The organism is Streptomyces sp. NPDC023157, from assembly GCF_055560575.1.
In genome coordinates, this window is sequence record NZ_JBVHIL010000001.1 from 1 (window position 1) to 53,656 (window position 53,656).

At 72.0% G+C, this 53,656-nt stretch carries 58 protein-coding genes and 1 rRNA gene (1 of these 59 cut by a window edge); 23 read left to right on the top strand and 36 right to left on the bottom strand.

What is annotated here, in order from left to right:
- Both ACZ3ZE_RS00005 and ACZ3ZE_RS00010 read right to left on the bottom strand, forming a co-directional pair.
- Positions 1-90, bottom strand: a 16S ribosomal RNA gene (locus ACZ3ZE_RS00005); the annotation flags it as partial.
- A gap of 505 nt (positions 91-595) precedes the next feature.
- Positions 596-1,258, bottom strand: coding sequence for a DNA-3-methyladenine glycosylase (locus tag ACZ3ZE_RS00010; RefSeq protein ID WP_361179756.1), 663 nt, complete (start codon positions 1,256-1,258; stop codon positions 596-598).
- 85 nt (positions 1,259-1,343) lie between these two features.
- Between ACZ3ZE_RS00010 and ACZ3ZE_RS00015 the strand changes: the two genes are divergently transcribed.
- The 3 genes from ACZ3ZE_RS00015 to ACZ3ZE_RS00025 all read left to right on the top strand — a co-directional run bounded on the left by ACZ3ZE_RS00015 (position 1,344) and on the right by ACZ3ZE_RS00025 (position 3,385).
- Positions 1,344-2,126, top strand: coding sequence for a sporulation protein (locus tag ACZ3ZE_RS00015; protein ID WP_351665076.1), 783 nt, complete (start codon positions 1,344-1,346; stop codon positions 2,124-2,126).
- Between the two features lie 53 nt (positions 2,127-2,179).
- Positions 2,180-2,716 carry a YbhB/YbcL family Raf kinase inhibitor-like protein gene (locus ACZ3ZE_RS00020; protein ID WP_467256847.1) on the top strand — a complete coding sequence of 179 codons (537 nt, stop codon included), beginning with the start codon at positions 2,180-2,182 and terminating at the stop codon, positions 2,714-2,716.
- 162 nt (positions 2,717-2,878) lie between these two features.
- Complete coding sequence (locus ACZ3ZE_RS00025) at positions 2,879-3,385, top strand: HNH endonuclease (protein WP_351665072.1); 507 nt, start codon at positions 2,879-2,881, stop codon at positions 3,383-3,385.
- A 46-nt stretch (positions 3,386-3,431) separates the two neighbouring features.
- Here the strand turns inward: ACZ3ZE_RS00025 and ACZ3ZE_RS00030 are convergent, their stop codons facing one another.
- The 4 genes from ACZ3ZE_RS00030 to ACZ3ZE_RS00045 all read right to left on the bottom strand — a co-directional run bounded on the left by ACZ3ZE_RS00030 (position 3,432) and on the right by ACZ3ZE_RS00045 (position 6,679).
- A complete protein-coding gene (locus ACZ3ZE_RS00030) occupies positions 3,432-4,205 on the bottom strand; it encodes a sulfite exporter TauE/SafE family protein (RefSeq protein WP_361179748.1) in 774 nt (257 codons plus the stop codon).
- A 96-nt stretch (positions 4,206-4,301) separates the two neighbouring features.
- Positions 4,302-5,252 (bottom strand): SPFH domain-containing protein, encoded by a 951-nt coding sequence (locus ACZ3ZE_RS00035; RefSeq protein WP_361179745.1) that lies wholly within the window; start codon positions 5,250-5,252, stop codon positions 4,302-4,304.
- A 124-nt stretch (positions 5,253-5,376) separates the two neighbouring features.
- Complete coding sequence (locus ACZ3ZE_RS00040; protein ID WP_361179742.1) at positions 5,377-5,805, bottom strand: NfeD family protein; 429 nt, start codon at positions 5,803-5,805, stop codon at positions 5,377-5,379.
- Between the two features lie 82 nt (positions 5,806-5,887).
- Complete coding sequence (locus ACZ3ZE_RS00045; protein WP_361179739.1) at positions 5,888-6,679, bottom strand: ABC transporter ATP-binding protein; 792 nt, start codon at positions 6,677-6,679, stop codon at positions 5,888-5,890.
- 155 nt (positions 6,680-6,834) lie between these two features.
- On the opposite strand from ACZ3ZE_RS00045, the gene ACZ3ZE_RS00050 reads away from it, so the two are divergent.
- Positions 6,835-7,626 (top strand): hypothetical protein, encoded by a 792-nt coding sequence (locus ACZ3ZE_RS00050; protein WP_361179736.1) that lies wholly within the window; start codon positions 6,835-6,837, stop codon positions 7,624-7,626.
- A 50-nt stretch (positions 7,627-7,676) separates the two neighbouring features.
- Here ACZ3ZE_RS00050 and ACZ3ZE_RS00055 read toward each other — a convergent pair whose 3' ends face one another.
- The 3 genes from ACZ3ZE_RS00055 to ACZ3ZE_RS00065 form a co-directional block, all read right to left on the bottom strand.
- Positions 7,677-7,916, bottom strand: coding sequence for a chaplin (locus tag ACZ3ZE_RS00055; protein ID WP_361179733.1), 240 nt, complete (start codon positions 7,914-7,916; stop codon positions 7,677-7,679).
- A gap of 146 nt (positions 7,917-8,062) precedes the next feature.
- Positions 8,063-8,722, bottom strand: a complete 660-nt coding sequence (locus tag ACZ3ZE_RS00060) for a response regulator (RefSeq protein WP_467256849.1) — start codon at positions 8,720-8,722, stop codon at positions 8,063-8,065.
- The gene (locus ACZ3ZE_RS00065) at positions 8,715-9,860 is read right to left on the bottom strand and encodes a GAF domain-containing sensor histidine kinase (protein WP_361179727.1); all 1,146 of its coding nucleotides are present in this window, start codon (positions 9,858-9,860) and stop codon (positions 8,715-8,717) included. Before ACZ3ZE_RS00065 ends, ACZ3ZE_RS00060 begins: the two co-directional genes overlap by 8 nt.
- A gap of 195 nt (positions 9,861-10,055) precedes the next feature.
- Between ACZ3ZE_RS00065 and ACZ3ZE_RS00070 the strand changes: the two genes are divergently transcribed.
- The 3 genes from ACZ3ZE_RS00070 (at position 10,056) to ACZ3ZE_RS00080 (ending at position 13,125) form a co-directional block, all read left to right on the top strand.
- Positions 10,056-10,754 carry an SDR family NAD(P)-dependent oxidoreductase gene (locus ACZ3ZE_RS00070; protein ID WP_467256851.1) on the top strand — a complete coding sequence of 233 codons (699 nt, stop codon included), beginning with the start codon at positions 10,056-10,058 and terminating at the stop codon, positions 10,752-10,754.
- 242 nt (positions 10,755-10,996) lie between these two features.
- Positions 10,997-12,073, top strand: a complete 1,077-nt coding sequence (locus ACZ3ZE_RS00075) for an S-adenosylmethionine:tRNA ribosyltransferase-isomerase (RefSeq protein WP_361628876.1) — start codon at positions 10,997-10,999, stop codon at positions 12,071-12,073.
- A gap of 290 nt (positions 12,074-12,363) precedes the next feature.
- Complete coding sequence (locus tag ACZ3ZE_RS00080; protein ID WP_361179718.1) at positions 12,364-13,125, top strand: transglycosylase SLT domain-containing protein; 762 nt, start codon at positions 12,364-12,366, stop codon at positions 13,123-13,125.
- 71 nt (positions 13,126-13,196) lie between these two features.
- On the opposite strand, the gene ACZ3ZE_RS00085 is transcribed toward ACZ3ZE_RS00080, so the two are convergent.
- Entirely contained in the window at positions 13,197-15,791 is a 2,595-nt protein-coding gene (locus tag ACZ3ZE_RS00085) for an ABC transporter ATP-binding protein/permease (RefSeq protein WP_467256853.1), read from the bottom strand.
- A gap of 221 nt (positions 15,792-16,012) precedes the next feature.
- Here ACZ3ZE_RS00085 and serB point away from each other — a divergent pair, with 221 nt between their 5' ends.
- Positions 16,013-17,275, top strand: a complete 1,263-nt coding sequence (serB, locus tag ACZ3ZE_RS00090) for a phosphoserine phosphatase SerB (RefSeq protein ID WP_467256855.1) — start codon at positions 16,013-16,015, stop codon at positions 17,273-17,275.
- 198 nt (positions 17,276-17,473) lie between these two features.
- On the opposite strand, the gene ACZ3ZE_RS00095 is transcribed toward serB, so the two are convergent.
- The 4 genes from ACZ3ZE_RS00095 to ACZ3ZE_RS00110 all read right to left on the bottom strand — a co-directional run bounded on the left by ACZ3ZE_RS00095 (position 17,474) and on the right by ACZ3ZE_RS00110 (position 19,866).
- Complete coding sequence (locus ACZ3ZE_RS00095) at positions 17,474-17,992, bottom strand: SixA phosphatase family protein (protein ID WP_361179709.1); 519 nt, start codon at positions 17,990-17,992, stop codon at positions 17,474-17,476.
- Between the two features lie 59 nt (positions 17,993-18,051).
- Positions 18,052-18,267, bottom strand: a complete 216-nt coding sequence (locus ACZ3ZE_RS00100; protein ID WP_361179707.1) for a hypothetical protein — start codon at positions 18,265-18,267, stop codon at positions 18,052-18,054.
- A gap of 166 nt (positions 18,268-18,433) precedes the next feature.
- A complete protein-coding gene (locus ACZ3ZE_RS00105; RefSeq protein WP_329419473.1) occupies positions 18,434-18,550 on the bottom strand; it encodes an SGM_5486 family transporter-associated protein in 117 nt (38 codons plus the stop codon).
- A gap of 17 nt (positions 18,551-18,567) precedes the next feature.
- A complete protein-coding gene (locus tag ACZ3ZE_RS00110) occupies positions 18,568-19,866 on the bottom strand; it encodes a CynX/NimT family MFS transporter (protein ID WP_467256857.1) in 1,299 nt (432 codons plus the stop codon).
- Between the two features lie 94 nt (positions 19,867-19,960).
- Between ACZ3ZE_RS00110 and ACZ3ZE_RS00115 the strand changes: the two genes are divergently transcribed.
- Positions 19,961-20,650 carry a FadR/GntR family transcriptional regulator gene (locus tag ACZ3ZE_RS00115; protein ID WP_361179702.1) on the top strand — a complete coding sequence of 230 codons (690 nt, stop codon included), beginning with the start codon at positions 19,961-19,963 and terminating at the stop codon, positions 20,648-20,650.
- Here the strand turns inward: ACZ3ZE_RS00115 and ACZ3ZE_RS00120 are convergent.
- The 3 genes from ACZ3ZE_RS00120 to fabG form a co-directional block, all read right to left on the bottom strand.
- Positions 20,619-21,014, bottom strand: a complete 396-nt coding sequence (locus ACZ3ZE_RS00120; protein WP_361179699.1) for a hypothetical protein — start codon at positions 21,012-21,014, stop codon at positions 20,619-20,621. The two genes, ACZ3ZE_RS00115 and ACZ3ZE_RS00120, sit on opposite strands and share 32 nt — an antisense overlap.
- 208 nt (positions 21,015-21,222) lie before the next feature.
- Positions 21,223-21,999 carry an enoyl-ACP reductase FabI gene (gene fabI / locus ACZ3ZE_RS00125; protein WP_046907964.1) on the bottom strand — a complete coding sequence of 259 codons (777 nt, stop codon included), beginning with the start codon at positions 21,997-21,999 and terminating at the stop codon, positions 21,223-21,225.
- Between the two features lie 4 nt (positions 22,000-22,003).
- Positions 22,004-22,720, bottom strand: a complete 717-nt coding sequence (gene fabG / locus ACZ3ZE_RS00130) for a 3-oxoacyl-[acyl-carrier-protein] reductase (RefSeq protein ID WP_361179696.1) — start codon at positions 22,718-22,720, stop codon at positions 22,004-22,006.
- Between the two features lie 186 nt (positions 22,721-22,906).
- Here fabG and ACZ3ZE_RS00135 point away from each other — a divergent pair, with 186 nt between their 5' ends.
- From ACZ3ZE_RS00135 to tyrS, 3 genes are read left to right on the top strand one after another with little or no spacing between them, the layout of a single operon-like run.
- On the top strand, positions 22,907-24,439 hold the full coding sequence (locus ACZ3ZE_RS00135) for a TldD/PmbA family protein (protein WP_442304304.1): 1,533 nt from the start codon (positions 22,907-22,909) through the stop codon (positions 24,437-24,439).
- Positions 24,436-25,824: a metallopeptidase TldD-related protein gene (locus ACZ3ZE_RS00140; protein ID WP_467256859.1), complete on the top strand. Its 1,389-nt coding sequence runs from the start codon at positions 24,436-24,438 to the stop codon at positions 25,822-25,824. Before ACZ3ZE_RS00135 ends, ACZ3ZE_RS00140 begins: the two co-directional genes overlap by 4 nt.
- Positions 25,825-25,883: 59 nt before the next feature.
- Complete coding sequence (gene tyrS, locus ACZ3ZE_RS00145) at positions 25,884-27,149, top strand: tyrosine--tRNA ligase (protein ID WP_467256861.1); 1,266 nt, start codon at positions 25,884-25,886, stop codon at positions 27,147-27,149.
- A 103-nt stretch (positions 27,150-27,252) separates the two neighbouring features.
- Here the strand turns inward: tyrS and ACZ3ZE_RS00150 are convergent, their stop codons facing one another.
- A complete protein-coding gene (locus tag ACZ3ZE_RS00150) occupies positions 27,253-27,528 on the bottom strand; it encodes a GlsB/YeaQ/YmgE family stress response membrane protein (RefSeq protein WP_361179688.1) in 276 nt (91 codons plus the stop codon).
- A gap of 170 nt (positions 27,529-27,698) precedes the next feature.
- Here ACZ3ZE_RS00150 and ACZ3ZE_RS00155 point away from each other — a divergent pair, with 170 nt between their 5' ends.
- A complete protein-coding gene (locus ACZ3ZE_RS00155) occupies positions 27,699-28,034 on the top strand; it encodes a DUF3099 domain-containing protein (protein WP_361179685.1) in 336 nt (111 codons plus the stop codon).
- Between the two features lie 175 nt (positions 28,035-28,209).
- The gene (locus ACZ3ZE_RS00160) at positions 28,210-28,437 is read left to right on the top strand and encodes a hypothetical protein (RefSeq protein WP_361179683.1); all 228 of its coding nucleotides are present in this window, start codon (positions 28,210-28,212) and stop codon (positions 28,435-28,437) included.
- Here the strand turns inward: ACZ3ZE_RS00160 and moaA are convergent.
- The 3 genes from moaA to ACZ3ZE_RS00175 all read right to left on the bottom strand — a co-directional run bounded on the left by moaA (position 28,420) and on the right by ACZ3ZE_RS00175 (position 31,577).
- Positions 28,420-29,409: a GTP 3',8-cyclase MoaA gene (moaA, locus tag ACZ3ZE_RS00165; RefSeq protein ID WP_361179681.1), complete on the bottom strand. Its 990-nt coding sequence runs from the start codon at positions 29,407-29,409 to the stop codon at positions 28,420-28,422. The genes ACZ3ZE_RS00160 and moaA overlap by 18 nt on opposite strands.
- 162 nt (positions 29,410-29,571) lie before the next feature.
- Positions 29,572-31,209 carry a solute symporter family protein gene (locus ACZ3ZE_RS00170; protein ID WP_361179679.1) on the bottom strand — a complete coding sequence of 546 codons (1,638 nt, stop codon included), beginning with the start codon at positions 31,207-31,209 and terminating at the stop codon, positions 29,572-29,574.
- Positions 31,206-31,577 (bottom strand): DUF485 domain-containing protein, encoded by a 372-nt coding sequence (locus ACZ3ZE_RS00175; protein ID WP_361179677.1) that lies wholly within the window; start codon positions 31,575-31,577, stop codon positions 31,206-31,208. Before ACZ3ZE_RS00175 ends, ACZ3ZE_RS00170 begins: the two co-directional genes overlap by 4 nt.
- 272 nt (positions 31,578-31,849) lie before the next feature.
- Between ACZ3ZE_RS00175 and ACZ3ZE_RS00180 the strand changes: the two genes are divergently transcribed.
- Together ACZ3ZE_RS00180 and ACZ3ZE_RS00185 are read left to right on the top strand one after the other, a co-directional pair.
- Positions 31,850-33,385, top strand: a complete 1,536-nt coding sequence (locus tag ACZ3ZE_RS00180; protein WP_361179675.1) for a S8 family peptidase — start codon at positions 31,850-31,852, stop codon at positions 33,383-33,385.
- Positions 33,386-33,526: 141 nt separating this feature from the next.
- Positions 33,527-34,861, top strand: a complete 1,335-nt coding sequence (locus tag ACZ3ZE_RS00185; protein ID WP_361179673.1) for a CoA transferase — start codon at positions 33,527-33,529, stop codon at positions 34,859-34,861.
- Positions 34,862-34,900: 39 nt separating this feature from the next.
- Here ACZ3ZE_RS00185 and ACZ3ZE_RS00190 read toward each other — a convergent pair whose 3' ends face one another.
- The 7 genes from ACZ3ZE_RS00190 to ACZ3ZE_RS00220 form a co-directional block, all read right to left on the bottom strand.
- Positions 34,901-35,944, bottom strand: a complete 1,044-nt coding sequence (locus tag ACZ3ZE_RS00190; RefSeq protein WP_467256863.1) for a zinc-dependent alcohol dehydrogenase family protein — start codon at positions 35,942-35,944, stop codon at positions 34,901-34,903.
- Between the two features lie 21 nt (positions 35,945-35,965).
- A complete protein-coding gene (locus tag ACZ3ZE_RS00195; RefSeq protein WP_361179668.1) occupies positions 35,966-36,658 on the bottom strand; it encodes a lysoplasmalogenase in 693 nt (230 codons plus the stop codon).
- Positions 36,659-36,839: 181 nt separating this feature from the next.
- Positions 36,840-37,553, bottom strand: coding sequence for a VIT1/CCC1 transporter family protein (locus ACZ3ZE_RS00200; RefSeq protein WP_467256865.1), 714 nt, complete (start codon positions 37,551-37,553; stop codon positions 36,840-36,842).
- A gap of 24 nt (positions 37,554-37,577) precedes the next feature.
- Positions 37,578-38,813, bottom strand: coding sequence for an amidohydrolase family protein (locus ACZ3ZE_RS00205; RefSeq protein ID WP_363292805.1), 1,236 nt, complete (start codon positions 38,811-38,813; stop codon positions 37,578-37,580).
- A 50-nt stretch (positions 38,814-38,863) separates the two neighbouring features.
- Entirely contained in the window at positions 38,864-40,159 is a 1,296-nt protein-coding gene (locus ACZ3ZE_RS00210) for an amidohydrolase family protein (protein ID WP_361179662.1), read from the bottom strand.
- A gap of 10 nt (positions 40,160-40,169) precedes the next feature.
- Entirely contained in the window at positions 40,170-41,054 is an 885-nt protein-coding gene (locus ACZ3ZE_RS00215) for an SDR family NAD(P)-dependent oxidoreductase (protein ID WP_467256867.1), read from the bottom strand.
- The gene (locus tag ACZ3ZE_RS00220; RefSeq protein WP_361179657.1) at positions 41,054-41,869 is read right to left on the bottom strand and encodes an acetoacetate decarboxylase family protein; all 816 of its coding nucleotides are present in this window, start codon (positions 41,867-41,869) and stop codon (positions 41,054-41,056) included. Before ACZ3ZE_RS00220 ends, ACZ3ZE_RS00215 begins: the two co-directional genes overlap by 1 nt.
- Positions 41,870-41,967: 98 nt before the next feature.
- Here ACZ3ZE_RS00220 and ACZ3ZE_RS00225 point away from each other — a divergent pair, with 98 nt between their 5' ends.
- From ACZ3ZE_RS00225 to ACZ3ZE_RS00250, 6 genes are all read left to right on the top strand, one after another.
- Positions 41,968-42,675 carry a TetR/AcrR family transcriptional regulator gene (locus ACZ3ZE_RS00225; RefSeq protein WP_467256869.1) on the top strand — a complete coding sequence of 236 codons (708 nt, stop codon included), beginning with the start codon at positions 41,968-41,970 and terminating at the stop codon, positions 42,673-42,675.
- A 61-nt stretch (positions 42,676-42,736) separates the two neighbouring features.
- Positions 42,737-43,711, top strand: a complete 975-nt coding sequence (locus tag ACZ3ZE_RS00230) for a DEDDh family exonuclease (RefSeq protein WP_467256871.1) — start codon at positions 42,737-42,739, stop codon at positions 43,709-43,711.
- A gap of 64 nt (positions 43,712-43,775) precedes the next feature.
- The gene (locus ACZ3ZE_RS00235; protein ID WP_361179650.1) at positions 43,776-44,009 is read left to right on the top strand and encodes a hypothetical protein; all 234 of its coding nucleotides are present in this window, start codon (positions 43,776-43,778) and stop codon (positions 44,007-44,009) included.
- Positions 44,010-44,115: 106 nt separating this feature from the next.
- Positions 44,116-44,919 carry an SURF1 family cytochrome oxidase biogenesis protein gene (locus tag ACZ3ZE_RS00240; protein ID WP_361179647.1) on the top strand — a complete coding sequence of 268 codons (804 nt, stop codon included), beginning with the start codon at positions 44,116-44,118 and terminating at the stop codon, positions 44,917-44,919.
- Positions 44,920-44,958: 39 nt separating this feature from the next.
- Entirely contained in the window at positions 44,959-46,743 is a 1,785-nt protein-coding gene (locus ACZ3ZE_RS00245) for a glycoside hydrolase family 15 protein (protein ID WP_361179645.1), read from the top strand.
- Between the two features lie 4 nt (positions 46,744-46,747).
- Positions 46,748-47,503: an SDR family oxidoreductase gene (locus ACZ3ZE_RS00250; RefSeq protein WP_363292810.1), complete on the top strand. Its 756-nt coding sequence runs from the start codon at positions 46,748-46,750 to the stop codon at positions 47,501-47,503.
- A 7-nt stretch (positions 47,504-47,510) separates the two neighbouring features.
- Here the strand turns inward: ACZ3ZE_RS00250 and amaP are convergent, their stop codons facing one another.
- Genes amaP through ACZ3ZE_RS00275 form a run of 5 tightly spaced genes read right to left on the bottom strand, consistent with a single transcriptional unit; the run spans position 47,511 to position 49,827 of the window.
- Positions 47,511-48,098, bottom strand: coding sequence for an alkaline shock response membrane anchor protein AmaP (gene amaP / locus ACZ3ZE_RS00255; protein WP_361179641.1), 588 nt, complete (start codon positions 48,096-48,098; stop codon positions 47,511-47,513).
- A gap of 4 nt (positions 48,099-48,102) precedes the next feature.
- A complete protein-coding gene (locus ACZ3ZE_RS00260) occupies positions 48,103-48,771 on the bottom strand; it encodes a DUF6286 domain-containing protein (protein WP_361179639.1) in 669 nt (222 codons plus the stop codon).
- A complete protein-coding gene (locus ACZ3ZE_RS00265; protein ID WP_361179636.1) occupies positions 48,768-49,130 on the bottom strand; it encodes an Asp23/Gls24 family envelope stress response protein in 363 nt (120 codons plus the stop codon). Before ACZ3ZE_RS00265 ends, ACZ3ZE_RS00260 begins: the two co-directional genes overlap by 4 nt.
- Positions 49,131-49,136: 6 nt before the next feature.
- Positions 49,137-49,328 (bottom strand): hypothetical protein, encoded by a 192-nt coding sequence (locus ACZ3ZE_RS00270; protein ID WP_361179634.1) that lies wholly within the window; start codon positions 49,326-49,328, stop codon positions 49,137-49,139.
- A 37-nt stretch (positions 49,329-49,365) separates the two neighbouring features.
- A complete protein-coding gene (locus tag ACZ3ZE_RS00275) occupies positions 49,366-49,827 on the bottom strand; it encodes an Asp23/Gls24 family envelope stress response protein (RefSeq protein WP_442304299.1) in 462 nt (153 codons plus the stop codon).
- Between the two features lie 86 nt (positions 49,828-49,913).
- Between ACZ3ZE_RS00275 and ACZ3ZE_RS00280 the strand changes: the two genes are divergently transcribed.
- Positions 49,914-50,564 carry a hypothetical protein gene (locus tag ACZ3ZE_RS00280; RefSeq protein ID WP_361628870.1) on the top strand — a complete coding sequence of 217 codons (651 nt, stop codon included), beginning with the start codon at positions 49,914-49,916 and terminating at the stop codon, positions 50,562-50,564.
- A gap of 40 nt (positions 50,565-50,604) precedes the next feature.
- On the opposite strand, the gene ACZ3ZE_RS00285 is transcribed toward ACZ3ZE_RS00280, so the two are convergent.
- The 3 genes from ACZ3ZE_RS00285 to ACZ3ZE_RS00295 form a co-directional block, all read right to left on the bottom strand.
- Positions 50,605-51,405, bottom strand: a complete 801-nt coding sequence (locus tag ACZ3ZE_RS00285) for an enoyl-CoA hydratase/isomerase family protein (protein WP_361628873.1) — start codon at positions 51,403-51,405, stop codon at positions 50,605-50,607.
- 130 nt (positions 51,406-51,535) lie between these two features.
- Positions 51,536-51,757: a helix-turn-helix domain-containing protein gene (locus ACZ3ZE_RS00290; protein WP_006123601.1), complete on the bottom strand. Its 222-nt coding sequence runs from the start codon at positions 51,755-51,757 to the stop codon at positions 51,536-51,538.
- 384 nt (positions 51,758-52,141) lie between these two features.
- Positions 52,142-53,656: the 3' portion of an ABC-F family ATP-binding cassette domain-containing protein gene (locus tag ACZ3ZE_RS00295; RefSeq protein ID WP_361179626.1), read on the bottom strand. 84 nt of this gene lie beyond the right edge of the window; only the last 1,515 of its 1,599 coding nucleotides appear in the window; the start codon falls outside the window, past its right edge; its stop codon occupies positions 52,142-52,144.

The following is a 53,656-nucleotide window of genomic DNA, read 5'->3' on the forward strand; positions in this document are numbered from 1 at the left end:
AATCCACCCCGAAGGGCTTCATCGTTCGACTTGCATGTGTTAAGCACGCCGCCAGCGTTCGTCCTGAGCCAGGATCAAACTCTCCGTGAATGTTTGCCGGTAATCCGGCGTTACACTCGCGTTGAGCGGAACAGTCATGCCGGAATGTGGCCGACTGTTCACAGCGTCCTCGCTGTGTGCCACCCCGTGGGGTGGACTTTTTCAAAGGAACCTCGACCATCCGAAGATGGACGGGGTATCAACTAATCTGGCGTTGATTTTTGGCACGCTGTTGAGTTCTCAAGGTGCGGACGCTTCCTTTGTACTTACCCTCTCGGGTTTTCCTCCGGGCGCTTCCTTCGTTCTTGCGTTTCCGACTCTATCAGATCTTTCCGATCCGATTTCCTCGGTGCTTTCCGGTCCCGATTTGTTTTTCTCGGGGCCTTCCGGCGTGTCCACTACTTTAGCCGATTTCCCGGGAGGCTCATAATCGAGCCTTTCGAAACGAATTTCGGCATGCCGAAATGAGCCCCGTTGGGATTCGTTGTAAAGGAGTGGGTGGCCGCTCTGGGGAGGCTCAAGTAAGCACTACCCGTCTCAAGCGGCTCGGGCCACACTACGCACCTGTGGCGCCCGAGTCAAGGCGACGCTTCCGCGGCGCGTGCGCCCGGTAGGGGCTCACCGTGCGGTCGCCGTCGATCCAGAAGCGCCAGGGGTGCGGGGCGCCGTCGCCGCCCACGCCGGTGCGGGGGCCGGAGCGGATCCGGTCGGGCGGGGCGGGGGTGCCCGTGAGCAGGGAGAGCGGGGCGTCCGGGCCGCCGCAGGTGTCGGTGCCGTTGAGGGAGAGGGCGACGTCGAGGGCGGTGGCCAGGCGGGCCGGGCCCTTGGCCAGCTCGGTGTCGTACCGGGCCGAGAGGCGCCGCTTCCTGGCCTGTTCCGTACCGCTCAGGATCTCGCCCGCTCGGAGCAGGACCCCGCTCGCGTGTCCTTCCGGGCCGCACACCAGGTTCAGGCAGTGCCACATGCCGTAGGTGAAGTAGACGTACGCGTGTCCGGGCGGGCCGAACATGACGGCGTTGCGGGCGGTGCGGCCCCGGAAGGCGTGGGAGCCGGGGTCGATCGCGCCGGCGTACGCCTCCACCTCGGTGAGGCGCAGCTCGATGCGCCCGTCCGGGGCGTTCCTCACGAGGGTGCGGCCCAGGAGATCGGGGGCGACCTCCAGTACGGGGCGGTCGAAGAAGGCCCGCGGGAGCGGCGTACGGTCGGGGCTCTCGCTCATGGCGTCCGAGCGTAGTGGGGAACCGACTACGGTCGTCACGCGTATGTAGGGGTCAGGACAGCGCAGGACACATAAGGAGTCGTTGATGGGGTTCAAGAAGCTGCTCGCGAGCCTGGGTGCGGGCGGGGCGTCGGTGGAGACCGTGCTCACCGAGGAGAACGTCGTCCCGGGTGGCGTCGTCCAGGGTGAGGTGCGGATCCAGGGCGGTTCCGTGGCCCAGCAGATCGAGGGGCTGTCCGTCGGGCTGCAGGCGCGGGTCGAGGTCGAGGGTGGCGACCAGGAGCACAAGCAGGACATCGAGTTCGTGAAGGTGCGGCTGGGCGGGGCCTTCGAGGTGCAGGCCGGGGCGGTGCACGTGGTGCCGTTCGGGCTGGAGATCCCGTGGGAGACGCCGGTCACCGCCATCGCGGGACAGCAGCTGCGCGGTATGAACATCGGGGTGACGACCGAGCTGGAGATCGCCCGCGCGGTGGACTCCGGGGACCTGGACCCGATCAACGTGCACCCGCTGCCGGCGCAGCAGGCGATCCTGGACGCGTTCCTCCAGCTGGGCTTCCGCTTCAAGAGCGCGGACATGGAGCGCGGGCACATCCGCGGGACGCGGCAGCGGCTGCCGTTCTACCAGGAGATCGAGTTCTTCGCGCCGCAGCAGTACCGGGGTCTGAACCAGGTCGAGGTCAGCTTCGTCGCGGACGACCGGGAGATGGACGTCGTCCTGGAGATGGACAAGAAGCCGGGTCTGTTCACCGAGGGCAGCGACTCGTTCCGGTCGTTCACGGTGGGGCTGCACGACTTCCACACCACCGACTGGGCGGCGTATCTGAACCAGTGGCTCGCCGAGGTCGGCGGGCGCCGCAACTGGCTCTAGGCTCGGCCGCGCAGGACGTGTTCAGAGTGGCCAGCGATACGGAGGTTCCAGACGTGGCCGAGGGCAAGAGGGCGCCGCTCCCCCATGACTTCCATCCGCCGGTGCCGGAGTTCACCGTGGTGAGCGACGACGTCGTGGCGGGCGGGGTGCTGAAGGACGCTCAGGTGTACGCGGCGGGGAACACCTCGCCGCAGCTGAGCTGGGAGGGTTTCCCCGCGGGGACGAAGAGCTTCGCGGTGACCTGCTTCGACCCGGACGCGCCGACGGGCAGCGGTTTCTGGCACTGGGTGCTGTTCGACCTCCCGGTGTCGGTGACGGAGCTGCCGGCGGGTGCCGGTTCGGGGTCGTTCGTGGGACTGCCGACGGGTGCCGTGCAGGCGCGGAACGACTACGGGTCGAGGGACTTCGGCGGGGCGGCGCCGCCGGCCGGGGAGAACCACCGTTATGTGTTCACGGTGTACGCGGTGGACACGGAGAAGCTGGGGCCCGACGCGGACGCGTCGCCCGCCGCGGTCGGTTTCCACCTGCGGTTCCACACGCTGGGGCGGGCGCAGCTGATCGGCGTGTACACGGGTCCCGCCGACAGCTGAGCGTTCGTTCGTTGTTTGCCCGCTTCTGGTCTTGGAGAGATCAGAAGCGGGCATCTTTCGTTCCACGGATATTGCGTTGTCCTACCCGGCGTGCCCGGCCAGAGTTGATCCAAGCCCGGAGCCCACATGGGGGGCTGGGCCGGCACACGGGAGGTGGGCACAATGCGGGACACGCTGGTTCTGAACGCGAGCTTCGAGCCGCTTTCGACGGTCACACTCAACCGTGCGGTGGTGCTTGTCCTGCAGGACAAGGCCGTCGTGGAGCAGGAGCACCCGGGCCTGCGTGTGCGGGCGGCGGCCGTGGACATGCCGGTGCCGCGGGTGATCAGGCTCTGCCGCTATGTCCGGGTGCCCTTCCGAAGACAGGCTCCGTGGTCGAGGCGGGGTGTGCTGGTGCGGGACCAGCACCGGTGCGCGTACTGCGGGCGGCGGGCGACGACGGTGGACCATGTCGTGCCGCGGGCGCAGGGTGGTGGCGACCACTGGCTGAACACGGTGGCCTCGTGCGCGGAGGACAACCACCGCAAGGCGGACCGTACGCCGGAGCAGGCGGGGATGCCGTTGCTGCGCCAGCCGTTCGTGCCGACGCCGGCGGACGCGATGCTGCTCGCGATGCGGGCCGGTGAGCGGTCGGAGCTGCCGGACTGGCTGACGGACCAGGCCGCTTAGACGTGGGTCGGGTGGGCCCGCCCCCGGTCGGGGGCGGGCCCCGCCGTCATTTCAGGGTGAGCTGGAGGATGGCGACGACGCCGACGGCGATGATCACTCCGCGCAGGACGGCGGGCGAGAGGCGCTTGCCGACCTTGGCTCCGATCTGGCCGCCGATGGTGGAGCCGACGGCGATGAGCAGCACGGCGGTCCAGTCGAAGTCGGCGACGAAGAGGAAGAAGACGGCGGCGACGCCGTTGACGACGGCGCCGAGGACGTTCTTGACGGCGTTGATGCGTTGCAGGGTGTCGTGGAGCAGCAGGCCCATGAGCGAGAGGTAGAGGACGCCTTGGGCGGCGCCGAAGTAGCCCCCGTACACGCTGGCGAGGAAGAGGCCGACGAGGAGGACGGGGCTGCCGTCGGGGTGGGCCTCGGTGCCGGTGGCCTCGCGGCGGCGCTGGACGGCGGCGGCGATGCGGGGCTGCAGGAGGACGAGGAGGAGCGCGATGCCGATGAGGACGGGGACGATCGCGTCGAAGGCGTCGGAGGGCAGCGAGAGGAGGAGGATCGCGCCGACGAGTCCGCCGACGAGGGCGGTGCCGCCGAGGCGGAGGACGCGCTTCTTCTGTCCCTTGAGTTCGCTGCGGTAGCCGATGGCGCCGCTGACGGAGCCGGAGACGAGGCCGAGGGTGTTGGAGACGTTCGCGGTGATCGGCGGCAGGCCGGTGGCGAGGAGGACGGGGAACGTGATCAGCGTTCCCGATCCGACGACGGTGTTGATGGCGCCGGCGGCCGTGCCGGCGCCGAAGACTGCCAGTGCTTCCCAGATGGACAACGCCATCTCCTTACATGGTCAGTGAGTCGCCTCCCCGCCCTGGTGTGTCGGTCCGGGGTCGAGGGGCTCGCACTGATCATGCACGAGGGTTACGTGTACGTGTCAGTCAACCCTGGGTTCCTCGCGGCGCTCCGAACCGTCCTTGGGCGCCTGGGCCTTGGTGTCGAAGCCGGGGACGCCGGGGGCGACGTTGCCGAAGGCGCCGGAGAGGCCCTTGAGGGCGTCGCCGATCTCGCTGGGCACGATCCAGAGCTTGTTGGCGTCGCCCTCGGCGATCTTCGGGAGCATCTGGAGGTACTGGTAGGAGAGCAGCTTCTGGTCGGGGTCGCCGGCGTGGATGGCCTCGAAGACCGTGCGGACGGCCTGGGCCTCGCCCTCGGCCCGGAGCGCGGCGGCCTTGGACTCGCCCTCGGCGCGCAGGATCGCGGACTGCTTCTCGCCCTCGGCGGTGAGGATCTGGGACTGGCGGATGCCCTCGGCGGTGAGGATCGCGGCGCGCTTGTCGCGGTCGGCGCGCATCTGCTTCTCCATCGAGTCCTGGATGGAGGTGGGCGGCTCGATCGCCTTGAGCTCGACGCGGTTGACGCGGATGCCCCACTTGCCGGTGGCCTCGTCGAGGACGCCGCGCAGGGCCGCGTTGATCTCCTCGCGGGAGGTGAGGGTGCGCTCCAGGTCCATGCCGCCGATGATGTTGCGGAGGGTGGTGACGGTGAGCTGCTCGATGGCCTGGATGTAGCTGGCGACTTCGTAGGTCGCGGCGCGGGCGTCGGTCACCTGGTAGTAGATGACGGTGTCGATGTTGACGACCAGGTTGTCCTGGGTGATCACCGGCTGCGGCGGGAACGGTACGACCTGCTCGCGGAGGTCGATGCGGTTGCGGATGCGGTCGATGAACGGGACGACGATGTTGAGTCCGGCGTTGAGCGTGCGGGTGTAGCGGCCGAAGCGCTCCACGATCGCGGCGCTCGCCTGGGGGATGACCTGGATGGTCTTGATCAGGGCGATGAAGACAAGCACCACCAGAATGATCAGGACGATGATGACTGCTGACATCGTGTTCCCTGTGCCCTTCGCTGCGGGTTGCCGGTTGACTACGAGATGATGATCGAGTTTCCCAGACCGCGGGGCGTCATGGGCGAGGTTCGGTCACATGAGGCCGCGTTGAGATCGCCCGGGCTCACATGACCACGGCGGTCGCCCCGTCGATGTCGACGACGTCGACCTGTTCGCCCGGTTCGAAGCTCTGGCCGGTGTCGAGCGTGCGGGCGGACCAGACCTCGCCGTTGAGCTTGATGCGGCCGCCGGCGGAGTCCACCCGTTCCAGGACCAGGGCCTGACGGCCCTTCAGGGCGTCGATACCGGTGGCGAGTTGAGGGCGGCCGTCGCGGTGGCGGGCCGCTATGGGGCGGACCACCGCGATCAGGGCGACGGAGACCGCGGCGAAGACGATCACCTGCGCGACGATGCCGAAGCCGAGGGCGGCGGTCACCGCCCCGGCGACCGCGCCGACGGAGAGCATGCCGAACTCGGGCATCGCGGTCAGGACCAGGGGAATGCCGAGCCCCACCGCGCCGATCAGCCACCAGACCCATGCGTCGATGTCCACAAGGTCATGGTAGGGCGGGTGGGGCTTCCGGGACAGGGCGCGGTGGGGGCATGGCTCTGTGCGGTCGCCAGGCCCCGGCGGCTTACTTGAGGGGCAGGCCCTGCGCGGTGTAGCGGTCGCCGACGTGCTCGACGACGAGCGGCAGGCCGAAGCAGCGGGAGAGGTTGCGGGAGGTCAGCTCGGTCTCCATGGGGCCCGCGGCGAGGACCTTGCCCTGACGGATCATCAGGACGTGGGTGAAGCCGGGGGCGATCTCCTCGACGTGGTGCGTCACCATGATCATCGAGGGGGCGTACGGATCGCGGGCGAGACGGCCGAGGCGACGGACCAGGTCCTCGCGGCCGCCGAGGTCCAGGCCGGCGGCGGGCTCGTCGAGGAGGAGGAGCTCCGGATCGGTCATCATCGCGCGGGCGATCAGGGTGCGCTTGCGCTCGCCCTCGGAGAGGGTGCCGAACTTCCGGTCCAGGTAGTCGGTCATGCCGAGGCGGTCGAGGAAGGCCTTGGCGCGCTCCTCGTCGACCGGGTCGTAGTCCTCGTGCCAGGTCGCCGTCATGCCGTACGCGGCGGTGAGGACGGTCTGCAGGACGGTCTGGCGCTTGGGGAGCTTCTCCGCCATCGCGATGCCGGCCATGCCGATGCGGGGGCGCAGGTCGAAGACGTCGACGCCGCCGAGGCGCTCGCCGAGGATGGTGGCGGTGCCCTTGGTGGGGTAGAGGTAGCTGGAGGCGACGTTGAGCAGGGTGGTCTTGCCGGCACCGTTGGGGCCGAGGATGACCCAGCGCTCGCCTTCCTTGACCGACCAGGAGACCTCGTCCACCAGAGCGCGTCCGTCGCGGACCACGGATACGTCCACCAGCTCCAGTACATCGCTCATGAGCGCGTTGTCTCCCCTTGCGGTCGAATCTTTGTCGTCGCCTTGCGCCTGTGGGCGCGGCGTCCAGGGAAAACCTACGCCACCGGCGGGCCGGGCCCGTCCTTAGGGCTTGCTTTGCGCCGTGGGGCCGCCCGCGAGTCCCTAGGCTGGGGGGCATGCTTTCGGAACCACGCTCAGGACGTCTGGCCGCTTGGGGCAATGCCCTGCTGGCCGGGGCGGTGTCGCCGGACGACGCGGCGCTCGCCATTGTCGGGGAGGACGCGGTGCACCGCGTGGAGGGGCTGCCGGGCGAGGCGGGGCCGGTCGGCCTGACGCTGGCGCTCGGGCGGCTGCGGCGGCTCGGGGTGACCGGCTGGCGGGTGGCGCTGCCCGCGCCGGGGCATCCGCTGGGGCTGAGCGGCCCGCCGGAGTTCAACGCGCGGGCGCTGGAGGCGGAGGAGGCGGCCGTCGGCTTCGGCGCGCCGTACGGCCTGGTGCCCGAGGTCGCGGAGGCGGGGCCCGCGGGTGATCTGCACGTGCAGGTCGTCTGGCGCTGCCTCGCGGTACGTGAGGCTCCGCCGGCGGACGTGCCGTCCCTGGGCGAGGCGGAGCGGGAGCTCGCGGAGGCCCTCCGGGAAGCGACGACCGTCCTGACCCGCCTCGACGTGGCCGCCTCGGGCCCGACCGCCGACGCGGCCCGCGACGCGTACCGCGCCCGCGCGGAGGCCGGCCGCGAGGTCCTGGCCCCCGGCTACCCGCCCCGCGCGGTCCGCGTCCTGGAACTGGCCCGGCGCATCGGCCTCCTCGTGGACCTGGCGTACGACCACGGCCACGGCGGCGCGGTGAGCGCGGCGGAGATGGCGGCGCGGGGGGCGGCGCTGCGGCCGGTGGAGCGGGTGGCGCGGCGGGCGCAGGTGGCGGCGTACAACGCGTATGTGGAGGAGCGGGAGCGGGAGCGGGGGGTTTAACAGCGTCGGCCCCCGGACGGTGTCCGGGGGCCGGGGGTTCGGGGTGGGCGTCAGTGGTTGACGGCGCCGTTGCCGAAGGCCGGGTTGAGCAGGCCGATCACGTTGACCGTGTTGCCGGAGACGTTCACGGGAACGTGGACCGGGGCCTGCACCAGGTTGCCGGAGGCGACACCCGGGGAGTGGAGGGCCTGGCCCTGGGCGTCCGCGTTCGCGGAGGCGACACCGGCACCGGCGGCGACGAGGCCACCGGCGACCATGGTGAGGGCAGCGGCCTTCTTGAGGTTGTTCACTTCAGGATCCTCCTGGTCATCGCTGCGGCCGGTCCGCCGCAGCACGCCATGGAGAACGCCGCCGAACCCGCCCGGTTACGCCGAACGGGGGACATACACACGACGGTATGACTGGGGGAACGGGCGTGCCCCCCAGTCAAGGGGGTCTAGGTGGTCAGGCCGTGGCGTACCGCCCAGAGGGCCGCCTGGGTGCGGTCGGCCAGGTCCAGTTTCATGAGGATGTTGGAGACGTGGGTCTTGACCGTCTTCTCCGACAGGACGAGCGCCCGGGCGATCTCCCGGTTCGAGCGTCCGTCGGCGATCAGGCCGAGGACCTCCCGCTCCCGCTCCGTCAGGGTGGAGCCGCGCCCCGTACCGCCGCCCTGGCCGTGCTCCTCCTGGCTCAGCAGGGCGCCGGCGACCTCGGCCTGGAGCAGTACGTGGCCGGCGTGGACGGAGCGGATGGTGCCGGCGAGCGCGTCGGGGTCGATGTCCTTGTAGACGTACCCGCTCGCGCCGGCCCGCAGCGCGGGGACGACCGTGCGCTGTTCGGTGAAGCTGGTGACGATCAGGACGCGCGCCGGGTTGGCCAGCTCGCGCAGCCGGCGCAGCGCCTCGATGCCGTCGGTGCCGGGCATCTTGACGTCCATGAGGACGATGTCGGGCCGCAGCTGCTCGGCGGCGGCCACGCCCTCGGCTCCGTCGGACGCCTCCCCCACGACCTCTATGTCGTCCTGGACCTCCAGGAAGGTCCGCAGGCCTCTGCGGACGACCTGGTGGTCGTCGACCAGCAGGACGCGGATCGCCTTCCTCTTCTCCTCAGCCACCGGGGACCTCCATCTCGATCGTGGTGCCCCGCCCCGGGGCCGATGTCACGGTCAGGGTGCCGCCCACCCCGGCGGACCGGTCGCGCATGGAGACCAGGCCCAGGTGGCGGCCCGCGCTGCGGACGGTCCGCGGCTCGAAGCCCTGGCCGTCGTCGGTGACGGCGAGCCGTGCTCCCTGGCCGCTGCGGGTGAGGGAGACGGTGACGAGGGCCGCGCCGGAGTGGCGCAGCGCGTTGTGCAGGGCCTCCTGGGCGACCCGCAGCACGGCCTCCTCCTGGGCGGCGGGCAGCGCGCGGACGCCGGAGCTGTCGAAGGTGACGCGGGCGGTGTGGGCCCGGTCGAGGACCTGGATCTGGGTGCGCAGGGTGTGCACCAGGCCGTCCTCGTCGAGGGCGGCGGGCCGCAGCTCCACGACGGCGGCGCGCAGCTCGTCGGCGGCTTCGGCGGCGAGCTCGGTGACCTGCTGGAGCTCCTCCTTGGCGCGGGCCGGGTCGCGGTCGACGAGCGCGGCGGCGGCCTGGGCGGTGAGGCGCAGGGAGAACAGCTTCTGGCTGACGGCGTCGTGCAGCTCGTGCGCCAGGCGGGAGCGCTCCTCCGCGATGGTGAGCTCACGGCTGCGCTCGTACAGCCGGGCGTTGGTCAGGGCGATGGCCGCGTGCTGGGCGAGGAGGGTGAGGAGCTCCTCGTCCTCGGCGGTGAAGCCGCAGCCTCCGGCCGGCTTGGGGCAGCGCTTGTTGGCGAGGAAGAGGGCGGCGAGGATCTCGTCGCCGTCGCGGACCGGGAGGCCGAGGAAGTCGGACATGTCCGGGTGAGCCTCGGGCCAGCCCTCGAAGCGGGGGTCCTGGCGGACGTCGGCGAGCCGTTCGGGCTCCGCCTTGTGGAGCATCGCGGCGAGGATGCCGTGCTGGCGGGGCAGGGGGCCGATGGCCCGCCACTGCTCCTCGCTGACGCCGTCGACGACGAACTGGGCGAAGCCGCCGTGGTCGTCGGGGACACCGAGCGCCGCGTATTCGGCGTCGAGCAGCTCGCGGGCGGAGGCGACGATCGTCTTGAGGACGTCGCGGACCTCCATCTGGCGGTTCATCGCCAGCAGGGCGCTGCTCACGGCGGCCAGGCCGGAGCTCGGTCGGTGGCTCATGTGTTCACCGTACCGGCGGGGTGTGACGGTCCGTATCCGTCCGGGGACGGCGGCCGGCCGGGACCCGGGGACTAGGTCGAAGTGCCCTGGGCGGTCGGGGCCCGGGGACGAGGCGGCGGGCGGGACGGGTCACGAGGCTGGATCCCATCGGTTCGTACGCGGGTGCACGCGTACGTGAGGGAAAAGGGGTCGGTCATGGGTGTCGCGATCGTCACGGGGGCGTCGAAGGGGCTGGGCCGGGCGCTGGCGGCGGGGCTCGCCGCGCGCGGCTGGGACCTGGTGCTGGACGCGCGTACGGCGGCGGTACTGGAGGAGAGCACGGCGGCGGTCCGGGCGCACGGTACGCGGGTGGTGGCGGTGCCGGGGGACGTCACGGACGCGGCGCACCGCGCGGAGCTGGTGGCGGCGGCGCGGCGGCTCGGCGGGCTGGACCTGCTGGTGAGCAACGCGAGCGTGCTGGGCGTGGAGCCGCTGGTACGGCTGGACGCGCTGCCGCTGGACGGGCTGCGGGCGGCGTTCGAGACGAACGCGGTGGCCGCGCTGGGGCTCGTACAGGAGGGGTTGCCGCTGCTGCGGGAGAGCGGGGCGGGGGCGGTGGTCGTGGTGAGTTCGGACGCGGCGGTGAAGCCGTACAGGACGTGGGGCGGATACGGGGCCTCGAAGGCGGCGCTCGACCTGCTGGCGGCGGTGCTGACGGTGGAGGAGCCGGGGCTGCGGGTGTGGGCGGTGGATCCGGGCGACATGGCGACGGACCTGTACGCGGCGGCGGTCCCCGATCTCACGGATCCGCCGCCGACGCCGGAGTCGGTGGTGCCGGGCTTCCTCGCCCTGGTCGAGCACCGGCCGGCGAGCGGGCGGTACGCGGCGGCGGAGCTGGTGGGGGTGGGCAGGTGACCGTGGAGGTGGACGGCGGGCGGAACGGGACGGCCGGGGGCTTCGGGGAGGCCCGGCGCTCCCGGGAGGCCGGGGGCCCCGGGACGGCCACGGCCCTCGGGAAGGCCAGCGACTCCGGAGAGGCCGGGGGCCTCGGGGAGGCCGCGAGCCCCAGGGAGGCCTCAGGGCCCGGGGAGACCACCGGCCCCGGGAAGGCCGCATGCCCCGGAGAGAGCACGAGCCCCGGGGCCGACAAGGACTTCGTGGCGGTGCCCGAGGTCCTCTCGGCGCGGGTGCCCGTCGAGCAGCGGGGGGTGGGGCTTGGGCGGGATGGTGTGCGGCTGCTCGTGTCGAGGGGGGTGGAGGTGGCGCATCGGGGGTTTCTGGAGTTGCCGTCGTTGTTGCGGGCGGGGGACGTGCTGGTGGTGAACACGTCGGCGACGCTGGCGGCGGCGGTGGACGGGCGGCTCGGGGCGGAGCCGGGCGGGGAGGCGGTGGTCGTCCACTTCTCCACGCGGGGCGAGGGGCGCCGGTGGGCGGTGGAGCTGCGTGCGCCGGACGGGGCGGGGACGACGCGGCCGCGGGCGGGCGGTCCGCCGGGGGCGGTGGTGCGGTTGCCGGGCGGGGCGCGGCTGGTCCTGGAGGAGCCGCTGGCGCCGGGGGCGGCGCGGCTTTGGTGGGCGCGGCCGAATGTCGGGGTGCCGGGGCTGCTCGCGCGGTACGGGCGGCCTGTTCGTTACGGGTATACGGAGCGGGACCAGCCGGTGGCGGCGTACCAGACGGTGTTCGCGCGGCCCTCGCCGGACGGCGCGGGTTCGGCGGAGATGCCGAGCGCGGGGCGTCCGTTCACGGCGCGGCTGGTCGCGGAGCTGGTGAGCCGGGGGGTGGGGTTCGCCCCGCTGGTGCTGCACACGGGGGTGGCGTCGTCGGAGGCGCACGAGCCGCCGTATCCGGAACGCTTCGAGGTGCCGGCGGCGACGGCGCGGCTGGTGAACGCGGCGCGGGCGGGCGGCGGGCGGGTGATCGCGGTGGGGACGACGGCGGTGCGGGCACTGGAGTCCGCCGCGGTGCCGGCGGCCGGTGGTGCCGTCGTGCGGGCCGCGGCGGGGTGGACCGGGCTCGTCGTGACGCCGGAGCGGGGGGTGCGGGTGGTGGACGGGCTGCTGACCGGGCTGCACGAGCCGGAGGCCTCGCACCTGCTGATGCTGGAGGCGGTGGCCGGGCGGCCCGCGCTGCGCCGCGCGTACGCCGAGGCGGTGCGCGAGCGCTACCTCTGGCACGAGTTCGGGGACGTCCATCTCATCCTCCCGGAGGAGGAGCCTCACCGTGCGCATTGCTGAAGCAACGCGCGGTGAGTTTGTTACGTGCCCGATGTGAGCCCGCGCATAGGACCCACGTCACTTACGAATCCCCCTAGTGGATACGTAAGGGACAGATCAGTGCCTGCCCGGACTGGCATCGGGCCGGTTCGGGGGCGTCCCCCCAGACCCCCTGATCCACTACCTCGGATCGTACGTCACACCTTTGCCACGGGATTTTGCTGCCGCTAAGAATTGCGTCCGTCGCCGCCGAGTAGGCGCAGCGCCACCCGGCCTGAGCGACCCCCTGCGATTCGAAGAGGTAGTGCCACATGTCTGCGAAGACCCCTGGCCACAGTCGTGGTCTGAAGAAGACCCACAAGGCCACGATCGCCGGCGTCGCCGCTCTGAGCGCCGCAGCCCTCGGCTTCTCCCTCGTCCCCGGCCACGGTGGTGCCACCGAGACCGAGCCGCAGGCCCTCGCGAACACGCAGCAGGTCGCCTGGTCGTACAACGCGAACAGCCCGCAGGCGAAGGCGCTGGCCGCGAGCCTCGACTCGCAGCAGTCCACGATCGAGCTGAAGGCCAAGCAGGACGCCGCCGCCAAGGCGAAGGCCGAGGCCGCGGCCAAGGCGAAGGCCAAGGCCGACGCCGCCGCGAAGGCGAAGGCGGACGCCGCCGCCAAGGCCGCCGCCAAGGCGAAGGCCGACGCCAAGAAGCGCGCCGAGGCGAAGGCGGCCGCGAGCCGCGCCGCCGTCCGCCAGCCGGTCTTCGCGAACAACCTCGACGGCTGGATCCGCGAGGCGCTGTTCATCATGGACAAGCACGACATCCCGGGTACCTACAACGGCATCCACAAGAACGTGATGCGCGAGTCCAGCGGAAACCCGTTCGCGATCAACAACTGGGACATCAACGCCATCAACGGCGTCCCGTCCAAGGGCCTGCTCCAGGTCATCTACCCGACCTTCAAGGCGTACCACATCCCCGGCACCAAGTTCGACCAGTACGACCCGGTCGCCAACATCGTCGCCGCCTGCAACTACGCGGCCGACCGCTACGGCTCGATCGACAACGTCAACAGCGCGTACTGAGTCCCTCCGTACCTGCCGAAGGGCGGCACCCCGCACGGGGTGCCGCCCTTCGGGCGTGGACTCGGGGTCCGTTACTTGCGCATGACCTCGGGCTCGTGGCGGCGCAGCAGCCGCGCGACGAGCACGCAGCAGAGCGTGGCCATGAGCAGCTGGATGCCGAGGTCGAGGCTCCACTGCCCCACCGTGTGCTCCCACAGGGCGTCGGTGTTGTCCGGGTTCTTGTGGTCCCACGGCGGCATCAGGTGCGCCAGGTCGAGCGTGGTGCCGGCGCCGGCGATGCCCCAGCGGGAGGGCATCAGCCAGGCGAACTGCTCCAGGCCGGGCGAGCCGTACACCTGGAAGAGGATGCCGGTGAACACGACCTGGATGATCGCGAACATGACGAGCAGCGGCATGGTCTTCTCGGCGGTCTTCACCAGGGCCGAGATGACCAGGCCGACCATCATCGAGGTCAGGCCGAGTGCGATGACCTGCACGCACAGTTCGAGCGCCGGCGGCATGAACAGGCCCTCCTCCGGCAGCTCGCGGGTGGAGAAGCCGATGCCGCAGATGATCACGCCCTGGAAGGCGGTGATCACGCCGAGGACGATGACCTTGGACATCAGGTACGCGGAGCGGGACAGGCCGGTGGCGCGCTCCCGCTCGTAGATGACCCGTTCCTTGATCAGTTCTCGTACGGAGTTGGCGGCGCCCGAGAAGCACATGCCGACCGCGAGGATCAGCATGATCGTTCCGGCGTCGCCGTTGAAGCGGGACGGCGCGACGGGCTTGCCCAGGCCGAAGTCGGCCGGGATGACCACCGAGACCGCGCCGAGCACGGCCGGCAGGATCACCATCAGGGCCAGGAAGCCCCGGTCGGAGGCGATCACCGACACGTAGCGGCGGATCAGGGTCCACAGCTGCGAGCCCCAGCCCTGCGGCTTGGGCGGGCGGGCCAGCGCCTGCTGGGCCTGCTGCGGCAGCTGGACCGGCTGGGCGGCGACGGCGTCGATCTCGGCCGCGTACATCTGGTAGTGCTGCGAGCCCTTCCAGCGACCCGCCCAGTCGTAGTCGCGGTAGTTCTCGAAGGCGGAGAAGACGTCGGCCCAGGTGGAGTAGCCGAAGAAGTTCAGCGCCTCCTCCGGCGGGCCGAAGTACGCCACCGAGCCGCCGGGCGCCATCACGAGCAGCTTGTCGCACAGGCCCAGCTCGGCCACCGAGTGGGTGACGACGAGGACCGTGCGGCCGTCGTCGGCGAGGCCGCGCAGCAGCTGCATGACGTCGCGGTCCATGCCCGGGTCGAGGCCGGAGGTCGGCTCGTCCAGGAAGATCAGCGAGGGCTTGGTCAGCAGCTCCAGGGCGACCGAGACGCGCTTGCGCTGGCCACCGGAGAGGGAGGTGACCTTCTTCTCCTTGTGGATGTCCAGCTTGAGCTCGCGCAGCACCTCGCCGATCCGGGCCTCGCGCTCGGCCTCGGCGGTGTCGCCGGGGAAGCGCAGCTTGGCCGCGTAGCGCAGCGCCTTCTGGACGGTCAGCTCCTTGTGCAGGATGTCGTCCTGCGGGACCAGACCGATGCGCTGGCGCAGCTCGGCGAACTGCTTGTAGAGGCTGCGGTTGTCGTAGAGGACGTCACCCTGGTCGGCGGGCCGGTAGCCGGTGAGCGCCTTGAGGAGGGTCGACTTTCCGGAGCCGGAGGGGCCGATGACGCCGATGAGCGACTTCTCGGGGACGCCGAAGGTGACGTCCTTGAGGATCTGCTTGCCGCCCTCGACCGTCACCGTGAGGTGGCGGGCCGAGAAGGAGACCTCGCCGGTGTCGACGAACTCCTCGAGCTGGTTGCCGACGATCCGGAAGGTCGAGTGGCCGACGCCGACGATGTCGTTGGGGCCGATGAGGGCGGTGCCGCCCTTGGGGATCGGCTGGCCGTTGACGTACGTGCCGTTGTGCGAGCCGAGGTCGGTGATCTCGAACCGGCCGTCGGGCGTCGCCTGGAACTTGGCGTGCTGACGCGAGACCTGGAGGTCGGAGACGACCAGCTCGTTCTCAAGCCCACGGCCGATGCGCATGACATGGCCGAGGTCGAGCTGGTGGAAGGTGGTGGGGCTGCGGTCGCCGTGCACCGGGTACGCGCCCTGCGGGGCGGCCTGCTGGTGCGGGACCTGCGGCTGCGGCGGCTGCTGGGCCTGCGGCGCCTGCTGGTGCGGGACCCCGTGCGGCGCCTGCTGCTGCCAGCCCTGCTGCTGCGGCGGGGCCTGGTGGGTGGCCCAGTCCGCCTGCGCGGCGGCCTGCTGCTGCCCGGCGACGTGCGCCTGGTGCGCAGGCTGCGCGTGCGGGGCCGGGGCCTGCTGGGCCGGTGCGGCGGGCTGCTGCTGGGCCTGCGCGCCGACGGCGGCGAGATTCAGCCGCGGGCCGTCGGTGGCGTTGCCGAGGTGGACGGCCGAGCCGGGGCCGATCTCCACCTGGTGGACCCGCTGCCCCTGTACGAACGTGCCGTTGGTGGAGCCGTGGTCCTCGATGACCCAACTCCGGCCGCCCCAGCTGATGGTGGCGTGCCGCCACGAGACCCGGGCGTCGTCGATGACCAGGTCGCCCTGGGGATCGCGGCCGAGGGTGTACGACCTGGACGGATCGAGGGTCCAGGTCCTTCCATTCAATTCCAGTACGAGTTCTGGCACTCCATGCCCCACTACTTGTCCCCCGCGGTACCCCCGTCGTCGGGAGCCCAGGGATGATGAACATCCGGGGGAACTATTTCAGGCCCCGGGCCGTATCCGAAAGTCGGGCCGCGTGAAGAGCTTGCGCAACCCGCACGGCGGACGCCCCGGTGGCAAGCCCGGGGCCACGCGGGTGTCCGGCAGGCGGGACGGGGGGCCGGGTGGCACCGGGTGCCCGATACGGTGGAAGCACCATGAGCGCATCGCAGAACTCAGACGTTCCCACCTCGGACGTTCCCGCCGCGGACCTTCCGGCTTCGGACGTTCCCACGCTTCTCGTCAAGATCTTCGGGAAGGACCGTCCCGGGATCACCGCCGGACTCTTCGACACCCTCGCCGCCTACTCCGTCGACGTCGTGGACATCGAGCAGGTCGTCTCCCGCGGCCGCCTCGTCCTGTGCGCGCTCGTCACCGAGCCGACCGTCGCCTCCCAGGGCGAGCTCCGCGCCACCGTGCACAGCTGGGCCGAGTCCATGAAGCTCCAGGCCGAGATCATCTCGGGCACCGGAGACAACCAGCCGCGCGGCGAGGGCCGCTCGCACGTCACCGTGCTCGGGCACCCGCTGACCGCGGAGCAGACGGCCGCCATAGCGGCCAGGATCGCGGAGACCGGCGGCAACATCGACCGCATCTTCCGGCTCGCCAAGTACCCGGTGACGGCGGTCGAGTTCGCCGTCTCGGGTTGTGAGACGGAGCCGCTGCGGACCGCGCTGGCCACCGGGGCGCACTCGGTCGGCGTGGACGTGGCCGTGGTCTCCGCCGGACTGCACCGGCGGGCCCAGCGGCTCGTCGTCATGGACGTCGACTCGACCCTCATCCAGGACGAGGTCATCGAGCTGTTCGCGGCCCACGCGGGCTGCGAGGACAAGGTCGCCGAGGTGACGGCGGCGGCGATGCGCGGCGAGCTGGACTTCGAGCAGTCGCTGCACGCGCGGGTGGAGCTGCTGGCCGGTCTGGACGCGTCGGTGGTGGACAAGGTCCGCGCCGAGGTGCGGCTGACGCCCGGGGCGCGCACCCTGATCCGCACCCTCAAGCGGCTCGGCTACCAGGTGGGTGTGGTGTCCGGCGGCTTCACCCAGGTCACCGACGACCTGAAGGAGAAGCTGGGGCTCGACTTCGCCCAGGCCAACACGCTGGAGATCGTGGACGGCCGGCTGACCGGCCGGGTGACCGGGGAGATCGTCGACCGGGCGGGCAAGGCGCGGCTGCTGCGCCGCTTCGCCGAGGAGGCCGGGGTGCCGCTGGCGCAGACGGTCGCGATCGGCGACGGCGCCAACGACCTCGACATGCTGAACGCGGCCGGGCTCGGGGTGGCGTTCAACGCCAAGCCCGTGGTGCGCCGGGCGGCGGACACCGCGGTCAACGTGCCGTTCCTGGACACGGTGCTCTACCTGCTCGGGATCACCCGCGAGGAGGTCGAGGCCGCGGACGGCGGCGCGGAGGACCTGCTGCACTGAGCGGTACGCGTACGTGAGGGGGCCCGGGCGTCGGTGGACGGCCGGGCCCCTTCACGTACGGACTCGGGCAGGGTCCCGTGCGGGCTCTCGCACGGGACCGCGTACGGGGCTCGCGTGCGGGACGGCGTGCGGAGCTCGCGTGCGGAGCTCGCGTAGGGGACTCGCGCACGGGCCCGCGCACCTACCCGCCCGTGACGCTCAGGCGTGGGGCGTCCAGAAGTCGGACAGGGTGCCCACGCCGTGCTCGACGGACTTCCAGGAGCCGGTGAAGGTCACGACGGCGAAGGCGGCGGTGGGGAAGCCGCTGCGGGTCATGCGGGCGAGGGTGTCGCCCTCGGCCGAGCCGGCCAGGGCGTCGGCGAGCGCGTGCATCCCGGGGTTGTGGCCGATGAGCAGGAGGCCGTTCACCGTGTCGGGGGTCTCGTTGACGACGGCGATGAGCTCGCCGAGGGAGGCCTCGTACAGCCGCTCCTCGTACACCGTCTTCGGGCGCTCGGGGAGCTCCGCGACGGCCAGCTTCCAGGTCTCGCGGGTCCTGGTCGCGGTCGAGCACAGGGCCAGGTCGAGGGGGATCTCGGTCTCGGCCAGTCGGCGGCCCGCGACGGGGGCGTCCTGACGCCCGCGTTCGGCGAGCGGCCGCTCGTGGTCGGAGGTCTGCGGCCAGTCGGCCTTGGCGTGTCGGAGCAGCACGATCCTGCGGGGTGTGTCGACGCTCATGCTCCACAGCTTCGCACGGATCAGGCCGCGTTGACGCGGAGAGCGCCGGGGTGCACGCGTCAGAGGGACAGGGTCTGCTGGAGCTGTTCGACGAGGCGTCCGATGGTGATGTCGCCGCTCACCGCCTGCGTCTGCTCCGGTCCCGTGATGAGGAGGAGGAGGGCGACGAAGGCGAGCACCGGGAGGGCGAGCGCCCACCAGGGCAGCCGGGTGTCGACACCGACCGAGCCACGGGCGAGGTCCCTCCGGCTGCTGCTGTGGGTCTGCGCCGACATGGCCGCCTCCGTGGCTGGTAGTCACTGCGCGGAGCCGTTCTCCGCGATGTCTCCAACGTACGGAGCGCGGCGCCCGCGGCCCATCGGGTGACCCACCCACTTGACCCTGACACTCGCCCCCTAGGGGATGCGGGGGTTAACCCCACCCTTCCCCCGCCGGGCCCGGTCAGGGCGAGGCGAGGGAGGCGATCACGGCGATGACGGCGGTGATGCCCAGCATCGCGCCGAGCACGATGAGGAACTTCTTCTGGCCGTTCTGGGGGTTCGGTTCGAGTACAGGCATGGGATCAGTCTCGCATCTCAGCATTCGTCCTCGACGGTCCGGTCCCGGCCGGCGAGGCTGCCCACGATCATCTGCGGGATCATCAGGCCGGCCATGAGCGCGATGGGCAGCCCCCAGCCGCCGCTGTGCTGGTAGAGGATGCCGACGAGGAGCGGGCCGGGGATGGAGATCAGGTAGCCGACGCTCTGCGCGAAGGCGGACAGCTTCACGACGCCGGCGCCGGTCCGCGAGCGCATCCCGATCATGGTGAGGGCGAGCGGGAAGGCGCAGTTGGAGACGCCGAGGAGGACGGCCCACAGCCAGGCGCCGCCGGCGGGGGCGAAGGCGAGTCCGGTGTAGCCGGCCAGGCCGCACAGGCCGAGGGCGACGACGATCGGGCCCTGGTTCTTCATCCGGGTCGCGAGCCGGGGTATGACGAAGGCGAGCGGGACGCCCATGACCATGGTGACGGCGAGCAGCACGCCCGCGGTGGAGGCGGGGACGCCGGCGTCGCGGAAGATCTGCGGCATCCAGCCCATGGTGATGTACGCGCCGGTGGCCTGGAGCCCGAAGAAGACGCCGAGGGCCCAGGCGGTGCGGCTGCGGGTGACCCGGGGCGCGGCGGCGGGTTCGGCGGCGGCCCGCGCGGCGGCCGGCCCGCCGGGCGCGGTCATGGAGCGGTCGCGCAGCAGCGGGAGCCAGGGCAGTACGGCGAGGGCCGCGAGGCCCGCCCAGACGCCGAGGCCGAGGCGCCAACTGCCGCCCATCGCGGCGGTCATGGGCACGGTCGCGGCGGCGGCCAGGGAGGTGCCGAGGGCGAGGGCCATGGAGTAGAGGCCGGTCATGCTGCCGACGCCGTCGGGGAAGTACTTCTTGACGATGACCGGCATCAGGACGTTGCTGAGCGCGATGCCCATGAGGGCGAGGGCGCTGGCGGCGAGGAAGGCCGGGGTGCCGCCGGCGAAGGGGCGCAGCAGCAGGCCGGCGAAGATCGCGGCCATGCCGGCGCAGACGACGGCCGCGGGGCCGAAGCGGCGGGCGAGGCGCGGGGCGGCGATGCCGAAGACGGCGAAGCAGAGCGGCGGTACGGAGGTGAGGACGCCGGCGACGCTGCCGCTCATGTGGAGTCCGGCGCGGACCTCTTCGAGGAGGGCGCCGAGGCTGGTGATGGCGGGGCGCAGGTTGACCGCCGCGAGGACGAGTCCGACGGCGACGAGTGCGGTGACCCAGCGGGCGGGGCCGGCGGGTGCGGCGGATGCGGTGGCGCCCGCGCGGGGGCGGGGCTCGATGGGGGCGGCCTCGGCGGTGGGGGCGAGGGTCTGCGGCTCGTCAGGCATGAGGCCATCATAGAATCATGGGATGATTGGTTGTCCAATCTCGAACCAGTCATCGTGAACCACGACCAGCCCCCGAAGACGGAAGGTGCATCCCATGGCGCTCGGCCATCCCCGGCGTGCCGGGCTCTCCGATCAGGTGATCACCCAGCTGCGGAACCAGATCACCTCGGGCGAGTGGCCGGTGGGCACCCGGATCCCGACCGAACCGGAGCTCGTCGAGCAGCTCGGCGTGGCCCGCAACACCGTCCGCGAGGCGGTGCGGGCCCTCGCGCACAACGGGATGCTCGACATCCGGCAGGGCTCGGGCACGTACGTGGTCGCGACCAGCGAGCTGGCCGGGGTCATGCACCGCAGGTTCGCCGGCTCCGACCCACGGGACGTCGCGGAGCTGCGCTCGACGCTGGAGTCCTCGGCGGCCCGGCTGGCGGCGCGGCGGCGCACGGACCGGGACCTGAAGCAGCTGGACGCGCTGCTCGCGCGGCGCGAGGCGGCCTGGGAGTCGGGTGACGCGGAGGAGTTCGTGACGGTCGACGCGGCCTTCCACCACGCGATGGTCGTCGCCTCGCACAACGAGGTGCTGACCGAGCTCTACGCCGACCTCGGGCACGTGCTGCGCTCGTGGCTGCGCGACGACGTCGGCCGGGAGCTGCGGCCGGAGAACCACATGGACCACGCGCGCCTGGTCGAGGCGGTCCGCGAGGGCGACGCCGAGCGGGCGGCGGCGGAGGCGGCGAGCTACCCGTTCCTGTGCCTCAGGAGCCCGGAGCCGCCGGTTCGTGGGTGATCCACGCCGAGCGGATCTCCTTCCAGCAACGGCCCGTCACCTGGGCGTAGTCGGCGGGGCCGACCTCGACCGGGGCGCTGTCGCTGTCCACGTCCCACCAGCGGTCGCACTCGACGTGGAGGCGGACGCGGTCGGTGCGGGGGTAGGGGTTCTGGCAGTGGGCGGTGGCCGTGGAGCCCTCGACGACCGTGTGACAGGAGGCGCCGTCGCTCTCGTCCGGTTCAGCCGCGGGGGCGGCGCGGGGCGCGTCCTCGGCGGGGGCGGGGGCGGCCCGTACCTCGGCGGTGACGGCGAGGCCGGCCAGGCCCGCGAGGAGCGCGACGGCCGAGACGAGCGCGGGGACCTGGGAGTACAGCGCGCGCATGTGCGCACCTCCTCCCCGTCCGTGGCCCGTCCGCAGCCCGTAAGCAGCCGGTCGGTAGCCGGATTGTCACGCTCTGAACGTCACGCTTCGACCAGTCTGCGGTGATTCGCCCGACTTTTCGACTCGGGCCCGGGTTGCGGAACGGCGAAGGGTCCGGGTGCCCGCCTCTCGGCGGGGCACCCGGACCCTTCAAGCACCGCGGGAGGCGTCAGGCGCCGATCGCGTGCAGTCCGCCGTCCACGTGGACGATCTCGCCGGTCGTCTTCGGGAACCAGTCGGAGAGCAGCGCGACGATGGCGCGGCCCGCCGGCTCCGGGTCGGACAGGTCCCACTCCAGCGGGGAGCGGGAGTCCCAGACGCTCGCCAGCTCGCCGAAGCCCGGGATGGACTTCGCGGCCATCGAGCCGAGCGGACCGGCCGAGACCAGGTTGCAGCGGATGTTCTGCTTGCCCAGGTCACGCGCCATGTAGCGGCTGGTGGCCTCCAGGGCGGCCTTGGCCGGGCCCATCCAGTCGTACTGCGGCCAGGCGAACTTCGCGTCGAAGGTGAGGCCGACGACCGAGCCGCCCTCGCTCATCAGCGGCAGCAGCGCCATCGTCAGGGACTTCAGCGAGAAGGCCGAGACGTGCATGGCGGTCGAGACCGACTCGAACGGCGTGTTGAGGAAGTTGCCGCCGAGCGCGTCCTGCGGGGCGAAGCCGATGGAGTGCACGACACCGTCGATGCGGTCGCCCAGGTGCTCGCGGACCTGGCCCTCCAGGCGCGCGAGGTGCTCGTCGTTGGAGACGTCGAGCTCCAGGACCTTCACGTTCTCGGGCTTGGGCAGCTTCTTGGCGATGCGCTCGGTCAGCGTGGGCCGGGGCCAGGCGGTGAGGATGATCTCCGCACCCTGCTCCTGGGCCAGCTTGGCGGCGTGGAAGGCGATGGAGGACTCCATCAGCACACCGGTGATCAGGATGCGCTTGCCCTCGAGAATTCCGCTCATGTGATCAGTGACCCATGCCCAATCCGCCGTCAACCGGGATGACGGCTCCAGTGATGTACGAGGCGTCGTCCGAGGCGAGGAACTTCACCGCGGCGGCGATCTCCTCGGGCTGCGCGTAACGGCCCAGCGGTACCTGGGACACGATGCCGGCGCGCTGCTCGTCGGTGAGGACGGCGGTCATGTCGGTGTCGACGAAACCGGGCGCGACGACGTTGAAGGTGATGTTCCGCGACCCCAGCTCCCGGGCGAGGGAGCGCGCGAAACCGACCAGGCCGGCCTTCGAGGCGGCGTAGTTCGCCTGACCCGCCGAGCCGAGCAGACCGACGACCGAGGAGATCAGCACGACGCGGCCCTTCTTGGCGCGCAGCATGCCGCGGTTGGCACGCTTCACGACCCGGAAGGTGCCGGTGAGGTTGGTGTCGAGGACGGACGTGAAGTCCTCCTCGGACATGCGCATGAGGAGCTGGTCCTTCGTCACGCCGGCATTGGCCACGAGGACCTCGACCGGACCGTGCTTCTCCTCGATCTCCTTGTACGCCTGGTCCACCTGCTCGGTGTCCGTGATGTCGCAGCGGACGGCCAGGAAGCCGGCCTTCTCCAGCTCCGCGGGGTCGCCGGAGCGGTACGTGATCGCGACCTTGTCGCCGGCCTGGGCGAACGCGTGGGCGATGGCGAGGCCGATGCCCCGGTTTCCTCCGGTGACGAGAACCGAGCGGCTCAACGGATCACCCTTTCGATAGCGGTCTGGTATGCCGAAAACCTATCGGTCCGTTCCTCGATACGGAGAATCGGGCCCTGACAGTGGCGTACGGATGTCACTGTCGGATCCCTACAGAATGGTCTGGGCATCACGGCGTAAAGCGCGACATGATCAGGGACGACCGGTCTCACACGACAGGAGACAGCTGTGCCATCTGGCCCCCATTCCCTCGACGAAGCCTTCAGGGCGCTCCCGCTGCGGGCGCTCGCCGACGCGGCGCTCGCCCGCGCGCGGGCGCTCGGCGCCGACCACGCCGATTTCCGCCTGGAGCGGGTGCGCAGCGCCTCGTGGCGGCTGCGGGACGCGAAGCCGTCCGGCTCCTCGGACACCACCGACCTCGGCTACGCGGTGCGGGTGGTGCACGGCGGGGCCTGGGGCTTCGCCTCCGGTGTCGACCTCACCATGGACGCGGCCGCGAAGGTCGCCTCGCAGGCGGTCGCCATGGCCAAGCTGTCGGCGAAGGTGATCGCGGCCGCCGGGTCGACCGAGCGCGTGGAGCTGGCCGACGAGCCGGTGCACTCCGAGAAGGTGTGGGTCTCCTCGTACGAGATCGACCCCTTCAGCGTCTCCGCCGAGGAGAAGAGCGGGCTGCTCGCCGACTGGAGCGCGCGGCTGCTGCGCGCCGACGGCGTGGCGCACGTGGACGCCTCGCTGCTCACGGTGCACGAGAACAAGTTCTACGCGGACACCGCGGGCACCGTCACCACCCAGCAGCGCGTCCGGCTGCACCCGCAGCTCACCGCGGTCGCCGTCGACGAGACCACCGGCGAGTTCGACTCGATGCGGACCGTCGCGCCGCCGGTCGGGCGGGGCTGGGAGTACCTGACGGGCACCGGCTGGGACTGGGACAAGGAGCTCGACGAGATCCCGGGGCTGCTCGCCGAGAAGATGCGGGCGCCGAGCGTCGAGGCCGGCCGCTACGACCTGGTCGTCGACCCGTCGAACCTGTGGCTCACCATCCACGAGTCCATCGGCCACGCCACCGAGCTGGACCGCGCCCTCGGCTACGAGGCGGCGTACGCGGGCACCTCCTTCGCCACCTTCGACCAGCTGGGCAAGCTGGCCTACGGCTCCTCCGTCATGAACGTGACCGGCGACCGCACCGCCGAGCACGGGCTCGCCACCATCGGCTACGACGACGAGGGCGTCCAGGCCCAGTCCTGGGACCTGGTGAAGGACGGCACGCTCGTCGGCTACCAGCTGGACCGGCGGATCGCGAAGCTGACCGGCCTCGGGCGCTCCAACGGCTGCGCCTTCGCCGACTCCCCCGGCCATGTGCCGGTGCAGCGGATGGCCAACGTGTCGCTCCAGCCGGACCCGGGCGGGCTGTCCACGGAGGACCTGATCGGCGGCGTGGAGCGGGGCATCTACGTGGTCGGCGACCGGTCCTGGTCGATCGACATGCAGCGCTACAACTTCCAGTTCACCGGCCAGCGCTTCTTCCGCATCGAGAACGGGCGGCTCGCCGGGCAGCTGCGGGACGTCGCGTACCAGGCGACGACCACCGACTTCTGGGGCTCCATGGAGCAGGTCGGCGGCCCGCAGACGTATGTGCTCGGCGGCGCGTTCAACTGCGGCAAGGCCCAGCCGGGCCAGGTCGCCGCCGTGTCCCACGGCTGCCCGTCCGCCCTCTTCCGGGGTGTGAACATCCTCAACACCACGCAGGAGGCCGGTCGATGAGCCGCGTCAGCAAGCCGTACGAGATCGTCGAGAAGGCCCTGGAGCTGTCCCGCGCGGACGGCTGCGTCGTCATCGCCGACGAGGAGTCCTCGGCCAACCTGCGCTGGGCCGGGAACTCGCTCACCACCAACGGCGTGACCCGGGGCCGCACCCTCACCGTGATCGCCACCGTGGACGGCGCCCAGGGCACCGCCTCCGGTGTCGTCTCGCGCTCGGCCGTGACCGCGGCCGACCTGGAGCCGCTGGTCCGCGAGGCGGAGGCGGCCGCGCGGGCCGCCGGGCCCGCCGAGGACGCGCAGCCGCTGGTGACGGGCGTGCCCTCCTCGCCCGACTTCACGGACGCGCCGGCGGAGACCACCTCCGCGGTCTTCGACGCCTTCGCGCCGGCGCTCGGCGAGGCCTTCGCGCGGGCCCGGGCCGGCGGCCGGGAACTGTACGGATTCGCCAACCACGAGTTCACCTCCAGCTACCTCGGCACGTCCACCGGGCTCCGGCTCCGGCACGACCAGCCGAAGGGCACCCTGGAGCTCAACGCCAAGTCGCCGGACCGCTCGCGCTCCGCGTGGGCGGGGCGCTCGACGCGCGACTTCAAGGACGTCGACCCGGCCGCGATGGACGCCGAGCTCGCCGTGCGGCTCGGCTGGGCCGAGCGCCGGATCGAGCTGCCCGCCGGGCGGTACGAGACGCTGCTGCCGCCGACCGCCGTGGCCGACCTGCTGATCTACCAGCTGTGGTCGTCGACGGCCCGGGACGCGGTGGAGGGCCGGACGGTCTTCTCCAAGCCCGGCGGCGGCACCCGCCTCGGTGAGACCCTCTCGCCGCTGCCGCTGACCCTGCGCAGCGACCCGAACGAGCCGGGCCTGGAGTCCGCGCCGTTCGTGATCGCCCACTCCTCCGGCGACGACTCGTCCGTGTTCGACAACGGCCTGCCGATCGCCCCGGTGGACTGGGTACGGGACGGGAAGCTGGCCCATCTGATCACCACCCGGCACACCGCGGGCCTTACTCACTTGCCCGTGGCGCCGGGAGCCGGGAACCTGATCCTGGACGGCGGCGAGCGCTCCCTGGACGAGATGGTCGCGGGCACCGAGCGGGGCCTGCTGCTGACCTGCCTCTGGTACATCCGCGAGGTCGATCCGGCGACGCTGCTGCTCACCGGCCTGACCCGGGACGGCGTCTACCTCGTCGAGAACGGCGAGGTGGTCGGCGAGGTGAACAACTTCCGGTTCAACGAGTCGCCGGTGGACCTGCTGTCGCGGGCCACCGAGGCGGGCCGGACGGAGAAGACGCTGCCGCGCGAGTGGAGCGACTGGTTCACCCGGGCCGCGATGCCCGCCCTGCGGGTGCCGGACTTCAACATGAGCTCGGTCAGCAAGGGCGTCTGACCCGCCTAGACTGGCCGGGAACAGCTTTTCCCATTCACTACGCCGAGGAGACGGACGACGTGACGGACATCGTCGACGAGCTGAAGTGGCGTGGGCTCTTCGCCCAGTCCACCGACGAAGAGGCCCTGCGCAAGGCCCTCGCGGACGGTCCCGTCACGTTCTATTGCGGTTTCGACCCGACCGCGGCCAGTCTCCACGTCGGCCACCTGGTCCAGGTGCTCACCGTCCGCCGGCTCCAGCAGGCCGGACACCGGCCGCTGGCGCTGGTCGGCGGGGCCACCGGCCAGATCGGTGACCCGCGGCCGACCGCCGAGCGCACCCTGAACGACCCCGAGACGGTCGCGAACTGGGTGAACCGGCTGCGCTCGCAGATCGAGCCGTTCCTCTCCTTCGAGGGCGAGAACGCCGCGGTCATGGTGAACAACCTGGACTGGACCGCCGGCCTGTCGGCGATCGAGTTCCTGCGGGACATCGGCAAGCACTTCCGGGTCAACAAGATGCTGACCAAGGACTCCGTCGCCCGCCGCCTGGAGTCCGAACAGGGCATCAGCTACACGGAGTTCAGCTACCAGCTCCTCCAGGGCATGGACTTCCTGGAGCTGTACCGGCGGTACGGCTGCACGCTCCAGCAGGGCGGCTCCGACCAGTGGGGCAACCTGGTGGCCGGGCTCGACCTGATCCACCGGCTGGAGCCGGGGGCCCAGGTCCACGCGCTGGCGACCCCGCTGATGGTCAAGGCCGACGGCACCAAGTTCGGCAAGACCGAGAGCGGCGCCGTCTGGCTGGACCCGGAGATGACCACCCCGTACGCGTTCTACCAGTTCTGGCTGAACGTGGACGACCGTGACATCTCCACGTACCTGCGGATCCTGTCCTTCAAGTCCCGCGAGGAGCTGGAGGAGCTGGAGAAGCTGACGGCGGAGCGGCCGCAGGCCCGTACCGCCCAGCGGGCGCTCGCCGAGGAGCTCACCACCCTCGTGCACGGCGCCGACCAGTGCCAGGCCGTCATCGACGCCTCCAAGGCGCTGTTCGGCCAGGGCGAGCTGTCCGAGCTGGACGGTCCGACCCTCGCGGCGGCCCTCTCCGAGCTGCCGCACGCGCGGGTCACGGAGCTCGGCCTGGTGGTGGACCTGTTCACCGAGGTCGGCCTCGCGCCGAGCAAGTCGGGCGCCCGCCGCACGGTGAAGGAGGGCGGCGCCTACGTGAACAACGTGAAGGTGACCGCCGAGGACGCCGAGGTGTCGGCGGACGAGCTGCTGCACGGGCGCTGGCTGGTGCTGCGCCGGGGCAAGAAGAACCTGGCGTCGATCGAGTTCGTCGGCTAGTCCGAGGCCGTGATCATGACGGAGGCCCGGTACGCGCGCCAAGCGCGTACCGGGCCTCCGTCGCGATCGGGCGCCCGTCGGTCCGGCGCCGTCGATCAGATGCTCAGGCCCGCTGTCTGTTGCCCCGCATCGTCACCCACAGCATGTCCCCCACGCCCACCACGGCGACGGCGCCGATGAGCTGGAGCAGATGACGGGTCCAGTCGATGCCCTTGGTGTCGTTGACCCCGATCCAGGTCGCGACCGCGTTGCCGAGCACGCTTCCGACAATGCCGAACACGGTCGTCAGCCACAGCGGGATCTGCTGCTTGCCCGGGAGGATCGCCTTCGCGATCAGACCCAGGACGAAGCCCACAATGATCGCCCACAACCAACCCATCGTCGCCTCCTCGTGCGCATGTGTGCCCAGTCTCGGGCCGTGGGCCATACGGCGCATGTCGGACGGCTCCATCCGTGCCCCGGTCTCCTCCGCCGGGGAGGACCGGCGTACCGTGGAAGCAGGTACGGACCCGGGGAGAGTCCGGCACGGCTGCTGGGTGGTGGAATGTGATGCGGAAGCATGGCGGTACCGAGGTCTTCCGGATCACCGGCGCCCGGCAGGGCCTCGCCGAGGACGTCCGCGGGCGGCAGCGGCGGTACGTCATCTCGATGTCGATCCGCACGCTCTCCGTGATCGCCGCCGCCTCGCTGTGGAACGTGGAGCGGTACGTGGCCATCGTGGCGCTCGTGATCGGGGCCCTGCTCCCCTATGTCGCCGTGGTGATCGCCAACGCCGGACGCGAGTCCGCGCCGGGCCTTCCCTCCACCTTCATCCCCCATCCGGTACGGCCCGAGCTGGAAGCCGATGCGGAACGCCGGGACGACGGAAACGATCACGCAGCGTGAGCGTGAAGCTCAAGAAATGCTCAGATCAATCATGAAGTTCCTGTGCACCGCACCCCATGGGCCGTGACATACTGCCTACGCGCTCCGCATCCCCCGTCGGAGCGACGGACCGATGCCGGGCAGCTCCCCCCGTGGCTGCTCGGCATCGCCCTTGCTGGACAATGACTCTGTGATCATGGGTCCAGTGAGCGAAGAGAAGCCGATCTGTTCCGCCAAGGGCTGCCGGGCCGATGCCGTCTGGGTGCTCGCCTGGAACAACCCCAAGCTGCACACGCCGGAGCGGCGCAAGACCTGGCTCGCGTGCGAGGAGCACCGCGAGCACCTCTCCCAGTTCCTGGGCGTACGGGGTTTCCTGAAGGACGTCGTCCCCTTCGACGAGTGGGACTCAGCCGCCGATCGCTGACATCGGACGGTCCGGCTGGAGGAAGCCGGGGTCGTCCAGGCCCGAGCCGGCCTTCTTGCCCCACATCGCCTTCCGCCAGATCTCGGCGACGACCTCGTCCGGCGCGTCCGAGCGGAGCGTGGCCCGCAGGTCGGTCTCCTCGGTGGCGAACAGGCAGGTCCGCACCTGGCCGTCGGCGGTGAGCCGGGTGCGGTCGCAGGCCCGGCAGAACGGGCGGGTGACCGAGGCGATGACGCCGACCGTGTGCGGGCCGCCGTCGACGGTCCAGCGCTCGGCGGGCGCCGAGCCGCGCTCGCCCTCGCCCTCGGCGGTCAGCTCGAAGCGGGTGCGCAGCGACTCCAGGATGTCCCCGGCGGTGATCATGCCGTCGCGCTTCCAGCCGTGCTGGGCGTCGAGGGGCATCTGCTCGATGAAGCGGAGCTCGTACCCCTCGGCGATCGCCCAGGCGAGCAGGTCGGGGGCCTCGTCGGCGTTGAGCCCGGGCATCAGGACGGCGTTGACCTTGACCGGGGTGAGTCCGGCGTCGCGGGCGGCGGCCATGCCGTCGAGGACGTCGTGGTGCCGGTCACGGCGGGTGAGGGTCTTGAAGACCTCGGGGCGCAGGGTGTCGAGCGAGACGTTGACCCGGTCGAGGCCGGCCGCCTTGAGGGCGGCGGCGGTGCGCTTGAGGCCGATGCCGTTGGTGGTGAGCGACATCCGGGGGCGGGGCTCCAGGGCGGCGCAGCGCTCGACGATGCCGACGAGGCCGGGGCGGAGCAGCGGCTCGCCGCCGGTGAAGCGGACCTCGGTGACGCCCAGGTCGGTGACGGCGATCCGGATCAGCCGGACGATCTCGTCGTCGGTGAGCAGATCGGGCTTGGCCAGCCACTGCAGGCCCTCTTCCGGCATGCAGTAGGTGCACCGCAGGTTGCACCGGTCGGTCAGGGAGACGCGCAGATCGGTGGCGACTCGCCCGTAGGTGTCGATGAGCACTGGGCCCCCCTCCCCTTCTTCCGCCGGATGTTCCGGTCTCTCTCGTTCGAGCCTACGTGACGGGTATGACACCGGGCACGGCCCGATTGTCACGAGGACCGGACCGGCCGCGTCGTAGAACTCTACGACGCGGCCGGTGGGCGACTGCGGACCGTGTGCGGATCAGTGCGCTCCGACGCCGGTGAGGGACTTGACCTCCAGCTCCGCGTACTTGCCCTTGTCCGGCTCCTCCTTGGAGAGGATCGAGCCGAGCCAGCCGAGCAGGAAGCCGAGCGGGATGGAGACGAGGCCGGGGTTCTCCAGCGGGAACCAGTAGAAGTCCACGGTCTTGAACATCGAGGTGGGCTTGCCGGAGACGACCGGTGAGAACAGCACCAGGACGACCGCGGAGATCAGTCCGCCGTAGATCGACCAGAGCGCTCCGGTGGTGGTGAAGCGCTTCCAGAAGAGGCTGTAGAGGAGCGTCGGCAGGTTGGCGGAGGCGGCGACGGCGAACGCGAGGGCGACCAGGCCGGCGACGTTGAGGTCGCGGGCGAGGGCGCCGAGGGCGATCGAGACGATGCCGATGAGGACGGTGGCCCAGCGGGCGGCCCGTACCTCCTCCTTCTCGGTGGCCTGGCCGCGGCGGATGACGTTGGCGTAGATGTCGTGCGCGAACGACGAGGACGAGGCGAGGGTCAGGCCGGCGACGACGGCGAGGATGGTCGCGAAGGCGACGGCCGAGATGACGGCGAGCAGCAGCGCGCCGCCCGTCGACCCGGCGCCGCCGCCGATCTCCAGGGCGGCGAGCGGGGCCGCGGTGTTGCCGGCCTTGTTGGAGGCGATGATGTCGCTGTTCTTGAGCAGGGCGGCGGCGCCGAAGCCGAGCACGATCGTCATCAGGTAGAAGGCGCCGATGATGCCGATGGCCCAGTTGACGGACTTACGGGCGGCCTTGGCGGTGGGCACCGTGTAGAAGCGGATGAGGATGTGCGGCAGGCCGGCCGTGCCGAGGACGAGCGCGATGCCGAGGGAGAGGAAGTCCAGCTTCGAGGTGCCGGTGGCGCCGTACTTGAGGCCGGGCTTGAGGAAGGCCTCGCCCTTGCCGCTGTTGGTGGCGGCGGCGCCGAGCAGCTCGGAGACGTTGAAGTGGAACTTCAGCAGGATGAGGAAGGTGATCAGGAGCGTGCCCGCGATGAGCAGCACGGCCTTGACCATCTGCACCCAGGTGGTGCCCTTCATGCCGCCGATGGTCACGTACACGATCATCAGGATGCCGACGAGGGCGACGATCGCGACCTTGCCGCCGTCGCTGGTGATGCCGAGCAGCAGCGAGACGAGGACGCCGGCGCCGGCCATCTGCGCGAGCAGGTAGAAGATCGAGACGACGATGGTGGAGGTGCCCGCCGCGGTACGGACGGGGCGCTGGCGCATCCGGTAGGCGAGGACGTCGCCCATGGTGAAGCGGCCGGAGTTACGCAGCGGTTCGGCGACCAGGAGCAGGGCGACCAGCCAGGCGACGAGGAAGCCGATCGAGTAGAGGAAGCCGTCGTAGCCGAAGAGGGCGATGGCGCCGGCAATGCCGAGGAAGGACGCGGCGGACATGTAGTCGCCGGAGATCGCGAGGCCGTTCTGGAAGCCGGTGAACTGGCGTCCGCCGGCGTAGAAGTCGGCGGCGCTGCGGGTCTGGCGGCCGGCCCAGACGGTGATGACGAGGGTGGCCACCACGAAGGCCGCGAAGAGGCCGATGATCAGCGGGCGGTGCTCGCTGGTGGCGTTGCCCGCGGCGAGCAGGAGGGTGGTGTCGGCGGGGGTGCTCACGCGTCGGCCTCCATGCGCGCCTTGATGGCCTCGGCCTTCGGGTCGAGGCGGTGGGCCGCGTGCCGCGAGTAGAGCCAGGCGATGAGGAAGGTGGTCGCGAACTGGCCGAGGCCGAGGACGAGGGCCACGTTGACGTTGCCGAACAGCCGGGTGCCCATGAAGTCGCCCGCGTAGTTGCAGAGCAGGACGTACAGCAGGTACCAGGTGATGAAGGCGATCGTCAGGGGGAAGGCGAACGAGCGGTAGGTGCGGCGCAGTTCGCCGAACTCCTCGCCCTCCTGGACCTCGGTGAACTGCTCCGTGGTGGGCTGGGCGGGACCGGGTTCGGTCTGCGTGCCTCTCGGTGGCGGCGGTGCTTCGGTAGCCACGGAATCTCCTCGTGACGCGGGGGCGGACGGCATGGACAAGGGGGCCTCGCTGCGGTGCGGAGCGGGGGCTTCCGGGCGGTGCCGGTTCCCCTGCTCAACGGCACGGAGGACGGAGCGAAGCGGTTCACGCGGAGGATTTCTTTTGCCCGATCTTCATGAAGTCTTCTCAACTCATTGAATCGTGGGGAAGATCGGCGATAGCTTCACTCGTCGTGCACCTGTTCGCATGCAATCGGTACGCGGACAGTTCAGACGGATGATGTGGAGAACCCATGGCTCATCTGGGATCGAGGCGCGGCCGAGTACTCGCTCTGCCGGTTGGTCTCGCGCTCACGGCCTCGCTCGGCTTCCTGCCCTCCGGCGCCGCCTCCGCCGCGGAGCTGAGTGACGTCACGGCCGCCGTGTCCACCGACGGCCCGCAGCTGTCGTACGTCGTCAACGTCGAGGGGGGCCGCTGGACGGCCGCCTCGGTGAAGAAGGCGATCGCCGCCGCCGGCGGTGAAGTGGTCGTGTCCTACGACCAGATAGGCGTCATCGTCGCCCACTCCAAGAACCCGGAGTTCGCCCAGTCGATCCGCCAGGTGCGTGGCGTGGTGTCGGCCGGCGCGACCCGTACGGCGCCGCTGAAGGCCGCCACCGACGACTCCGTCGGCGAGGGCGACCAGGCCCTCACCCCGGCCGAGGTGAAGGCCGCGACGGCCGCCGCCACGGACGAGCAGGACCCGCTGGAGCCCCTGCAGTGGGACCTGCCGGCGATCAAGGCGGACAAGGCCCACCAGAAGACGCTGGGCAGCAAGCGCGTCACGGTCGGCATCATCGACACCGGTGTGGACGACACCCACCCGGACCTGGCGCCGAACTTCGACGCCAAGGCGTCCGCCAACTGCGTGAGCGGCAAGGCCGACACGACCCCCGGCTCGTGGCGTCCCAACGCGGGCGAGTCCGACCACGGCACGCACGTCGCGGGCACGATCGGCGCCGCCAAGAACGGCATCGGCGTCACCGGCGTCGCGCCGGGCGTGAAGCTGGCCGGCATCAAGGTGTCGACGCCCGACGGCTTCTTCTACACCGAGGCCGTGGTCTGCGGCTTCGTGTGGGCGGCCGAGCACGGCATCGACGTCACGAACAACAGCTACTACACCGACCCGTGGATGTTCGCCTGCAAGAACGACGAGGACCAGAAGGCCCTCATCGAGGCGGTCACCCGTGCGACCCGCTACGCGGAGCGCAAGGGCACGGTCAACGTCGCGGCGGCCGGCAACTCGAAGTTCGACCTCGCGGCCGACTCGATCGTCGACAACAGCAGCCCGAACGACACCACCCCGGGCGACCGCGTGATCGACCCGAAGGAGTGCTTCGACTACCCGGCGCAGCTGCCGGGCGTGGTGACGGTCTCCGCGACCGGCGCCAAGGACCTGAAGGCGTCGTACTCCAACTACGGTCTCGGCGTCATCGACGTGGCGGCGCCCGGCGGCGACCGCACCGAGTACCAGACCCCGGACGCCCCGGCGGTCAACGGCCGCATCCTGTCGACCACGGTCAACGGCGGCTACAACTACAAGGCCGGCACCTCGATGGCCTCGCCGCACGTGGCGGGCGTCCTCGCGCTGCTGAAGTCGACCCACCCGCACGCCTCGCCGGCGGCCCTGAAGGCGCTGCTGTACACGCAGGCCAACGAGCACGCGTGCACCAACCCGTACGACATCGAGGGCGACGGCAAGATCGACGCGGTGTGCGAGGGCGGCAAGAACAAGAACGGCTTCTACGGCGCGGGCATCGTCGACGCGCTGGCGGCGGTCCGCAAGTAAGGACGTCCGCCTCACGTGCGTGAATACTCACGTACCTCCGTACTCACGTACGTGAGTACGCGCTCTGATCGGTGATCAGGCCCTGGTGTGGTGCGCCACACCAGGGCCTCTTCATGTGGCACCGAGTGCCATCATGCGGGCATGGACACCACGGTGCGCGGCGGTACGGAGTTGTTGTGGTCGGCCCTGGGCGGCGATCCCGCCCTGCTCGACCGGATCGTGTACGGCGGCCCCTCGGGGCTGCTGCCGGCCCGGCTGCCGGTGATGGACCTGGCGCGGGCGACCGTCGCGGTCTGCTCGCTGGCCGCCGTCGAGCACGCCGGGCTCGCGGGGCCGGCCCGGGTGGACGACGGGGCGGTGGCCACCGCGTTCGTGAGCGAGCGGCATCTGCGCGTGGACGGGCGCGCGCCGGTCAACTTCGCGCCCCTGTCCCGCTTCTGGCGCGCCGCCGACGGCTGGGTGCGCACCCACGCCAACTACCCGCACCACAAGGCCGCGCTGCTCGCCGCGCTCGGTGCCGCCGACTCCGTGGAGGCGGTCGCGGCGGCGATCGCCGGGCGGCCGGCGGTGGAGATCGAGACGCTCGTGTACGGGGCCGGGGGCCTCGCCGTCGCTTTGCGCACGCCCGAGGAGTGGGCCGCCACCGAGCAGGGCCGGGAGGTCGCGGCCCGGCCGCTGCTGACCCGGGAGCGGCTCGACGAGGCGGCGCCCCGGGCCCGTGCGGGCCGCCGGCTGCGGGTGCTCGACCTGACCCGGGTCATCGCGGGCCCGGTCGCCACCCGGACGCTCGCGCTGCTCGGCGCGGACGTGCTGCGGATCGACCCGCCGGACAACCCGGAACTGCCGGACCAGCACGCCGACACGGACTTCGGGAAGCGGACGGCCGCACTGGACCTGGACCGCCCTTCGGACCGGCGCACCTTCGACGAGCTGCTCGACGCGGCGGACGTGCTGGTCACCGGGTACCGGCCGGGCGCCCTGGACCGCTTCGGCCTCCACCGCCCCGGCCTGGTGGTGGCCCGGCTCTCCGCGTGGGGCGACTACGGGCCGTGGGCCGGGCGGCGCGGCTTCGACAGCCTGGTGCAGGCGGCGACGGGCATCGCGACCGTGGAGGGCTCGGCGGCGGAGCCGGGCGCCCTGCCGGCGCAGGCCCTGGACCACGGCACGGGCTACCTCCTCGCGGCGGCGGTGCTGCGCTCGCTGACCGAGCAGGACCGCGAGGGCGGCAGCCGCCTCGTCCGCCTGGCCCTCGCCCAGACCGGGCACTGGCTGACGGGCACCCTCCCCCTCCCCCATGGCCTTGAGGGCATGGGAGGCACCCCCGTCGAACCCGGGCGGTACGTCACGGAGACGGACGGCCCGCTGGGGCGGCTGCGGCACGCGCTGTCGCCGGTGGCGTACGAGGGCGGCCCGACGGCCTGGTCACGGCCGCCGGGTCCGCAGGGCGGGGACGAGCCCGCCTGGCTCACGGACTGAGCGCGCCGCGGGTCCCGGCCGCCCCCGACCACGGCCGGGCTACGGCTTGACGAGGACCTTGAGCGCGGTGCGCTCGTCCATGGCCCGGTAGCCGTCGGGGACGCCGTCCAGGCCGACGGTCAGGTCGAAGACCGGGGACGGGTCGATGGTGCCGTCCAGGATGTCCGGGAGCAGCTCGGGGATGTAGGCGCGGACGGGGGCGACGCCGCCGCGCAGGGCGATGTTGCGGTCGAACATGACGGACAGGTCGAGGCCGGTGCCGCTGCCGTGCGGGACGCCGACGTAGCCGATGGAGCCGCCGTCGCGGGCGATGCCGACGGCGGTGCGCATGGACTGCTCGGTGCCGACGGCCTCGATGACGGCGTGGGCGCCCTGGCCGCCGGTGAGCTCGCGGACGGCGGCCCCGGCGGCCTCGCCGCGCTCGGCGACGACGTCGGTGGCGCCGAAGGCGCGGGCGATGTCGGTACGGGCGGTGTGGCGGCCCAGCGCGATGATCCGCTCGGCGCCGAGCCGCTTGGCGGCGAGGACGCCGCACAGGCCGACGGCGCCGTCACCGACGACGGCGACGGTGGAGCCCTTGGTCACGCCCGCGCCGAGGGCGGCGTGGTGGCCGGTGCCCATGACGTCGGAGAGCGCGAGCAGGGCGGTGAGCAGGTGGTCGTCGGAGGCGGCCTCGGCGGGCAGCTTGACGAGGGTGCCGTCGGCGAAGGGGACCCGGACGGCCTCGCCCTGGCCGCCGTCGGAGCCTACGGAGCCCCAGAAGCCGCCGTTGGGGCAGGAGGTCTGGAGGCCCTCGGCGCAGTAGTCGCAGCTGCCGTCGGACCAGACGAAGGGCGCGACGACGAGGTCGCCCGTGCGGAAGCCGTGGACCCCGGCGCCGGCCTCCTCGACGATGCCGAGGAACTCGTGGCCGATGCGCTGGCCGGGCTGCCGGGCGGACTCGCCGCGGTAGGCCCACAGGTCGCTGCCGCAGATGCAGGCGCGGAGTACGCGGACGACGACGTCCGTGGCGTCCTGGATCACCGGGTCGGGCACGTCCTGCACGCGCATGTCGAAGGGGGCGTGGATGGTGGTGGCGCGCATGACGGACGTTCCTTGCTGTGCTCAGGCTTTTGTACGACGTTCACCGTACATCGCTCGCAGGGCTCCCTCGGTCAGCAGGCACTGTGCCGCGATGTAGGTCAGCATGACCCAGAAGTCGGGCGCCGGCAGCTGGGGCCAGCCGGCGACGCCGGTGGCGATGAGGCTGTCGGAGAGCAGGAAGAGCCCGCCTCCGGCCCCGGCGAGCAGGCCGAGGGAGCTGGACCGGTAGGCCGTCGCCGCGAGCAGGAGGGAGTACCCGGCGACGGGAACCCGCAGGTCGGCGGGGAGATCGGGCCACAGCGCCGCCACCGTCGCGAGCAGCGCGACACCGTACGCGACCCCCAGCGGACCGCTCGTCCGCCGCCGCCCGAAGAGCACGAGGTAGCAGACGTGCCCGACGGCGAAAGACCCCATCCCGACGAGGAACGCCCAGTCGGCTCCGGAGAGCAGGAAGAGGTCGCCGCCCCAGCCGAAGAGCAGCGCGGCGACCAGCGGCGCGGGCGCCCGCCGGGTGGCCGCGTACCCGGCGAGCAGCGGCATGAGCAGCGGCTTGGCGATCTGGTGACCGATCTCGGCCCCGGCGAGCAGGGACCCGAGGTCGGCGACGGCGGCGAGCAGGAAGGCGACGAGCAGCACGCGCCGGGCCCGGCGCGGACGGCGGACTCCCGTCGCGGCGTCCTCGTCGGGGTGCGGCACATCGAGCAGGTGGGGCATGTCGACGACGGTAGGGCCGGGGAGGGGGGACGGATAGACGTGATTACCGACAAGTATGCGAGACGGGTTGTCAGCAGGGTTTGGCCGGTTCTCACAAGGCATCACGTCTCATGAGGCACCACGGCACCGGGCGTCACATCACCGGGCATGGCGTCACCGGGCATCGCGTCACCCGCCTGCCCTACACCCCCGTCGCCCCCAGCAGCGACCCCGCCGCGTAGGTGACCGCCATCGCGAGGGCGCCGCCGCCCACGTTGCGGAGGATCGCGCGGGTGGGTGGGGCGGCGCCGAGGCGGGCGCTCCACCAGCCGGTGAGGGTGAGGGCGGCGAGGACGGAGAGGACGGTGATCCAGAGGCGGGTGGAGGCGGGGGGCAGGACGATCGCGAGGAGGGGGAGCAGGGCGCCGACCGTGAAGGCGAGGAAGCTGGCGCCGGCGGCGTGCCAGGGGTTGGTGAGGGCGTCGGGGTCGATGCCCAGTTCCACGCGGGCGTGGGCGCGCAGGGCGTCGCTGGCGGTGAGCTGTTCGGCGGCCTCGCGGGCGACGTCGGCGGAGAGGCCGCGGGCGGTGAGGAGTCCGGTGAGTTCGGCGAGTTCCGCCTCGGGCTGTTCGCGCAGTTCGCGGCGTTCCTGGGCGAGGGCGGCCCGCTCGGAGTCGCGCTGGGTGGAGACCGAGACGTACTCCCCCGCCGCCATCGACATCGAGCCGGCGAGCAGGCCGGAGAGGCCTGCCGTGAGCAGGGCGGACTGGGAGTCGGAGGCGCCGGCCACGCCGACGACGAGGCCCGCGGTGGAGACGACTCCGTCGTTGGCTCCGAGCACGGCGGCCCGGAGCCAGTTGAGACGGGAGCCGAGGCCGCCGCCGTGGGCCTCGTCGTGTGCGGGGGTTTCGGTCACGTCAGGAGCGTCGCACCCGGCGGCTCACCAGACGCGGACCGACCCGCCCAGCGCGAACGCGGGGCTGGTGGCGCCCGCCGGGACCTCCTTCAGGGGCTCGGCGATCTCCTCGACGGTCGGGCCGTGGACGGCGGCCAGGGCGTCGAGGAGGCCGAGGTCGAAGCCGTAGACCCGGGCCGCGTTGCCGCCGACCATCGCGGCGACCTCCTCCCGCGGCAGGCCGGCGTACGCGATCCGCAGCCCCTCCCGGGAGTAGGGGGTGGTGCCCTCGTCGTGCGGGTAGTCGCTGCCCCACATGATCTTGTCGAGGCCGATCCGGTCGCGCAGTGGCACCTCGTGGGGACGCATGAAGCTGGCGCCGACGAAGCAGTTGTCCCGCCAGACCGCGCTCGGGCCCTTGCCCATGGACGCCGCGAGACCCGCGCCGAACTTCGACTCGGCCGTCGAGGCCTTCGTCGACGCCGCCACCAGCCGGTCGTGGTAGTAGTCCAGCATCCGCAGCACGCCCGGGATCCAGCCCGAGCCCTGCTCCGTGAGGACCAGCTTCAGGTCCGGGTGGCGCCGGAAGGCCCCTCCGAAGATCAGGTGCCACAGCGCGCGGTGAGAGAACCAGGTCGTCTCCACCATGAACACCGCCCGCGCGGCCGGCTCGTCCCCCAGCGGCGGCGACGCGGAGCCGCCGTGGTGGTTGACGGGGACGCCCAGTTCGGCACAGACCGCCCAGATCGGGTCGTACGCCTCCGCGTACAGCTCCGGCACGGGCGAGCCGGGCGGGACGCCGGGCAGCAGGATCCCGCCGGTGAGGCCCGCCTCGTGGGTGCGGCGGATCTCCGCGACCGCCGCGTCCACGTCGTTGAGCAGGATCTGCGCCACCCCCGCGCGCCGCCCGGGAGCGTCCGCGCAGAAGTCGGCGAGCCAGCGGTTGTGCGCCTGGAGTCCGGCCCAGCGCCGCTCGTACTCGCTCCGCGTGGGCGGCTGGGCCATCAGGGAGGCCTTGGGGAAGAACGGCGGGATGGTGTTGGGGAACACGACCTCGGCGACGATCCCGTCCGCCTCCAGCTCGCGCAGCCTGCGCTGCGAGTTCCAGTTGCGGTCGGCGGTGTCGGCGAGCAGGTCCTCGTACGGGTTGACGTAGGTCGCCGCCCAGGCGTCGAAGTCCTCGTGGTGCTTCTTCTCCAGGTACGGGCGGTAGTCGAGGAGGTCTCCGCCGGCGTGGCAGTCGGCGGAGATGACCGTGTAGCGGTCGGGACCGGGGGTCACGGGGGTGCCGGGGGGCACGGGGGTGCCGGGGGGCACAGGGGTGCCGGGAGTCACGGCGTCACCCCCAGCACGGGGAAGTCGTGCTCCGTCAGCCAGTGCCGGCCGACCTCCCGGGAGCGCGCCCAGGACGCCTCCACCGCGGACTGGTCGGCGGGCTGGCCGAGGTCGGCGGGGGTGGGGCCGATGCGCCGGGCGATCGGATCCAGCTTCCGGACATCGAATCCGAAGACCTCCGCCGCCGCGAGACCGAGCATCCGCCGGGTCTCCGTCACCGGGATGTCGTGGAAGGTCCTGCGCAGCCAGTTCCGGGTGTCGGGCCAGGTGCCCTCCGGGTGCGGGAAGTCGGAGCCCCACAGGATGTTGTCGACGCCGATCTCGTACCGCTGCGCGAGCTCACGCCGCTTGGTGTTGGTGGCGCAGATGAACACCTGGCGGTCCAGGTACTCGCTGGGCGGCCTCTTCAACTCGGCGAAGGGGGACAGTTTCTTCCCGCCGTGCGCGCCCAGGTAGAGCCGGTCCATGAACCACAGCAGGTTGGGCAGCCACCAGCAGCCGGACTCGGCGACGCCGAACCGCAGCCCCGGGTGCCGCTCGAAGACCCCGGACCAGAGCAGGAACCACAGCGGCCGGGCCGGCCAGAACGTGACCTCGGAGACGTAGATGCCGAGGTGGTCGCCGTACTCCTCGCGCGGCGCCGCGCCCGAGTGGGTCACCACCGGCATCCCGGTCTCCGCGGCGGCCGCCCACACCGGGTCGTAACGCCGGTCGTGGTAGGGCGCCTTGTCCACCCACATGGAGGGGATCATCAGCGCGCCGAGCCCGGACTCCTTGGCGCGGTGGATCTCGGCGACGACCGCGTCCGGGTCGGCGGTGACGGGCAGCAGCGCGACCCCGCAGTGGCGCTCGGGGTTGCGGGAGACGAAGTCGGCGAGCCAGCGGTTGTGCGCCTGGGCGCCCGCCATGCCGAGCTGCGGGTCCTGGTCGCCGGAGAGCCCGAGGCCGACACCGAAGGGCGCGGCGGTCTGGCTGTCGACGGCGTCCGCGTCGGGGAACACGACCTCGGCGGCCACCCCGTCGCCGTCGAGCTCCTTGAGCCGCTGGGCGGAGTCCCAGCCGCCCCGCAGCCCTTCCTCGTTGTCGCGGAACCACTTGTCGGCGAAGGCCTCGTTGCGCACCCCGAGCCGGGTCATGGCCTCGCGCCGGGCCTCGCGCCCGGCGAGGAACTCGTCGAAGGCGCGGTGGAAGCGGGAGTCGAGATAGGGCCGGTACTCCTCGGTGGGGAGGCCGGCGTGACAGTCGGAGGAGATGATCAGGTACGGGTCGTTCGGGTCGTTCGAAGCGGTCATCACGGCCCCCTCAGTCGAGGATGAAGCTCTCCAGGTACGACGGGTTGGCGCGGTCGAGCATCGACTGCGAACGCGCCTTGATCTGCCGGTCGCTGTGCTCGCTCGCCGGGAGCATCCAGAAGCGGTCGGCCCGGATGCCGTCCACGACGTGCTCGGCGACCTCCTCGACCGGGGTGAAGGCGATCTCGTGCCCGGCCTCCTTCATGGCCGACTCCCACTGGTCGAGGCTGCGGTACGGCGTCTTGCGGGGGCGCTCCTTGGCGAACCGGTCGGGCCGGTTGCGGTGCGACTCCCACAGGCCGGTGCGGAGCATGTGCGGGCCGGGGAAGAGGACGGAGGCGCCGACCTGGGCGCGTTCCGCCCTCAGGTGCGCGTAGAGCGACTCGGTCATGGTGACGACGGCCGACTTGGTGACGGCGTAGACGGAGGCCGTCGGCAGCGGCGCGATGCCGCCGTCGCCGGAGGAGGTGTTGACGACGTGGCCGGGCTCACCGCTCGCGAGCATGCGCGGGACGAAGGCCTGGATGCCGTGGAAGACGCCCCACACGTTGACGGCGAACGCCCACTTCCAGTCGTTGGGCTCGTGCTCCCACATCCGGCCCTCGGCGCCGGAGCCCACGCCCGCGTTGTTGCACAGCACGTGGACGGCGCCGAAGGTGTCGTACGCGGCGTCGGCGAAGGCCCGCACGGAGTCGGGTTCGCTGACGTCGACGGTACGGGCGAGGATCTGCGCCCCGTCCGCCATCAGCTCCTCGGCGGCCTTGGCCAGCGGGGCCTCCTCGACGTCGCCGAGGACGACGGCCAGGCCCTCGGCGGCGAAGCGGCGGGCCATCGCGAGGCCGATGCCGCTCGCCGCGCCGGTGACGACGGCGACCTGTCCCTGTCGCAGCTCCATCAGGCACGCCCTTCCACGGAGCCCTCGGGCGGGGCGTCGAGGATCTGCTGCGGGTCGTCGTACCGCTGGTGGACGTAGGGCAGCAGGGCCTGGGCGCTGACCCGTTCCACGACCCGCCCCTTCTGGTCGGTGGTCTTCTCGCCGATGGTGATCTCGACGAGCCGGCGCACCGGGAGGTCGGCGACCGGGTCGTACATCGACTCGCGCAGCACGATGTCGCCGGTGATCCGCTCCAGGCGCCGCACCTTCTCGTTGCGGACGCAGTGGACGAGGACGGGGTCGGTGTCGAAGCCGGTGCCCGCGCCGTCCACGGCCGGCAGGAACTTGAAGTAGAAGTCGGTCTTCTGGACGGGCTCGGGCAGCGGCAGGTCACCGGAGACGGCGCCGCGCACCTCGACGAAGGCGATGCCGTGCCGGGCGAGCGAGGCCTTGACGGTGAGCCCGTCGCGCTCGACGAGGACCTCGCCCAGCTTCTTCGGCTCGCCGAAGACCTCCCGCCCGCCGGTCAGGGCGCGCTCGTGGGTCATCGGCATGACCAGCGGGTACCAGCCCTCCTGGTCGCCGTGGGCGGCGGCGACGGCGACGGACCCGGCGCCGAGGGGGTAGCCGGGCAGGTCGACCTTGCTGATGTTGGCGCGCACCAGCGGGCGCGCGGTGGGCTTGAGCGGGGGCGGCAGGACAGCCGCCACGACGTCGGGGTCGGTCTCCCAGACGGCGACCACTCCGGTGGACCAGATGTCGGGGAGCCCCGCGCTCTTCTCACGGGTCGCGGCGATCTCCGCCTCGGTGCGCGCCCCGTACCGTACTCGTGCCATGACGTACCGCCTTTCGGGAACGTATCGGCCTGTAACACAGTTACACCGACGACCCGGAAGGGTAAAGAGCCGTGCACGCACTGGAGTTGGGGGATCCGATGGCACGCACCGCATTGAGCCGCGATCAGGTACTGGACACCGCCGCCGCCCTGGTGAAGGAGCACGGCCCGACGGCCCTCACCATGCGCCGGCTCGCCGCGGAGCTCGGCACCGCGGTGACCTCGATCTACTGGCACGTCGGCAACCGCGAGTCGCTGCTCGACGCGCTCGTCGAACGCACCGTCGCCGACCTCGGCACCCTGCGCCCGCACGGCGCGGACCCCGCCGAGCGGATCGTCTCGGTGGCCCGGCTGCTGCGCCGCGCGCTGCGGGACCGCCCGCACCTGGTGGCGATGGTCCACGAACGCGGCCTGACGGAGCAGATGTTCCTGCCCGCCCAGCGCGCCCTGATCCACGAGGCCCACGCGGCCGGACTGCGCGGCGCCCGGGCGGCCGAACTGGTACGGGCGGTGCAGTTCCAGGTCGTCGGCCACGTCCTGGTGGAACGCAACCGCGAACGCTCCCCGGCCCAGTCCCCGGCCGAGACCGAACTGTGGGCAACGGGAGCCGCCACCCCGACCACCCCCGCGAACACCCCCGAAGGAACCACCGCCCCGCCGACCGCCTCCCCCGCCGACGAGGACCCGGCCCTGGCCCGCGCCCTGGCCGCCCCCGTCGACACCGAACGGCTCTTCACGACGGCGGTACGGGCGCTGGTGGCGGGGCTGCTGGGCACGCACACCGGTGCCGAGCCGTCAACGAGATGACCGGTTCCGGCCACTGAAGGGGCACCGGCAGCGGCGCTGTCACTGGCGGCCCGTATTCTCAGTGACCATGCTCGACGACCGTACGACAGCAGCGCCGTGGCCGACCGCCTACCCACAGGGGTACGCGGTCGTCGACGTGGAGACCACCGGCCTCGCCCGCGACGACCGGATAGTTTCGGCTGCCGTCTACCGGCTCGACGCCCAGGGGAACGTCGAGGACCACTGGTACACGCTCGTCAATCCCGAGCGGGACCCCGGCCCGGTGTGGATCCACGGGCTGACCAGCGACGTGCTGGCGGACGCGCCGCTCTTCCCGGAGATCGCCGAGGAGTTCTCCAGCCGGCTCGACGGCCGGGTGCTCGTCGCGCACAACGCGATGTTCGACTGGCAGATGATCGCGCGCGAGTACGCGCAGGCCGAGCGGACGGCGCCGGTGCGGCAGCGGCTGTGCACCATCGCGCTCTCCAAGGAGCTGTCGCTGCCGCTGCCCAACCACAAGCTGGAGTCGCTGGCCGCGCACTTCGGCGTGGTCCAGCAGCGGGCGCACAACGCGCTGGACGACGCCCGGGTGCTGGCCGAGGCGTTCCGCCCCAGCCTGCACGCCGCCGCCGAGCGGAACGTGCGGCTGCCCCTGCTGGAGTGCCGGCCGCTGACCGAGTGGGCCTCGGCCCCGGGCCAGCCGCGGATCGGGTACCAGGCCTCCTACCGGGGGAACAGCTGGCGGCCCTCGCGGAAGCGGCCGGCGTGCCCGTATCCCAACCCGGGACGTTACGAATCCGACAAACCGCTCAAGCAGGGCATGCGGGTGGCGTTCTCCGGCGACACCTCCGTCGACCGTGAGCTCCTGGAGGACCGTACGGTCGAGGCGGGACTGCACGTGGCGTCCAGCGTCTCCCGGGTCACCAGCCTCCTCGTGACCAACGACCCCGACTCGGCGACCTCCAAGACCGTGAAGGCCAAGGCCTTCGGCACGCCGGTCGTCGACGAGGCCGCGTACACCCAGCTGCTGCGGGACGTGACCCCGGCAGACGAGTGACGGGCCGGGGCGGGCCGGGCGCGCCGCCCGCCCCTCGCCCGCCGTCGGGCCCACCCTGTGGCGCATGGCACGTTGTGAGGTCTGCGGAAACGATTACGGGATGTCCTTCGAGGTGCACGCGCAGGGCGCGGTGCACGTCTTCGACTGCTTCTCCTGCGCCATCCACCGCATGGCGCCCATCTGCGAACACTGCCGGGTCCAGATCATCGGCCAGGGGGTCGAGGTCCAGGACAAGTGGTACTGCGGCGCGCACTGCGCCCGCGCGGAGGGGAAGGCGGGGATCGTCGACAAGGTGTGAGCGCGCGAGGCCTTTCGCGCACGGGCGGGCCACCGTCCGGCCGGTGAGGAAACGATCTGGCAACCCCCCTGCGGGCACCCCATGCGTCGAGTTGTACCGTCATGGGGTGTACCGCTTCCTGTTGTCCCGGCAGTGGGTGATCCTCACCCTCGTCGCCCTCGTCCTCATCCCCGTGATGATCGAGCTGGGCTTCTGGCAGTTCCACCGGCACGAACGCCGGGTCGCCCAGAACGCGCTGATCGAGGACAACCTGCGGGCCCGGTCCGTCCCGGTCGAGGAACTCACCTCCCCGGGGCACACCGTCCCGCGCGCCGACTACTGGCGCCGGGTGAGCGCCACCGGGACCTTCGACACCGCCCATGAGGTCGTCGTGCGCCGGCGCACCTCCGCCGACGACCGGGTCGGTGTGCACGTCCTGACCCCGCTGGTCCTGAAGGACGGCCAGGTGGTCATGGTCAACCGCGGCTGGGTGCCCGCCGCCGACGACCAGCACTCCTTCCCGAAGGTGCCGCCCGCCCCGCGCGGCGAGGTCACGGTCACCGGACGGCTCAAGGCCGACGAGACGACCGGCGCCAGCGGCATCAAGGACCTCAAGGGCCTGCCCGACCGCCAGGTCATGCTGATCAACAGCGAGCAGCAGGCCGCCCTGCTCGGCCGTACGGTGCTCGGCGGGTACATCGAGCAGACCGCGCCCGAGCCGGCCGACGGCTCGCCCGAAATGATCCCCGAGCCCGACCACGACTCGATCGGCGCGCACATGGCGTACGCCGTCCAGTGGTGGCTCTTCACGGCCGGTGTGCCGGTCGGCTGGGTGATCCTGGTGCGGCGCGAGAAGCGCGACCGGCAGGCGGCGGCCGAGGGCGCCGGAGTGACGGACGGCACGCCCGAGCCCGCCGGGGCGAGCGCCTGAACTGATTGACCGTCGCCGCTTGCGGGAACAGCCCAAAGCGTGACGCAACGTATCGACGCCTACGCCCTCATCGGCGATCTCCAGACCGCCGCGCTCGTCGGCCGCGACGGATCGGTCGACTGGCTGTGTCTGCCGCGCTTCGACTCGGCCGCGTGCTTCGCCGCGCTCCTCGGCGACGAGGACAACGGGCACTGGCGGATCGCACCCAAAGGCGCCACCACGTGCACGAGCCGCCGCTACGTCGAAGACACGCTGGTCCTGGAGACCCGCTGGGAGACCCGTACGGGCACGGTCGACGTCGTCGACTTCATGCCGCAGCGCCACAGGGCCCCCGACCTGATCCGGGTCGTGCGGGGCGTCAGCGGGAGCGTCGAGATGAGCTCGGTGCTGCGGCTGCGCTTCGACTACGGCTCGATCGTGCCGTGGGTGCGGCGGTCCGACGGGCACCGGGTCGCGGTCGCCGGACCCGACTCGGTGTGGCTGCGCAGCGAGCCGCCCGTGAAGACCTGGGGGCAGCAGTTCGCGACCTGCTCGTCGTTCACCGTCGGCGCGGGCGAGGAGGTGGCCTTCGTCCTCACCTGGCACCCCTCCCACGAGCCGCGCCCGGACCTCGTCGACCCCTTCGAGGCGCTGGAGCAGACGCTCGCGGACTGGAAGGAGTGGGCGGCCCGCTGCACCTACGAGGGCCCGTACCGGGACACCGTGGTGCGCTCGCTGATCACCCTGAAAGCTCTCACCTACGCCCCGACCGGCGGCATCGTCGCCGCCCCGACCACCTCGCTGCCCGAGGAGCTCGGCGGGGTGCGCAACTGGGACTACCGGGCCTGCTGGCTGCGGGACTCCTCCCTCACGCTCGGCGCGCTGCTCTCCGCCGGGTACGTCGAGGAGGCGGCGGCCTGGCGCGACTGGCTGCTGCGGGCGGTGGCCGGCGACCCGGCCGATCTGCAGATCATGTACGGGCCGGCCGGCGAACGGCGGCTGCCCGAGACGGCCCTGCCGTGGCTGCGCGGCTACGCCGACTCGGCGCCGGTGCGGATCGGGAACGCGGCCGTGGAGCAGTTCCAGCTCGACGTGTACGGCGAGGTGATGGACTCGCTCAGCCGCGCCCGCGAGGCCGGGATCCCCGCCGAGCGGCACGCCTGGCACCTCCAGCTGAGCCTGCTCGGCTTCCTGGAGTCGACCTGGCGGGAGCCCGACGAGGGGCTGTGGGAGGTACGCGGCCCGCGCCGTCACTTCGTGCACTCCAAGGTGATGGCCTGGGTGGCGGCCGACCGGGCGGTGCGCACCCTGGAGGCCGACCCGTCGCTGCCGGGGGACCCGGCGCGCTGGCGGGCGATGCGGGACGAGATCCACGCGGAGGTGTGCGCCAAGGGGTACGACCCGGCGCGCAACACCTTCACACAGGCGTACGGCTCGCGCGAGCTGGACGCGGCGACGCTGCTGATCCCCCAGGTCGGCTTCCTGCCGGCGGACGATCCGCGGGTGCGGGGGACGGTCGACGCGGTCCGGGCGGAGCTGACGCAGGACGGCTTCGTCCGCCGCTACTCGACGGAGGGCGCCTCGGTGGACGGGCTGCCGGGCCAGGAGGGCACCTTCCTCGTCTGCTCCTTCTGGCTCGCGGACGCGCTGCGGCTGACCGGGCGGACCGAGGAGGCGCGCGAACTGTTCGAGCGGCTGATCGGACTGTGCAGCGACGTGGGGCTGCTCGCCGAGGAGTACGACCCGGCCACGGGCCGGCAGCTGGGGAACTTCCCGCAGGCCTTCAGCCACATCGGCCTGGTGGGCACCGCCCTCGCGCTGGCCGCGGAGGAGACGGCAGGATAGGCGCATGGATCTTGGACTGAAGGACCGTGTGTACGTGGTGACCGGCGCGACGCGAGGGCTCGGCCGGGCCTCGGCGGAGGCGCTGCTCGCCGAGGGCGCGAAGGTGCTGCTGACCGGGCGCGAGGAGAGCGCGGTCGCCGCGGCGGTGGCGGAGCTCGGCCCGGGCGCGGCGGGCGTCGCCGCCGACAACGCCGACGCGGCGACCCCGCAGCGGCTGATCGCGGAGGCGCGGGCGCGGTTCGGCGGCGTCGACGGCGTGCTGATCAGCGTCGGCGGCCCGGCGCCCGGCTTCGCCGCGGAGAACACGGACGAGCAGTGGGCGGCCGCCTTCGACGCGGTCTTCCTGGGCGCGGTGCGGCTCGCCCGCGCGGCGGCGGAGGTGCTGCCCGAGGGCGGGGTCATCGGCTTCGTGCTGTCCGGTTCGGTGCACGAGCCGATCCCGGGCCTGACCATCTCCAACGGGCTGCGTCCGGGCCTGGCGGGCTTCGCCAAGTCGCTCGCCAACGACCTGGGCCCGCGCGGCATCCGGGTGATCGGGCTGCTGCCGAGCCGGATCGACACCGACCGGGTCCGCTCGCTCGACGCGCTGTCCGGCGACGCCGACGCGGCCCGCGCGGCGAACGAGGCGCGGATCCCGCTGCGCCGCTACGGCACCCCGGAGGAGTTCGGCCGCACGGCCGCGTTCCTGCTCTCCCCCGCCGCCTCGTACCTGACGGGCGTGATGCTCCCGGTGGACGGCGGGGCGCGCAACGGCTTCTGAGCTCCGGTCAGTTCACCCGGCGGGCGCGGTGCTTGACCGCCCGCAGCCGGGCCTCGGTCGGCAGGGCGGGCAGCCCGGCCGAGGTACGGGCGTTGCCCAGGGCCTCGGCCGAGAGGGTGGTCAGCGCCTCGGCCGGGGCGGCGTACGGCTCCAGGAGGAGCGCGACGCGGGTACGGGGGGCGGTACGGCGGCCGGTGAGCGAGACCCGCGCCCGGGCGACGCCGTCCTGGGCCGCCGCGTCGGCCTCCAGGACCGCCTCCAGGGTCCGGCCGCGCAGCACGGCCTCCTCGCCGTCGCCGCTGTCGACGAGCACCTCGGCGAGCCGGGCCCGCCGGAACTGGGCGATCAGCCACCACAGGGCGAGCAGCACGACGAGCCCGAGCAGGGCGATGACCAGCGGCCACCACCAGCTCTCGGCGCGCCAGTGCTGCCGCTCGGACCGGCTGAGCAGGACGTCGTCGGGGCCCGACCAGGGCCACCAGGACGGCAGGGACAGATCGAAGCCGGCCGCGAGCACGGCGCCGCCGCCCACCACGAGCAGCAGTCCCGCGAGGGCGAGCACGATCCGGTTGACGCGCCGGAGCACGACGGTCACGCCGTCACCCCTTCCTGGGCGGCCTGGCCACCCGTACCGTCAGGGCCGGCGGACGGGCCAGCCCGAGCTCGTCGATGCCGGTGGTGAGGACGCTCTCCAGGTCGGCACGGACCTCGTCGAGCGCGCGGAAGTGCGAGACCGCCCGTACGGCCGCCTTGGCCCGGCCCACCTTGACCCGCACGGACTGCACGCCGGACACCTCCATGGCCCGGTCGCGCAGGGCGAGCGCGGCGGCCTCGCGGTCGAGTCCGGCGCGCAGGTCGGGGTGTTCGCGGCGCATCGGCAGGATGCCGCGCAGGCCCGGGGTGAGGGCGAGCAGCAGCAGCCAGACGCCGAGGACCACGGCGACGCCCGCGCCGACGCGCACCCAGATGTCGTCGAGGGGGCGGGTGGCGAGTCCGTCGGCGAGGGAGCGGCGCCAGGCCATGGCGCTGTGCTCGGCGCGGACGGCCGCCACGTCGTACAGGAGCAGCCCGGCGGCGCCGAGCAGGACGGCGGCGAGGACGGCGGCGGGGATGCGCCGCACGGCCCAGAAGCGGCGCCCCGGTGGCTGCGGAGCGGCGGGGTCGGGGGTGCCGGGTGTGTCGTGGGTGTCGTGCCGGGCCGGGTCCTTGAGCACGGGCACGCGCCCGCGGTCTTCCGGGGCCGGTCCCGGTGCGGGTCCGGTGGTCATCGCAGGCGCTCCCGGGCCTTCTCGTGCGCGGTGTGCGCGGAGTGCAGTTTCTCGACGTGGACGGCGACCTCGTGGACCTCCAGGCCGGCGAGTTCCTCCACCCGGTGGCGGACCCGGCCCCGGACGGCGCCGCACTGACGTCCGATGTCGGAGGGGTAGGGGAGTTCGAGGCTCACCGAGACCCGGGCGCTCTCCCGGTGCACGACCACCGAGGCGTGCGGCTTGGAGCCGCCCTTGGGGATGCGGTCGAGCGCCTCACGGGCCGCCTGTGCGGCGATCTTGGCGACGACGCGGTCGGCGACCGTGGTCGCGCCCCGGGCGGCCGCCCCCACCCGGTCCGGGGCCAGGTCCGCTGCCACCCCGGGTCACCTCCGCCGGTCGCCGTGCTCGCGGCCCCGGAAGAGGTCGCCGAAGTCCAGGTCCCCGTCGAGGAAGCGACCGGCGATGAAGCCGATCGCCCCCAGCGCGGCGACCAGGAGGAACGCGCCGAAGCCGCCGAAGTACCCGGCGAAGCCGAGCGCCATGCCGGCCACCAGGCCGATCATCGCCATGCTCATGCTGAGCCCTTTCCGTCCTCGTCCGTCGTGCGGTCGGCTACTGGAGCCGCGACTCCGGCTCCTCGTCCTCTTCGTCCGGCAGCTTGACGTCGCTGACGGCGATGTTGACCTCGACGACCTCGAGTCCGGTCATGCGCTCGACGGCCGCGATGACGTTCTCGCGCACGGCGCCGGCGACGTCGGAGATGGAGACGCCGTAGTCGACGACGATCTCCAGGTCGAGGGCGGTCTGCACCTCGCCGACCTCGGCCTTCACGCCCCGGGTGACGCCCGACTTGCCGCCGCCTCCGCCGGGGACGCGGTCCCGGACGGCTCCGAGGGTGCGGGAGAGTCCGCTGCCCATGGCGTGGACGCCGACGACATCGCGGGCGGCGAGTCCGGCGATCTTCTCGACGACCCCGTCGGCGATCGTGGTCCGCCCCCGGGACGCGGGGTCGCCGCCACCACGCTTGATCACGGGGTTCTGCTGGTCGGAGTGCGTACTGTCAGCCATCACCATCCATCCTTCCGTGAGGCCTTTGCCTTATTTGCCCACACTAAGGGCGCTTGCCCGGTCTCGCGCCGGGGATGCGGCAGGCTGGGGTCATGACGACGGTGGAATTGGGGCGCGCGACGGACCGGCTGCTGCCGCTCGGCGCGCCAGTGGACGGGGCGTGGATCGCGGAGCGCGCGGTACGGGAGGTGCTCGCCGACGCGGCGCGGGCGGTGGGGGGCACGGCGCCGGAGCCGCCGAGGTTCCGGCTCGCCGTGGCGGCGGCCGAGACGCCGTTCCCGGTGCCGCCGGGCGGGCTCCCGCCCGGGGAGCTGGGGATCACCATGGAGTTCGCGGCGGTCGCGGGACGGCCGTTGCCGGAGCTGGCCGGGCGACTGAGGACGGCGCTGCTCGGGGCGGCCGTGGAGGCCTTCGGCCTGGTGGTGGCGGAGGTGGACCTGCGGGTGACGGATCTGCTCGACGCGCCCCCGGATCCGGTGACCCCCGCTCCGCCGCCCGGGCGAACCTCGCCGCCCACGCCCGAGGACCCGGTGGCCCTGGCGGCGCTCGCCGTGGACGGCGTGGCCGCCCTCACGGACGCCTACGGGAGCCCGGTCCAGCGCGCGGACGGGGACCTGCGCCTCGAACTGGCGGTGACCGCGGGCCGGCGCGCCCTGCACGTGGTCCGCGCCGTCCGCACGGCCGTGACCGCCGTCGCCCCGGAGGCGACGACGGTCACGGTGGTGGTGTCGGAGCTGCGCTGAGGCCCGGAAGGGGTGCCCCGGGCAGGAACGGGCAGGAAGGTCAGTCGCCGAGGCCCGCGAGGTCGCGCAGCCGGCGGGCCTGGGCGGCGCGTTCGGCGGTGCGCTGCTCCTCGTACGAACGGCCCGAGGCGCCCTGGAGCAGCGCCTTGGTCTCGATGACGGCGGAGCGCGGCGCGGCGAGCAGCGCCGCGCTGAGGTCCCGTACCGCGGCGTCGAGTTCGGCGACGGGCACGGCGATGTTGGCCAGGCCGGTGCGCTCGGCCTCCTCGGCGTGGACGAACCGGCCGGTGGCGCAGATCTCCAGGGCGCGGGCGTAGCCCACGAGGGAGACGAGGGGGTGCGTACCGGTGAGGTCCGGGACCAGGCCCAGGCTGGTCTCGCGCATGGCGAACTGCACGTCGTCGGCGACGACCCGCAGGTCGCAGGCGAGCGCGAGCTGGAAGCCCGCGCCGATGGCGTGCCCCTGGACGGCCGCGATCGACACGAGGTCGCTGCGGCGCCACCAGGTGAACGCCTCCTGGTACTCGGCGATGATCGCGTCGAGGTCCTCCTCGGACCCGCGCGCCATCTCAAGGAAGGAAGGCTCTCCGTCGAAGCCCTCGGGCGTGAACGCCTGCCGGTCGAGGCCCGCGGAGAAGGACTTGCCCTCGCCGCGCAGGACCACGACCCGCACGCTGCCCGGGAGTGACCGGCCGGCCTCCGTCAACGCCCGCCACAGAGCGGGAGACTGGGCGTTGCGCTTCGCCGGGTTGGTCAGGGTCACCGTGGCAACGGCGTCCTCGACGGTGAGCCGTACACCGTCCTTGTCGAATACGAGCTCAGAGTCGTCGAGCGTAGTCATGGGGGCGCCTCCGGTTCCGGTGCAGCACATCAGCCGTTGCTAAGTGACTGCACAGTAACCACTCGGTCGACCGCATGGACGACCGGGTGGCCACCGGGAGACCCGGTGGACCGGCGGAACCGCCCCGATGTCAGGCCGAGGCCGCCTTCTTGCCCCGTGTCGCTCCGCCGCGTCCCCGCAGCGTGACTCCGGACTCGCTGAGCATCCGGTGGACGAATCCGTAGGAGCGGCCGGTTTCCTCGGCCAGCGCCCGGATGCTCGCACCGGAGTCGTACTTCTTCTTCAGGTCTGCCGCGAGCTTGTCGCGCGCGGCGCCGGTCACCCGGCTGCCCTTCTTCAGAGTCTCGGCCACCCGTGCCTCCTCATGGGAAGTGCGCTCTGGACTTCTCATGATCACCCCTTCCGGAGTTCCTGGCCACCCATTCGACAAGGTCCGTGCCATCGGCTTGGCCCGTGCGGACGGGAACGACACGAACGGAATCGATCGTTCCGCAGTGTCCGGAGGCGACCCCGGGGTCGCCCCGCGAGGGAAGTGCCAGGTCAGCGACACGGCACGAACACCAGTACGGCGCGGGCCCTGGCGGAAGGATTCCGCAGGGCCCGCGCCGGAGGTACGAGACGCTCTCACTCAGATGAAGGATCACCCATGAGCCGAATGATCCAGCCCGGCATGATCAACCGGCATGATCACGACGGGTCGAGCCGGTCAGTGCCGTTCAGGGCCGTTCAGCGCCGGTCAGGCCAGGGCGACCAGGTCCGCGTAGTCCGGGCCCCACAGGTCCTCGACACCGTCCGGGAGCAGGATGATCCGCTCCGGGTCCAGCGCCGCGACCGCGCCCTCGTCGTGGGTGACGAGCACGACCGCGCCCTTGTAGGTGCGCAGCGCGCCGAGGATCTCCTCGCGGCTGGCCGGGTCGAGGTTGTTGGTGGGCTCGTCCAGGAGCAGCACGTTGGCCGAGGAGACGACCAGGGTCGCGAGCGCGAGCCGGGTCTTCTCGCCGCCGGAGAGCACCCCGGCCGGCTTGTCGACGTCGTCGCCGGAGAACAGGAAGGAACCGAGCACCTTGCGCACCTCAACCAGGTCCAGGTCGGGGGAGGCGGAGCGCATGTTCTCCAGGACCGAGCGCTCGGGGTCGAGGGTCTCGTGCTCCTGCGCGTAGTAGCCCAGCTTGAGGCCGTGGCCCGGGGTGACCTCGCCGGTGTCGGGCTGCTCGACCCCGCCGAGGAGGCGGAGCAGGGTCGTCTTGCCCGCGCCGTTGAGGCCCAGGATGACGACGCGGGAGCCCTTGTCGATGGCCAGGTCCACATCGGTGAAGATCTCGAGCGAGCCGTACGACTTCGACAGGCCCTCCGCCGTGAGCGGGGTCTTGCCGCAGGGCGCGGGGTCCGGGAAGCGCAGCTTGGCGACCTTGTCGGAGACGCGGACCGCGTCCAGGCCCGACAGCAGCCGCTCGGCGCGCTTGGCCATGTTCTGCGCGGCGACCGTCTTGGTGGCCTTGGCGCGCATCTTGTCGGCCTGCGAGTTGAGCGCGGCGGCCTTCTTCTCGGCGTTCTGGCGCTCGCGCTTGCGGCGCTTCTCGTCGGCCTCGCGCTGCTGCTGGTAGAGCTTCCAGCCCATGTTGTAGACGTCGATCACGGAGCGGTTGGCGTCCAGGTAGAACACCTTGTTGACGACGGTCTCGACCAGGTCGACATCGTGGGAGATCACGATGAAGCCGCCGCGGTAGCTCCGCAGGTAGTCGCGCAGCCAGACGATCGAGTCGGCGTCGAGGTGGTTGGTCGGCTCGTCGAGGAGCAGGGTGTCCGCGTCGGAGAAGAGGATCCGGGCCAGCTCGATCCGGCGGCGCTGACCGCCGGAGAGGGTGTGCAGCGGCTGGCCGAGGACGCGGTCGGGCAGGCCGAGCGCGGCGGCGATGGTGGAGGCCTCGGCCTCGGCCGCGTACCCGCCCTTGGTGAGGAACTCGGTCTCCTGGCGCTCGTACTGCCGCATCGCCTTGTCGCGGGTGGCGCCGGCGCCGGTGGCGATGCGCTCCTCGTTCATGCGCATCTTGCGGATCAGGGCGTCGAGGCCACGGGCCGACAGGATGCGGTCGCGGGCCAGCACGTCGAGGTCACCGGTGCGCGGGTCCTGCGGCAGGTAGCCGACCTCGCCGGAGCGGGTGATGGTGCCGCCGGCCGGCTGGCCCTCGCCCGCGAGGCACTTGGTGAGGGTGGTCTTTCCCGCTCCGTTGCGGCCGACCAGGCCGATGCG

Excerpts from the sequence above, each read along its gene's own strand:
- ACZ3ZE_RS00225 (WP_467256869.1), top strand. The coding sequence starts at position 41,968 with ATGGCACGCACCGCATTGAGCCGCGATCAGGTACTGGACACCGCCGCC.
- ACZ3ZE_RS00180 (WP_361179675.1), top strand. The coding sequence starts at position 31,850 with ATGGCTCATCTGGGATCGAGGCGCGGCCGAGTACTCGCTCTGCCGGTT.
- ACZ3ZE_RS00095 (WP_361179709.1), bottom strand. The coding sequence starts at position 17,992 with ATGAGCGTCGACACACCCCGCAGGATCGTGCTGCTCCGACACGCCAAG.
- ACZ3ZE_RS00185 (WP_361179673.1), top strand. The coding sequence starts at position 33,527 with ATGGACACCACGGTGCGCGGCGGTACGGAGTTGTTGTGGTCGGCCCTG.
- ACZ3ZE_RS00160 (WP_361179683.1), top strand. The coding sequence starts at position 28,210 with ATGGGTCCAGTGAGCGAAGAGAAGCCGATCTGTTCCGCCAAGGGCTGC.
- serB (WP_467256855.1), top strand. The coding sequence starts at position 16,013 with ATGAGCGCATCGCAGAACTCAGACGTTCCCACCTCGGACGTTCCCGCC.
- ACZ3ZE_RS00045 (WP_361179739.1), bottom strand. The coding sequence starts at position 6,679 with ATGAGCGATGTACTGGAGCTGGTGGACGTATCCGTGGTCCGCGACGGA.
- ACZ3ZE_RS00015 (WP_351665076.1), top strand. The coding sequence starts at position 1,344 with ATGGGGTTCAAGAAGCTGCTCGCGAGCCTGGGTGCGGGCGGGGCGTCG.
- ACZ3ZE_RS00280 (WP_361628870.1), top strand. The coding sequence starts at position 49,914 with ATGACGACGGTGGAATTGGGGCGCGCGACGGACCGGCTGCTGCCGCTC.
- ACZ3ZE_RS00270 (WP_361179634.1), bottom strand. The coding sequence starts at position 49,328 with ATGAGCATGGCGATGATCGGCCTGGTGGCCGGCATGGCGCTCGGCTTC.
- ACZ3ZE_RS00105 (WP_329419473.1), bottom strand. The coding sequence starts at position 18,550 with ATGCCTGTACTCGAACCGAACCCCCAGAACGGCCAGAAGAAGTTCCTC.
- ACZ3ZE_RS00140 (WP_467256859.1), top strand. The coding sequence starts at position 24,436 with ATGAGCCGCGTCAGCAAGCCGTACGAGATCGTCGAGAAGGCCCTGGAG.
- ACZ3ZE_RS00195 (WP_361179668.1), bottom strand. The coding sequence starts at position 36,658 with ATGCCCCACCTGCTCGATGTGCCGCACCCCGACGAGGACGCCGCGACG.
- ACZ3ZE_RS00285 (WP_361628873.1), bottom strand. The coding sequence starts at position 51,405 with ATGACTACGCTCGACGACTCTGAGCTCGTATTCGACAAGGACGGTGTA.
- ACZ3ZE_RS00235 (WP_361179650.1), top strand. The coding sequence starts at position 43,776 with ATGGCACGTTGTGAGGTCTGCGGAAACGATTACGGGATGTCCTTCGAG.
- ACZ3ZE_RS00030 (WP_361179748.1), bottom strand. The coding sequence starts at position 4,205 with ATGGCGTTGTCCATCTGGGAAGCACTGGCAGTCTTCGGCGCCGGCACG.
- ACZ3ZE_RS00150 (WP_361179688.1), bottom strand. The coding sequence starts at position 27,528 with ATGGGTTGGTTGTGGGCGATCATTGTGGGCTTCGTCCTGGGTCTGATC.
- ACZ3ZE_RS00275 (WP_442304299.1), bottom strand. The coding sequence starts at position 49,827 with ATGGTGATGGCTGACAGTACGCACTCCGACCAGCAGAACCCCGTGATC.
- ACZ3ZE_RS00250 (WP_363292810.1), top strand. The coding sequence starts at position 46,748 with ATGGATCTTGGACTGAAGGACCGTGTGTACGTGGTGACCGGCGCGACG.
- ACZ3ZE_RS00100 (WP_361179707.1), bottom strand. The coding sequence starts at position 18,267 with ATGTCGGCGCAGACCCACAGCAGCAGCCGGAGGGACCTCGCCCGTGGC.
- ACZ3ZE_RS00215 (WP_467256867.1), bottom strand. The coding sequence starts at position 41,054 with ATGGAGCTGCGACAGGGACAGGTCGCCGTCGTCACCGGCGCGGCGAGC.
- ACZ3ZE_RS00080 (WP_361179718.1), top strand. The coding sequence starts at position 12,364 with ATGTCTGCGAAGACCCCTGGCCACAGTCGTGGTCTGAAGAAGACCCAC.
- ACZ3ZE_RS00050 (WP_361179736.1), top strand. The coding sequence starts at position 6,835 with ATGCTTTCGGAACCACGCTCAGGACGTCTGGCCGCTTGGGGCAATGCC.
- ACZ3ZE_RS00065 (WP_361179727.1), bottom strand. The coding sequence starts at position 9,860 with ATGAGCCACCGACCGAGCTCCGGCCTGGCCGCCGTGAGCAGCGCCCTG.
- ACZ3ZE_RS00070 (WP_467256851.1), top strand. The coding sequence starts at position 10,056 with ATGGGTGTCGCGATCGTCACGGGGGCGTCGAAGGGGCTGGGCCGGGCG.
- ACZ3ZE_RS00035 (WP_361179745.1), bottom strand. The coding sequence starts at position 5,252 with ATGTCAGCAGTCATCATCGTCCTGATCATTCTGGTGGTGCTTGTCTTC.
- ACZ3ZE_RS00110 (WP_467256857.1), bottom strand. The coding sequence starts at position 19,866 with ATGCCTGACGAGCCGCAGACCCTCGCCCCCACCGCCGAGGCCGCCCCC.
- ACZ3ZE_RS00010 (WP_361179756.1), bottom strand. The coding sequence starts at position 1,258 with ATGAGCGAGAGCCCCGACCGTACGCCGCTCCCGCGGGCCTTCTTCGAC.
- ACZ3ZE_RS00220 (WP_361179657.1), bottom strand. The coding sequence starts at position 41,869 with ATGGCACGAGTACGGTACGGGGCGCGCACCGAGGCGGAGATCGCCGCG.
- ACZ3ZE_RS00025 (WP_351665072.1), top strand. The coding sequence starts at position 2,879 with ATGCGGGACACGCTGGTTCTGAACGCGAGCTTCGAGCCGCTTTCGACG.
- ACZ3ZE_RS00120 (WP_361179699.1), bottom strand. The coding sequence starts at position 21,014 with ATGCGCGCGCTGTACTCCCAGGTCCCCGCGCTCGTCTCGGCCGTCGCG.
- ACZ3ZE_RS00260 (WP_361179639.1), bottom strand. The coding sequence starts at position 48,771 with ATGACCACCGGACCCGCACCGGGACCGGCCCCGGAAGACCGCGGGCGC.
- ACZ3ZE_RS00155 (WP_361179685.1), top strand. The coding sequence starts at position 27,699 with ATGCGGAAGCATGGCGGTACCGAGGTCTTCCGGATCACCGGCGCCCGG.
- ACZ3ZE_RS00210 (WP_361179662.1), bottom strand. The coding sequence starts at position 40,159 with ATGACCGCTTCGAACGACCCGAACGACCCGTACCTGATCATCTCCTCC.
- ACZ3ZE_RS00190 (WP_467256863.1), bottom strand. The coding sequence starts at position 35,944 with ATGCGCGCCACCACCATCCACGCCCCCTTCGACATGCGCGTGCAGGAC.
- ACZ3ZE_RS00115 (WP_361179702.1), top strand. The coding sequence starts at position 19,961 with ATGGCGCTCGGCCATCCCCGGCGTGCCGGGCTCTCCGATCAGGTGATC.
- fabI (WP_046907964.1), bottom strand. The coding sequence starts at position 21,999 with ATGAGCGGAATTCTCGAGGGCAAGCGCATCCTGATCACCGGTGTGCTG.